This is a genomic window from Anaerobacillus arseniciselenatis (assembly GCF_001865995.1).
In the GTDB taxonomy this organism is placed as follows: Bacteria; Bacillota; Bacilli; order Bacillales; family Anaerobacillaceae; genus Anaerobacillus; species Anaerobacillus arseniciselenatis.
Map to the genome: position 1 here is coordinate 1 of NZ_MLQQ01000055.1, position 44,730 is coordinate 44,730.

At 35.8% G+C, this 44,730-nt stretch carries 40 protein-coding genes and 1 pseudogene; 6 read left to right on the plus strand and 35 right to left on the minus strand.

The genetic code is table 11. From position 1 onward, the window contains the following. Positions 1-122: 122 nt before the first annotated feature. From dctP to dgoD, 5 genes are all read right to left on the minus strand, one after another. Positions 123-647: a TRAP transporter substrate-binding protein DctP gene (gene dctP, locus BKP35_RS17840; RefSeq protein WP_071314742.1), complete on the minus strand. Its 525-nt coding sequence runs from the start codon at positions 645-647 to the stop codon at positions 123-125. Between the two features lie 565 nt (positions 648-1,212). Continuing rightward, a complete protein-coding gene (locus BKP35_RS17845) occupies positions 1,213-2,205 on the minus strand; it encodes a C-terminal binding protein (protein ID WP_071314743.1) in 993 nt (330 codons plus the stop codon). 57 nt (positions 2,206-2,262) lie between these two features. Beyond that, positions 2,263-2,904, minus strand: a complete 642-nt coding sequence (locus BKP35_RS17850) for a bifunctional 4-hydroxy-2-oxoglutarate aldolase/2-dehydro-3-deoxy-phosphogluconate aldolase (RefSeq protein WP_071314744.1) — start codon at positions 2,902-2,904, stop codon at positions 2,263-2,265. 15 nt (positions 2,905-2,919) lie between these two features. Continuing rightward, a complete protein-coding gene (locus BKP35_RS17855; protein WP_071314745.1) occupies positions 2,920-3,870 on the minus strand; it encodes a sugar kinase in 951 nt (316 codons plus the stop codon). A 101-nt stretch (positions 3,871-3,971) separates the two neighbouring features. Beyond that, a complete protein-coding gene (gene dgoD, locus BKP35_RS17860; RefSeq protein WP_071314746.1) occupies positions 3,972-5,120 on the minus strand; it encodes a galactonate dehydratase in 1,149 nt (382 codons plus the stop codon). A 364-nt stretch (positions 5,121-5,484) separates the two neighbouring features. On the opposite strand from dgoD, the gene larC2 reads away from it, so the two are divergent. Continuing rightward, complete coding sequence (larC2, locus tag BKP35_RS17865) at positions 5,485-5,946, plus strand: nickel pincer cofactor biosynthesis protein LarC2 (RefSeq protein WP_071314747.1); 462 nt, start codon at positions 5,485-5,487, stop codon at positions 5,944-5,946. 120 nt (positions 5,947-6,066) lie between these two features. On the opposite strand, the gene BKP35_RS17870 is transcribed toward larC2, so the two are convergent. From BKP35_RS17870 to larE, 10 genes are all read right to left on the minus strand, one after another. After that, complete coding sequence (locus BKP35_RS17870) at positions 6,067-6,930, minus strand: fumarylacetoacetate hydrolase family protein (protein WP_071314748.1); 864 nt, start codon at positions 6,928-6,930, stop codon at positions 6,067-6,069. A 245-nt stretch (positions 6,931-7,175) separates the two neighbouring features. Then, complete coding sequence (locus BKP35_RS17875; RefSeq protein ID WP_071314749.1) at positions 7,176-7,937, minus strand: IclR family transcriptional regulator; 762 nt, start codon at positions 7,935-7,937, stop codon at positions 7,176-7,178. A gap of 253 nt (positions 7,938-8,190) precedes the next feature. Beyond that, the gene (locus BKP35_RS17880; RefSeq protein ID WP_071314750.1) at positions 8,191-9,210 is read right to left on the minus strand and encodes a TRAP transporter substrate-binding protein; all 1,020 of its coding nucleotides are present in this window, start codon (positions 9,208-9,210) and stop codon (positions 8,191-8,193) included. A 210-nt stretch (positions 9,211-9,420) separates the two neighbouring features. After that, positions 9,421-10,326, minus strand: a complete 906-nt coding sequence (locus BKP35_RS17885) for a dihydrodipicolinate synthase family protein (RefSeq protein ID WP_071314751.1) — start codon at positions 10,324-10,326, stop codon at positions 9,421-9,423. A gap of 26 nt (positions 10,327-10,352) precedes the next feature. Continuing rightward, positions 10,353-11,633: a TRAP transporter large permease gene (locus BKP35_RS17890; RefSeq protein WP_071314752.1), complete on the minus strand. Its 1,281-nt coding sequence runs from the start codon at positions 11,631-11,633 to the stop codon at positions 10,353-10,355. After that, a complete protein-coding gene (locus tag BKP35_RS17895) occupies positions 11,630-12,148 on the minus strand; it encodes a TRAP transporter small permease (protein ID WP_071314777.1) in 519 nt (172 codons plus the stop codon). The genes BKP35_RS17890 and BKP35_RS17895 overlap by 4 nt, the downstream gene beginning before the upstream one ends. A 452-nt stretch (positions 12,149-12,600) precedes the next feature. After that, positions 12,601-13,854, minus strand: a complete 1,254-nt coding sequence (locus BKP35_RS17900) for a benzoate/H(+) symporter BenE family transporter (protein WP_071314753.1) — start codon at positions 13,852-13,854, stop codon at positions 12,601-12,603. A 204-nt stretch (positions 13,855-14,058) separates the two neighbouring features. Then, positions 14,059-14,817, minus strand: coding sequence for a nickel pincer cofactor biosynthesis protein LarC (larC, locus tag BKP35_RS17905; RefSeq protein WP_071314754.1), 759 nt, complete (start codon positions 14,815-14,817; stop codon positions 14,059-14,061). A 4-nt stretch (positions 14,818-14,821) separates the two neighbouring features. Further along, positions 14,822-15,565: a nickel pincer cofactor biosynthesis protein LarB gene (gene larB, locus BKP35_RS17910; protein ID WP_071314778.1), complete on the minus strand. Its 744-nt coding sequence runs from the start codon at positions 15,563-15,565 to the stop codon at positions 14,822-14,824. Between the two features lie 138 nt (positions 15,566-15,703). Beyond that, positions 15,704-16,519: an ATP-dependent sacrificial sulfur transferase LarE gene (gene larE / locus BKP35_RS17915; RefSeq protein WP_071314755.1), complete on the minus strand. Its 816-nt coding sequence runs from the start codon at positions 16,517-16,519 to the stop codon at positions 15,704-15,706. A gap of 300 nt (positions 16,520-16,819) precedes the next feature. On the opposite strand from larE, the gene BKP35_RS17920 reads away from it, so the two are divergent. The 5 genes from BKP35_RS17920 (at position 16,820) to BKP35_RS17940 (ending at position 21,926) form a co-directional block, all read left to right on the plus strand. Then, positions 16,820-18,436, plus strand: coding sequence for an ABC transporter substrate-binding protein (locus BKP35_RS17920; RefSeq protein ID WP_071314756.1), 1,617 nt, complete (start codon positions 16,820-16,822; stop codon positions 18,434-18,436). A 41-nt stretch (positions 18,437-18,477) separates the two neighbouring features. Further along, positions 18,478-19,464 (plus strand): ABC transporter permease, encoded by a 987-nt coding sequence (locus tag BKP35_RS17925; RefSeq protein ID WP_071314757.1) that lies wholly within the window; start codon positions 18,478-18,480, stop codon positions 19,462-19,464. After that, positions 19,461-20,324, plus strand: coding sequence for an ABC transporter permease (locus tag BKP35_RS17930; RefSeq protein WP_071314758.1), 864 nt, complete (start codon positions 19,461-19,463; stop codon positions 20,322-20,324). The genes BKP35_RS17925 and BKP35_RS17930 overlap by 4 nt, the downstream gene beginning before the upstream one ends. An 86-nt stretch (positions 20,325-20,410) precedes the next feature. Continuing rightward, positions 20,411-21,325: an ABC transporter ATP-binding protein gene (locus BKP35_RS17935; protein ID WP_071314759.1), complete on the plus strand. Its 915-nt coding sequence runs from the start codon at positions 20,411-20,413 to the stop codon at positions 21,323-21,325. Continuing rightward, entirely contained in the window at positions 21,315-21,926 is a 612-nt protein-coding gene (locus BKP35_RS17940; protein WP_071314760.1) for an ABC transporter ATP-binding protein, read from the plus strand. The genes BKP35_RS17935 and BKP35_RS17940 overlap by 11 nt, the downstream gene beginning before the upstream one ends. Before the next feature lie 137 nt (positions 21,927-22,063). On the opposite strand, the gene BKP35_RS17945 is transcribed toward BKP35_RS17940, so the two are convergent. The 20 genes and pseudogenes from BKP35_RS17945 to xylB form a co-directional block, all read right to left on the minus strand. Beyond that, positions 22,064-22,852, minus strand: a complete 789-nt coding sequence (locus BKP35_RS17945) for an SDR family oxidoreductase (protein WP_071314761.1) — start codon at positions 22,850-22,852, stop codon at positions 22,064-22,066. A gap of 73 nt (positions 22,853-22,925) precedes the next feature. Continuing rightward, a pseudogene (locus BKP35_RS17950) lies at positions 22,926-23,907 on the minus strand (2-hydroxyacid dehydrogenase). A gap of 827 nt (positions 23,908-24,734) precedes the next feature. After that, positions 24,735-26,852 (minus strand): methyl-accepting chemotaxis protein, encoded by a 2,118-nt coding sequence (locus BKP35_RS17955; RefSeq protein WP_071314762.1) that lies wholly within the window; start codon positions 26,850-26,852, stop codon positions 24,735-24,737. 285 nt (positions 26,853-27,137) lie between these two features. After that, complete coding sequence (locus BKP35_RS17960) at positions 27,138-27,662, minus strand: hypothetical protein (protein WP_071314763.1); 525 nt, start codon at positions 27,660-27,662, stop codon at positions 27,138-27,140. Positions 27,663-27,823: 161 nt separating this feature from the next. Beyond that, entirely contained in the window at positions 27,824-27,913 is a 90-nt protein-coding gene (locus tag BKP35_RS17965; protein ID WP_071314764.1) for a YjcZ family sporulation protein, read from the minus strand. A gap of 386 nt (positions 27,914-28,299) precedes the next feature. After that, positions 28,300-29,589 (minus strand): hypothetical protein, encoded by a 1,290-nt coding sequence (locus BKP35_RS19875; protein WP_071314765.1) that lies wholly within the window; start codon positions 29,587-29,589, stop codon positions 28,300-28,302. A 143-nt stretch (positions 29,590-29,732) separates the two neighbouring features. Further along, positions 29,733-30,356 carry a response regulator transcription factor gene (locus BKP35_RS17975; RefSeq protein ID WP_084031742.1) on the minus strand — a complete coding sequence of 208 codons (624 nt, stop codon included), beginning with the start codon at positions 30,354-30,356 and terminating at the stop codon, positions 29,733-29,735. 5 nt (positions 30,357-30,361) lie between these two features. Continuing rightward, the gene (locus BKP35_RS17980) at positions 30,362-31,753 is read right to left on the minus strand and encodes a sensor histidine kinase (protein WP_071314766.1); all 1,392 of its coding nucleotides are present in this window, start codon (positions 31,751-31,753) and stop codon (positions 30,362-30,364) included. Between the two features lie 82 nt (positions 31,754-31,835). Continuing rightward, on the minus strand, positions 31,836-32,213 hold the full coding sequence (locus tag BKP35_RS17985; RefSeq protein ID WP_139192916.1) for a NusG domain II-containing protein: 378 nt from the start codon (positions 32,211-32,213) through the stop codon (positions 31,836-31,838). 70 nt (positions 32,214-32,283) lie between these two features. Next, positions 32,284-33,342: an FAD:protein FMN transferase gene (locus BKP35_RS17990; RefSeq protein ID WP_071314767.1), complete on the minus strand. Its 1,059-nt coding sequence runs from the start codon at positions 33,340-33,342 to the stop codon at positions 32,284-32,286. A 216-nt stretch (positions 33,343-33,558) separates the two neighbouring features. Next, positions 33,559-34,527 (minus strand): NapC/NirT family cytochrome c, encoded by a 969-nt coding sequence (locus BKP35_RS17995; protein ID WP_071314768.1) that lies wholly within the window; start codon positions 34,525-34,527, stop codon positions 33,559-33,561. A gap of 329 nt (positions 34,528-34,856) precedes the next feature. Beyond that, complete coding sequence (locus BKP35_RS18000; RefSeq protein WP_071314769.1) at positions 34,857-35,516, minus strand: response regulator; 660 nt, start codon at positions 35,514-35,516, stop codon at positions 34,857-34,859. Then, on the minus strand, positions 35,506-37,374 hold the full coding sequence (locus BKP35_RS18005; protein WP_071314770.1) for a histidine kinase: 1,869 nt from the start codon (positions 37,372-37,374) through the stop codon (positions 35,506-35,508). Before BKP35_RS18005 ends, BKP35_RS18000 begins: the two co-directional genes overlap by 11 nt. Beyond that, entirely contained in the window at positions 37,367-38,296 is a 930-nt protein-coding gene (gene phnD / locus BKP35_RS18010) for a phosphate/phosphite/phosphonate ABC transporter substrate-binding protein (RefSeq protein WP_071314771.1), read from the minus strand. The genes BKP35_RS18005 and phnD overlap by 8 nt, the downstream gene beginning before the upstream one ends. A gap of 151 nt (positions 38,297-38,447) precedes the next feature. After that, positions 38,448-38,549 carry a YjcZ family sporulation protein gene (locus BKP35_RS19085; protein WP_084031745.1) on the minus strand — a complete coding sequence of 34 codons (102 nt, stop codon included), beginning with the start codon at positions 38,547-38,549 and terminating at the stop codon, positions 38,448-38,450. Positions 38,550-38,649: 100 nt separating this feature from the next. Beyond that, positions 38,650-38,793, minus strand: coding sequence for a YjcZ family sporulation protein (locus BKP35_RS18015; RefSeq protein WP_071314772.1), 144 nt, complete (start codon positions 38,791-38,793; stop codon positions 38,650-38,652). A 181-nt stretch (positions 38,794-38,974) separates the two neighbouring features. Continuing rightward, entirely contained in the window at positions 38,975-39,955 is a 981-nt protein-coding gene (locus BKP35_RS18020) for a glycoside hydrolase family 43 protein (RefSeq protein ID WP_071314773.1), read from the minus strand. 20 nt (positions 39,956-39,975) lie between these two features. After that, positions 39,976-41,982: a transketolase gene (tkt, locus tag BKP35_RS18025; RefSeq protein WP_071314774.1), complete on the minus strand. Its 2,007-nt coding sequence runs from the start codon at positions 41,980-41,982 to the stop codon at positions 39,976-39,978. 190 nt (positions 41,983-42,172) lie between these two features. Beyond that, positions 42,173-43,060, minus strand: coding sequence for a 6-phosphofructokinase (locus BKP35_RS18030; RefSeq protein WP_071314775.1), 888 nt, complete (start codon positions 43,058-43,060; stop codon positions 42,173-42,175). Between the two features lie 20 nt (positions 43,061-43,080). Then, positions 43,081-44,583, minus strand: a complete 1,503-nt coding sequence (gene xylB / locus BKP35_RS18035) for a xylulokinase (RefSeq protein WP_071314776.1) — start codon at positions 44,581-44,583, stop codon at positions 43,081-43,083. Positions 44,584-44,730: the final 147 nt, after the last annotated feature.

Sequence of the window (44,730 nt, forward strand, 5' to 3'; positions counted from 1 at the left end):
AAGTAACGAAGAACTTATAATTTAATATACATCGTTAGATGGACCGCCGAATGCTGGGAAACTAGCACGTTCGGTGCGGAGCAGGGGAAAAGCTGGAGATCACTTCAAAGGCTTACCTATTGCTAACCATTTTCCCACCAAGCTAAGCCAACAATTCCTTGTGGCTCAAGAAGATCAAACATCTTCTCACCAAATGGACCATCTAATACTGCATCAGCAACTTCTTCATTCGGAATTGTGAATGGTAAATCGAAAACTCCATATTCTTGAACAAAATTTACAAGTGGCGATGTTGAAGGAATTGTAATTTCTAACGTTCCGAATTGAAGCATTTCAATAGCCGCACGATCATCAGCAACTTGACCTGAGTGATAGACTTCAATGTTAAAGTCGTCTGTTTGACTTTCAACTAACTCTTTAAACTTCATAGCACCTTCATATTGCGGATGACGATCATTAACACCAATACTTACACGCAAAGTTTTTTGGTTACCCGAACCATTTGAAGCGCTTTCATTATTCCCACTAGAAGAGTCATTATTATTTGCGTTGTTACCAGACGCTGGCTCACTACTGTCACCACCACAAGCTGCTAAAACTAAAACAAAAACAAAAGCCATTACTAATCCTAATAGTTTTTTCTTCATTTCATTCTCCCCCTAAAATGTAATATTCAAGAAACATAGTTTTTCAAGTATAATTTAAACTTTATCCCCCTCCTTTAGCTAAAATTCATTATAATAGTTTTGTAATATAAAACCGCATTCTATTTTCATACTACAAAACATAATACCCTTTGTATCCATTCGACAAAATTAAATAGTTTTATAATATACAACTCCATTCTTGTATATCTTTTTAAAAGACTCAGTTCACTAACTTTCGTCTATACAAGGTAATAAGATTTATTTACTGAAGTTAATGTTTTATATTGTAAAGAGAAGTTCTAATGCACACTTTAAAATAATAGTTGCAAACTAATTATGAGTTTTATAATATAAAACATCGTTCTTTTATGTATTTATAACTGAAAATTCAAAACCACTAACTTAAGTTTATATTACTAAACCTGAATTTATTTTTCAAGTGAATTATTAAAATTTTTTTTATATTTCCAACTTTTAAATAAGTGAAATCGCAAACATTTATAAGAAACCTAAACGCTCAGATCTTCAGAAAAATTCCGAGCGTTCGGTTACAGAAACTATAAGATTATTTTTCTTTTAAACTGACCTTTTCTTTTACTTCCTTATTAAAAAGATACGTAGGGTAATATCCACCTAGAGCATCTGCAATATTTTGAGCTGTTTTACGCTTTAATTCGAGCTGCGCTTCTTCTGAGTACCATGCTGCATGTGGATTAATAATTACATTGTCCATCTCTAATAAAGGATTGTCTTCTTGAATTGGTTCTACCTCAGTTACATCTAAACCCGCACCGGCAATTTCACCGGCTTCTAATGCACGAATCAAGGCCTTTTCGTCTATCACAGGCCCTCTAGCGGTATTAATAATAAAAGCTTCTTTTTTCATAAGCTTAAACTGTTCATCACTTATCATCCCTCGTGTCGCTTCAACAAGTGGGGCATGAACAGATACAAAATCAGATCGTTCACATAATTCATTTAACTGCACTAATTCAACATTTAAATCTTTAGCAACTTCTACTGGAACAAACGGGTCATAAGCAACTACTTTAATTCCAAAAGCTTGAGCTTTTTTGGCTAGTGTTTGTGGAATTCTCCCTAACCCAACTAGACCTAATACACGGCCAGGTAAACGGTAAATAGGAGCACTCACCTTAAAATCCCACTTCCCCGCCTTGACTTCATTATTTAGTTGAACGACTTTACGAGCGCAAGCCATAATTAATGCAAATGCATGGTCCGAAACTTCATCCATACAATAATCTGTGACATTACCGACCATTACACCATTTTCTGTAGCCGCATCAATATCAATGGTATTAACACCTACTCCATACCTTGAGATCACCTTAAGATTTGGAAGTTTTTCAATAACATTTCTCGAGATAGTAGCATATTGATTTAAAAGCGCATCAGCCTCTTTAGCAGCCTCAATGATCTCCTTATCTGTCTTACACTGTGTACGTATTAACTCTGCATCAACTGTTGCTAAAACTTCCTCCTCAGGTGCTAGCGTTGAAAACTCATAATCAGTAATTACTACTTTAAATTTACTCATTTCGTCCCCACTCCTTCTATAGTTTGTTTAATCTATTTATTTGTTTGATGAACACGATTACTTTAACCTAGCTTTTTTAACTTCCTCAATAAACTTAAAAGATTTCTCGGTGATAGAAGTTAATGTATTTTCATCAATAATACCTTTTGTGTTCACTAACGTACTACCTACCCCTGCTGCAACGGCCCCCGCATTTATGTAATCAGCTACGTTATCGACATCAATTCCACCTGTTGGCATAAGAGGAATGTGTGGTAGCGGTCCATGAACGGCATTTAAATAATCTGGGCCGAATGCATTCGCTGGAAATACCTTCACGATATCTGCACCACTCTCGTAAGCTCTTAAAATTTCAGTAGGTGTTAACGCACCTGGAATACTAATCACACCATATCGCTTCGTTAATTTAATCATTTCTTGATCAACGATTGGCGAAAAGATAAACTTTGCTCCTGCCATAATAGCAGCTCTCGCAGTCTCTGAATCTAGTACCGTTCCTGCACCAACGATTACGTCATCTCCTAGCGTCGAAGACACTTCTTCAATTAATGTCAGTACCTTCGGGGTTTCGACTGTAATTTCTAATGTTTTTACTCCACCTCCACTTAATGCTTTAGCAATTGGTAAGATGTTTTCCGGTTTAGCTCCACGAATAACAGCAACTATAGCCTTTTCTTTTATTTGTTGTAATAATTCCATTTTTTCTCGACTCCTTTATCGACTCACATCTTCAGTAGGTGAATTAATAAAGCGTTCTACCTCATGTTCTTCTGGGAGTCCTTCAACATCACCACTAACCATCGTAACTAACGCTCCTACAGCATTTCCTCGTTGAACTGCTTTTTCAATACTAAAACCTTTTAGAAGTCCCGACGTAAAGCCTGCTGCAAATCCATCTCCTGCACCTACAGGATCAACGACATTGTTTACGGTAAAGCCAGGAACTAATTTACTTTCTTCTTTTGTGAAATAATAGGCTCCTTTAGCACCGACTTTTAGCACAACTATTGATGGACCTTGCTGTAAAAATAACTCCCCTAGCTTATTTGGATCTTTTTCACCATACATGAAGACACCCTCATCATATCCTGGTAAAATAATATCTGCATAACTTGCAATCTCTAATAAAACTTTACGTGCTTTTTCCTCAGACCATAGTTTCTTCCTTAAATTTGGGTCAAAAATCACTTTTACTGCATGTTGTTTTGCTATTTTTATTGCTTTAGTAACCATTTCATAACAACTTTCACTTAATGCAGGAGTTATCCCAGAAATGTGGAGATACATTGCTTTAGAAATGTAATCTTCATCAAGGTCTGCTTTATTCATTTGACTTGCCGCTGAACCCTTACGGTAATATTCAACCCTAATTTCAGTAGAGCTTCTTAATTCTTTAAAATATAAGCCAGTTGGTGCTGTGTTATCAATTTTCACTCGACTCACATCGACAGCTTCTCCACGAATAAATGAGAGCATTGCTTTACCTAATTCATCATCCCCTACTCTACTAATCCAACCAGCCTTATGTCCTAATCGTGTTAAACCTATAGCATAATTAGATTCTGCTCCGCCAAATTTTCTCGTATAATTATTCGCATATCTCATTAATCCCGTCGATTCCGGAGTAAACAGAACCATTGTTTCCCCAAATGTAACAACATCCATTAATCTCTCCCCCAGTATCCTGTTTTCTCGATGAACAATTAATTAACCTAGTAAATACGTTTGCTAATAAGTCAGTAGTTAAAGCTACTAACCTCAATTTTTTACCACTCGGCTACAGTTCCATCTCGATGACGCCACAAAGGATTTTTCCAATTATGACCAACTCCAGCCATTTTTCGAACTTTTTCTTCATTAATTGTAATCCCTAAACCAGGTCCTTCCGGAATTTTGACATGTCCATCCTTATAAGTAAAAACAGAAGGGTCAGTAATATAATCTAACAAGTCATTTCCCTGGTTATAATGAATTCCCAAGCTTTGCTCTTGAATAAAAGCATTGTGAGCAGTTGCATCTATTTGTAGAGATGACGCTAATGCAATAGGACCTAACGGACAATGAGGAGCGAGCGCAACATCGTACGCCTCAGCCATTGAAGCTATTTTTTTACACTCTGTAATCCCTCCAGCGTGGGACAAATCTGGTTGAATTATATCTACATAACCGTCATTAAGTAATCGCTTGAAATCCCACCTCGAGTACATACGCTCACCTGTAGCGATTGGAATATTCGTATTTCTTGCAACCTCTTTTAACGCTTCATTATTTTCGGGTAAAACTGGTTCCTCAATAAACATAGGTCGATATGGTTCTAATTCCTTCGCAAGAATTTTTGCCATCGGTTTATGTACACGACCATGAAAATCAATCCCTATCCCAACATATTCCCCTACAGCTTCTCGTACAGCCGCAATTCTAGCAATCGCTTGATCTATTTTTTTATATGAATCTACATATTGTAACTCTTCAGTTCCATTCATTTTAACTGCTGTAAAACCTGCATCTACAACTTCTTTAGCAGCCTTTCCAACATCACTTGGTCGATCTCCACCTATCCAAGAATATACACGAATTGAATCACGACACGCCCCACCCAAAAGTTGATATACAGGAGCATTATAATATTTTCCTTTTATATCCCAAAGCGCTTGATCGATACCCGCAATTGCACTCATTAATATTGGGCCACCACGATAAAAGCCTCCTCGATATAATACATTCCAATGGTCTTCAATTCTTAATGGATCTTTTCCTATTAAAAAATCAGCCAACTCAGTTACTGCTTCTTTCACTGTGCTTGCCCGGCCTTCTACCACTGGTTCCCCCCAACCAACAATTCCTTCATCAGTTTCAATTTTCAAAAAACACCAGCGGGGTGGAACAATAAAACATTCTAAGTTTGTGATTTTCAAATCTTTCAGCCTCCCTCTTTTGATCATGTATTAATAATTACAATAAGTAATAAAAAGCAAGATAAATAAACCATATAAGCGAAAAGGTTAATCTTTTTAAACGCTTTCACTTCATCTAAAAATGAATTAGTTTTATAATATAAAACTATGTTTTTGTATCACGCGATATTTTTCTGAATTTTTATAATTTAATCATACTAAACTATATTTTATTAATCAAGGGAATGCTGCAAGATTCAAAATAATAAAATTAAAAGATTTTTAATTTATCTCCTGATACTAAAATATATTTTTGATATAATTTATCTAAAGATCTAGCTTTTAGAAATGGATCCAAACAATAAGACAAAAGAGAGGCTGACTTATGAACTTTTCAAGCCATAGATTTGAACATATTGATAAAGAAACAATAAAATTGGAAGTAAATATTGATGATATGTCTCCTGAGATATTAGGATACATAATGGATCTCCTTATTAATGAAGGAGCAAATGACGTATTTTATACACCCATTTATATGAAAAAAAACCGACCTGCCATTATGTTACAAATCTTATGTACGGTTGATAACCTTGATAAAATGAAAGGTATTATTTTTACCGAAACAACAACGTTCGGTCTTAGGTACTACCCTCTTGAAGTACATAGACTTGAAAGACGTTTTGTTTCAGTTGACACAAAATGGGGAGCTGTCACTATAAAAGAAGGCCTTTTCAAAGGCGAGGTAATACAGCGCTCACCTGAATATGAAGATTGTAAAAAAATCTCTAGTGAAACTGGTATCCCTTTAAAAGATGTATATTCTGCCATCTGGAAAAAACTCTAAACAAAATGGAATGGGAACAGTCCAGGAATTATTTAGTTATAAAAGAGGAAAAGGTAGCGCCTTTATTTTTTCTTTTCATAGTTATTGGCTCTTCAAGACTATCCCAAATCCTTTCAGTTTCTAACCCTTTACAAAATAGTTAGTTAATTGTCCTAATTTTTCAATTTCAACTGTTACTTTATCCTCTGGTTTAATCCATACTCTCTTTTTCTCTGGATCTCCTGCAATAACCCCCTCAGGCGTTCCCGTTAATATGATGTCACCAGGTTTTAATGTCATATGTTTAGAAGCGTAACTAATAGCTTCTTGACAATTAAATATCATATCGGATGTATTTGAATTTTGTTTTAATTTTCCATTAAGCCATGTTTTTATATTTAAATTATTTGGATCTTCAATTTCATCTTTAGTAACTAAATAAGGACCGATTGGGCAAAAGCCATCACAAGATTTTCCAATTAACCATTGCGGGCTTCTAAATTGTAGGTCTCTAGCTGAAACATCATTAGCAACACAGTATCCAAAAATATACTCATCGACTTCTTCTGGATTAATATCTTTTGCTTCTTTCCCAATGACAATAGCAAGTTCAACCTCATAATCTACTTCCGTAGAATTAGAAGGTATCTTAATTTCACTTTCCGTTCCTGTCAAACTATTATTAAATTTACTAAACAAAATTGGTTCTGTTGGGTGCTCCATCCCACATTCATCCGCGTGTTTACGATAATTCAACCCGACACAAATAATTTTTTCCGGCTTTGAAATACATGGTCCTAAGGTAAGCTCTGACTCCTTTAAGTATAGACCACAGTCACTAATACCATCTAATGATTGCATTAATGACTTCAAAGCATTTTGTGTAATAAGTGCATCGGTGGTTACCAGCAAATTATTACTGATTTTTTCAACATCTAAGATACCTTTCTCTGTTTTTATTCCTAAACAGAGCCTCTCATCTCGATAAAAGTTTACTAGTTGCATTGATTTCCCCCCTTTTAATTTAGTCCATCAACATACACCATTAACTTCTATAAATTCTCCGATAATATAATCAGAGAATTTTTAAACTAAGAAAAACATACAAATTATTTCTTAAACTGATTTAAACTCTACTTTTAGAAAAACTTAATCAATGACCATAAACACTATGTTACAAAACCTAGTTTTATAATATAGATAATAATTTTATAGTCAAATTATAGTTATAAAAATCATACAATAAACTTTTATTGAAAGCCATAACCTAACTTGGAAGACAATTCACTACTTGCTTGTTTTAACAATTCAATATTTTTTTCCAATTTTTCTTCATTTATTTTCATTACTGGTGTAGAGATACTGATTGCAGCAACTACATCTCCTGTATGGTTTCTCACCGGTAACGCTATACAATAAACTCCTGGTTCATTTTCTTGATCATCAATAGCGTATCCTCTTTCCCTAATAGCTTCTACTTCTAATAGAAAATCTCCTTTATTCGTTATTGTATTTTCTGTTCGCTTTATAAATTCATAATCAGTAAGTAAATTCTTTAATTCCTCATCAGATTTGAAGGCCACTAACGCTTTTCCTACCCCACTGCAATGTATAGGTACACGTCTACCAATCCGAGAATATAAAATAGTTGCAGATGAGCTTTCTACTTTATCAATGTAAACGCCTTCTTTTCCATCCAAAATAACTAAATGGACTGTCAAATCAGTTTTATGTGAAAGTGAATATAAGTATTCTTTTGCTAATGATCTTATATCTAAACTATGAATAACAAAGTTTCCACGTTCAAATAATTTCATTCCTAATTTATACTTTCCAGTTTCCAAATCTTGTTCAATGTAATGGTGACTTTGCAGTGTTTTTAATAACGAATGAACTGTACTTTTGTGTAACATCATTTTTTCACTAATTTCAGTAATTTTTAATTCAGTATTATGCTCATCAAATAGGTCTAATATTTTTAATGCTCTATCTACAGACTGAATAATCGGCATGGAACTCCCCCCTTATTTCATGCTATTCCATATATATGATACCACGAAATTGATTTATATATATATCCTTTTAAGAGAAAACATACTTATAGCTTCCTATTAATATTAACAAAAAAATTATTTCTTAATGGGGGAGGAGACTAAAGAGTATTGGGGCTGCCCATTTGTTTAGCCTACCAGAAAGTAAGTAACTCTCAGTATTGTTCTATTCCACTAGTAAACATATATGGTACAGCCCACTTTTTAGTTATTTCTAATTCGCTTCAGCTCTAATACGTTCTACTAAGTCTTCAGCCCAATCATACTCATTGTTCCAATCCTCATACATCGGTTGTACCGCATCGATCATCGCTTGGCGGAATTCATCATCTGGAATTGTAAATTGTATACCCTGTTCTTGTAAGTATTTTTTATCATCTTCAAAACTTTGTTCCATTAGCTCGAATTCATATGCTGCCGAAATCGCCGAAACCTCTTGAACAATTTCTTGTTGTTCTGGTGTTAATCCATTCCAAAAATCTGCATTAATAATATATAAGTTTGGACTAAACATATGATTAGATTCTAAAACATCACTTTGAACTTCATACCAACCAGATGCTCTTGTTGTTGCAATTGGATTATCTTGACCATCAATAACTCGTTGCTCTAATCCCGTAAAAACTTCTGAAATTGCAAGTGGGGTTACATTTGCTCCAAGACGCTGCCCTAATTCAATATAGTTTGGAATGTTCGGCATTCTTAATCGAAGACCATCAAAGTCATCAATAGAATTTAATGTTTTATTACTAGAGAACATTCTAAACCCATTGGCACTCCACGCAAGCGCTTTTACACCGTGAACACTCTCTAAATCCTCAACTAACTCATCACCAATTGGACCATTGAATACTCTTTTAACATGTTCATAATCTTCAAATAAAAATGGCCATTCAGGTACAGCTAACTTTTCGATTGTTGATTGCATAATCATTCCCGGAATCCCCATTTCAATCGTTCCGTTACGAACACCATCATAAAATTCTTGTTCAGCCCCAAGTTGACTATTTGGGTAGATTTCAACTTTTAAAGTTCCTTCTGATTTTTCCTCAACTAACGGTTTAAACTTTTCCCTTAATGCAACATTCTGAGGATGGTCTTCAGCAAAATAGTTGGCTACCTTAATCGTTTTAACTTCACTTCCCCCAGCATCCTCACTACTACACCCTGCAGCTACAGTTAAAAACAACAACATTAAACCAATTCCCAATTTCCCCATAAAACTGTACTTCATTTTAATCCCCCTTTAAAATGTGTAATATATAGAAAGCCCTTTTGGCAAACTACCTTTGATAAAAAAATGTTGCACTATAATACTTCTACATAAACACTACATTATAAAACTGAGTTTCTTCAAAACTTTAATTAGTCAATGATATATCGGTTTTTAAAACTAAGATTACTCTTACAGTTTGATTTTTTAAGTTAATCAAATCACTATCTATTAAACTAGTTTAGCCTTACTTAAGATCTGATGTAATTGATCTTTTTTACTTTGATCAAGTGGATACGCTGGCCTTCTAACATATGTTGATATATCAATTCTTCGCATTGCAACTGATTCTTTTATAACATTTACGAAAGGGCTATCAATCTTATACATTAACGGTAAATGAGCTAATCTTTGGTGTAATTCAACAGCAGTTGCTAAATCGTTTTCTTTAAACGCTTGATATATTCCTACTTGGAGTTCTGGTGCGTAGTTGACACTAGCTGAAATTGCACCATCTCCACCTAAACAAAGATTATTTAAAAGATGGTCATCATAGCCAGTTAGTACGACAAATTCCGGACGAACATCTTTAACTTTTAAAATCGTCTCACGAATTGGCGCTAACGAGTCTACAGTTTGTTTAACACCAACTATGTTAGCGTTTTCAGATGCTAGGTTAGCTAATATTTCTGGTGTTAAATCTTGACCTGTTACACCCGGGAAGTTATATACTAGAACCGGTATGTCTACTGCCTCACAAATGTCACGATAATGTTTGTATATATTTGCTTCAGATAACCCCCAGTAATTAGGGTTGATCACAACTACACCATCAGCTCCAATGCTTTTACTATGTTCGTTTAATTTTATTATCTCGTCTGTGCTATTACTTCCTGTTCCAATCAAAGTTGTCGTTCTGCCATTGACGTATTTAATACAAAATTCAGCAATTTCCATACGTTCTTCAGTACTCATAGTCGTAAATTCTCCACTACTACCTAGAAAGAACAGCCCATCAACATCACTTTTTAGTAAATGATCAATAAGTTTACCCATACCTCCTTGATCAAATGTTCCATCTTCTTTAAAAATCGTTAGCACTGGAGGTATAATTCCTGTAAATTTTTTAGTATCCAATTTTGTTCATCCTCTTTTCTCTTATGTTATTTCATGAATATTTCTAGCGGTACAAGTACTATTTGTGGGAATAACACTAATAGTACCAATACGAGCATTTGGACTATCAAGAATGGCCATATCCCTTTGGCAATATCGATAATACTAATTTTACTTATACCACAAGCAACGTATAATACTGTGCCTACTGGTGGAGTAATTAAACCGATACAAAGGTTAATAACCATTAAAATACCAAAATAAACTGGATCAATTCCAAGTCCTACTACTGTCGGTAAAAGAACCGGTGTGAAAATTAATATTGCAGGAGTCATATCCATAACAACCCCAACTAAAAGTAAGAACACCATTAAAATGAGTAGCATCACTGTTGGATTTGACGTAATATTATTTAAAAATTGTGCTAATTCTGCTGGAACTTGTGCAACTGTAATAACCCATGCAGTTACCATTGCCGCAGATGCTAAGAACATTACTACCCCTGTCGTTCTTGCTGCACTTACTAAAACTTGAGGTAGATCTCTAACTTTTAAATCGCCGCGATAAACTGTAAAGCTAATTAAAAGCGCATATACACAAGCAATAACTGCCGCTTCAGTCGGAGTAAAAACTCCACCTCTTAGACCAACAATAATAATTAATGGCATAAATAATGCCCAAATAGCTGAGCCGAAACTTCTAATTCTCTCTTTATTTGTTGCTTTTGGAAGTGTTTCATAATTATCTTTTCTAGCAATTAAATACCAAACAATCATTAAACCAGTTGCAAATATAATCCCTGGGACAATCCCAGCCATAAATAATTGCGTTATCGACACACCACCTATAACCCCATACATGATTAACGGAATACTCGGTGGAATGATCGGCGCAATTATCCCAGACGAAGCAACTAAACCACTGGCTCTTTTTATATCATAACCTTTTGCTGCCATCATCGGAATTAAGATAGCACCTAAAGCTGCTGTATCAGCAACGGCAGAACCAGATAAACCTGCAAACATTACCCCGGCGATAATAGTTACATAACCTAACCCACCTCTAATGTGGCCCACTAATGTTGTCGCAAACCCAACAACACGCTTTGAAATTCCACCTGCATTCATTATTTCTCCAGCAAGTATAAAAAACGGAATAGCCATCAGCGGGAAATTATTGGCTCCGTTCACTAGACTTTGAGTAATGATTTGCGGATCATAAATTCCCATTGTAATCGTCATAACTACTGCACTCATAAGCATTGAAAATGCCACTGGTACTCCTAAAAACAAGAAGAAAAATAAGACCCCTAAAAATACCCAGATCATTGATCTCCCTCCTTTTCTACAACTTTATCTCTAACATAAGCAGGAGGATCTTGATCAAATACTACATATCGAATAGTTTGTGTAATACTCATAAGGATCATCACAAAAGCAGCTAACGTTCCTGCAAAAAACAACACTGATAACGGAATTCCCGTAGCCGGACCGTAACTGTTACTGTTAATGACCATCATTTTCATCCCACCATTAATGACAATTGCCATTAGACCTATAATGACTAAGTTATTTAAGACATACAGGACTTTCTGAAGCTTTGGCTTTAAAGAACCTATAAATAGATCAACACCTAAATGAGCTTTATCTTTAAATGCAACAATTGTACCTAAAAATACAATCCATACAAATAAATATCTAGCCATTTCCTCTGACCAGGTGATCCCTGAATTAAATACATACCTTAAAACTACATTCATAAAAACGAGAATAACCATTGATGATAAAAAAATAGTAATTGTAGTTGTCAAAATTGTATTTAGAAATTTTAATACTTTATTCACAATTCCTCCCCCATATCTAAGCACTTTTAGGAATAAATTCCCCAATATAGTCCCCTTGATTGGGTACCTTCACCCTAATACTATGCTTTGAAAATATTACACAATTAAAAACTCCACTTACACAGCGGGTTTCATCCCCTTCTTTATAAAACTCATTAATGTAAACGGATACAAATAAGCATTTTAAAACTTCACTTAGAAAATAACCACCTCTTTTGTTCTATATTATAAAACTCAGTTTTACCAAATGCTCTTAGTAAAAATATTAATAGCCTTTTCGTTAAATGTCAATAAATATTTAGACTTATTTAAATTTTCATAATAATCAAGTTGATCAGGTCTCAAAAATACCAATTTTTAATATTATTTAGAACTTTTTAGATTAATTTCTCTTAAACTACAACCGCTCACCCGATACTTTTTGAAGTATTGGCTCAATATCTAGATATCAATCACCCTGACTTTCTTTTTCGAGATAAAACGACTTCCTCCTTACTGGGTAAATGATAATTTTCTACATATTTCGCTATAAGTGCACCAATCAGTAAAGACCAAACAGGAGCACTAATATTTAAAATGGATATATTGGATAAAGCAATAACGAACGAAAATGTTGCTCCTATTTTAATTGTTGGATTCGCAAAGCTAGTGTGCAAGCTATTCGAGAATACACCAAGTAATGCTAAACCAACTACAAGTGCTATAAATTCTCGTGGAAATGCTTGAATAACAGGGACTAATTTCCAGGAAAATAAGCCAAATAATAGAAGGATCGCCCCAGATATTACCGCTGCCATATATCGCTTTTCTTTTGGGCCTGCTTCTTCCCCAGAACAAATAGCTGACATCATCCCACCGATATTTGCTGATTGTCCCCCGAAAAAACTTGTAATGATCGAAAAGATCCCACTTAAAGTTACGATACTATTCATTGGCGGATGATAGCCGTTTTGTCTTATGGCACCAATCCCAACTGCTGCATCATTACTTAAAATAAGCAATGCTAATGGCAGAGCAACAGAAAGAAAACTAATCAAATTAAAATCAGGACTTTGTATCGTTGGTAGGACAAAGGGAGATGAAAAACTGCTAAGATTTATCGGTTCTGTTAATTGTAAAAAAACAAATGCAATTACAATAGATGCTATAATAGGTGGAATTTTCAAATTCCATTTACTAAAAATAAAATAGCTAATCACTGCAACTCCACCTACTAGTGGTAGTTTCTGAATCGACCCTATAAAATCAATCATATATTTCATAATCATCCCCGCTAGCATTGCTGCGATAATTTCTTTAGGTACATAATGCAGCAATTTAGAAAACATGCCGAGATAGCCGACAATGAATATTAAAACCCCTGATAAAATATAAGCACCGATCAATTCTTGATAGGTAAAATGGGCAGTTACCGTTGCTAAAAAAGCAACACCTGTTATCGAATGTGCACCAACGATCGGGATTCGATAATACAGTGGAATTAAAATACTAAAAATCCCACCGAATACATAAACAGAAAACATCCAAAGAATGGTCTGTACTGTTGTAAAGCTTCCATTTGCCGCTGCTTCTAAAATTAGTGCAGGTGCCCCAGTTACTGCTAATAAGCCAGAAACAAATCCAACTCCAATATTATTAACATTTAAATCTTTAAGCGGATTTTTATTCCAATTTTTTCTCATTTGAATTCGTTCAATTTTATACATTGGAACACCCCTTCAGTTTTATATTAAAAAAGTACTATTTCTAAAAGTTTAATTTTTTTACCTCCCACAACTCTAAATATTCCTGTCGTTTAACTTTTTAGATACCGATTTCTCCACATAATTTGAACTACTAAATAAAATCCCCTACTCTTATCGTACACATCGCAAGTAGTAGGGGATTTATGTTATTTAGTCATATAATTTTTATTCACCTAACATTACTCGTAAAACATTCGGGTGGTCTGCAAAATCTTTTGTTCCAGCTCCGTATCCAATTGCTTGTATTTTCATAGATGGGATTGGTCCAAAGTGTTCGGCTAAAACAGCTAATATACCTGCTCCTGTCGGAGTCGTTAACTCTCCCATTATTTTAGTTTCTTTAATTGGAATTCCTTTTAATAATTCAAGGGTAGCTGGTGCAGGTACTGGATACATTCCATGTGCAATACGAATATAGCCATTCCCAACTGGGACAGAGGAAGAAACTACTTTTGAAATATTGAGGTGATCTAATAAAATACTTGTCCCAACAATATCAATAATCGAATCTACACCGCCAACTTCATGAAAGTGAACCTTTTCAAAAGGCATGTTATGAATTTTGGCTTCCGCTCGACCGATTACTTCAAAAATTTGTAATGCGACCTTTTTCACATTTTCATTAAAATCAGCACTTTCAATCATTTTTACAATATCACTATAATGACGGTGGTGATGGTGTTCATGATGATGGTGGTGGCCATGATGATGATCATGATTATTTTCCTCAACTAATACATCAAATTTTGTCGCGGAAACTCCTTTTTTTACAACCTTTTCCCACGTTAATTTATATTCAGAATCAAAGTTTAATTTACGTAATTCATCCTCTAAATAATTAGGGTCTGCTCCTAAATCCAGCAAAGCACCGATTGTCATATCGCCACTAATTCCAGAGAAGCAATCGAAATATAATGTTTTCATTATGTCACCTTCCTAAAAGTTCTGTGTTACGGTGGATTTTATGAATCGTAGTAGCAAAATACCCCGCACCAAAACCGTTATCAATATTCATGACACTTACTCCAGATGCACATGAATTTAACATTGTTAATAATGCTGACAAGCCTTGGAAGTTAGCACCATAACCAATGCTTGTTGGAACAGCTACAATAGGGTTACTAATTAGTCCACCGACAACACTCGGGAGCGCCCCCTCCATACCGGCAACACAAATCGTCACAGTTGCTTGCTCGATTTCTTCTAAATGGTGAAACAAACGATGAATACCAGCAACACCTACATCATATATTCGTCGAACGTGGACTCCAAAAGCTTCAGCTGTAACTGCTGCTTCCTCAGCTACTGATAAATCTGATGTCCCTGCACACACAACAGCAATATAGCCATTATAAAGAAAGTCGGGTTCAGATTCACTCTTCCATAAAACGGTTCTCGCTTTTGCATTATATACAATATCAGGAATAACTTTTTTAATAGCATCTGCTTTTTCTCGATCAACTCTCGTAGCTAAAACTCGATTGGTATTTTGTTGTAGGGAGGAGATAATAGAAATAATTTGCTCTGCATCTTTACCTTCTCCGAATATAATTTCTGGAAATCCTGTTCTAGTTTCTCTTTGATGATCGATTTTTGCAAATCCAATATCTTCAAAGGACGATAACGCCGTTTTTGCTTTATCTACTGATAATGTTCCTTCACGTACTTGCATTAAAATTTCGTCTAGATTGTTTCGATCCACTGTTGTCACCTTTTCTCTAATAGTTTAAATGATTTTACCCATTTCTTTTCATACGATAAGTAGGCCCTTAAAGTAGGCGCTTACAAATCAGCTATAACTTATGACCAATTAGTTACTTATTGATGAAACGAGGACTTTGTTCATACTACCACTTTGATAACCTAAAAGATCAATCGTTACATATTTATATCCGTAAGACTGAAGTTTTTCACTAATTAATGTATGCTTATTTATAATGAGTTCCATATCTATTGGTTCAACTTCAATTCTAGCAATTTCCCCATGCGTGCGAACACGAACTTGTTTAATCCCTAATTGCTTAATAAAAGCTTCAGATTTTTCCACTTTCGTGAGCTTTTCTAACGTAATTTCTTCACCATATGCAATCCGTGAAGATAAACACGCGAGAGCGGGTTTATCCCATGTGGGAAGATTTAGTTGTTTTGAAAGTTCACGAATTTCAACTTTAAAAAGACCTGCTTCTTGAAGTGGTCCTCGGGCACCATGCTCTTTAGCAGCTCTAATTCCTGGACGATGTTCTCCTAAGTCATCAGCGATGAGGCCGTATACAACATTGGTAAACCTTTTTTGCTCCATGATTGGTTTTATTTCTTCAAACAATCCATTTTTACAATAATAACAGCGGTCTTCATCATTCTGACTATAACCTGGAATATTTAACTCAGAAGTTTCTATAACTTCATGGCGCGCTCCAAGTTGTTTCGCATATCGTAATGCTTCTTCTAATTCACTTAAAGGATATGTTTCAGAGTTCGCTGTTACCGCAAGAACTTTTTCCTGACCTAAAACATCTAAAGCCACCTTTAATAAAAGAGTACTATCAACACCGCCTGAATAAGCAACAACAACACTACCCATTTCTTTTAAAATTTCTTTTAATTTTTCATATTTTTCATATAACAAAATTTCTCACCTCGATTTTAAGGGGTTACTTCCACTACATATAGTTTTATAATACAAAACTACGTTTTGTATTATTGATAAAATTTAAAAATTAATTGTCACAAAATAGATAAATTATTTACATCTATAATAACTAATTTTAACAAATCAGTAAACTGAAAAGTTGTTATTTTTCGAAAAATAATATTATTTTTGTAAAATTCCTTTCTGTCTATAAGAATTTAGTATACTATTTATCTAAAATATACTATTAGTTTATTAATTAATTAACTAAAGCTACTCATAATGAGGGGGAAAATAATGAACAAAAAATCTTATTTTATACTTTTAATAAGCCTAGCATTTCCTATCATTCTACTAGGGTGTTCACTAAATAGTGAAGATAAGATAGTGAGTAGTACCGCTAATATAGAAGAAAAAAGCGATGAACTAATCCTCGCCATCGGTTCAGAACCTGAAACAGGGTTTGATCCTACAACTGGTTGGGGAAGGTACGGTTCGCCTCTTTTCCAAAGTACATTACTTAAAAGAGATAATGAACTGAATATCGTCAATGACCTCGCTGTTCACTATACGATTAGTGAGGACGGTTTAGTGTGGACTGTAGAACTACGTGATGATGTGATGTTTTTAGACGGAGAACCTTTAACCTCCGCTGATGTCGTCTACACTTTCGAAACTGCTTCCACAAGTGGATCTGTCATCGACCTTAATAACATTAGTCATGTTGAAGCAATTAATGAATGGACAGTACAGTTTTCATTAAAGGAAGCACAATCTACTTTTATTAATTCTTTAATCAATACGGGGATTGTTCCAAAACATGCCCATGGAAGTGACTATGCAGAGAAACCAATTGGATCCGGTCCTTTTAAATTCGTCCAATGGGACAAAGGGCAGCAACTCATTGTTAAAAGCAATCCTAAGTATTACGGTGAAAAGTCATTTTTTAACAAAATCACTTTTTTATTTTTAAATGAAGACGCTGCTTATGCTGCGGCAAAATCAGGTCAAGTTCATATGGCAGCTATTCCTCCGGCTTTTAGTAAACAAGAGGTGAATGGTATGCGTTTAGAAGCACTTCAAAGTGTAGACAACCGTGGAGTAATGTTTCCTTTTGTAACCTCAGGTGAGACTACAGTCGAAGGCTATCCAATTGGAAATGATGTGACTGCTGATATTGCTATTCGTAAAGCGATCAATATCGCTATTGACCGTCAACTACTAGTCGAAGGAATTTTAGAAGGACATGGAACACCAGCATATACAGTTGCAGATGGCTTGCCATGGTGGAACCCTGAAACTACGATTGAGGATGCGGACATAGAGGCAGCAAAATCTATTTTAGAAGAGGCTGGTTGGGTTGACATTAATGGTGATGGTATTCTTCAAAAAGGTTCATTAAATGCAGAATTTGTTTTAATGTACCCTGCAAGTGACGTTACTCGTCAATCATTAGCCATTGCTGTAGCAGATTTAATAAAACCATTAGGGATCAACATAATTGTTGAAGGTAAAAGCTGGGACGACATTCAAAAGCAGATGTACTCGAATGCCGTTTTATTTGGGTGGGGAAGTCATGACCCAATTGAAATTTACAATATTTACAGTAGTCATACAGCAGGTGAAGGATGGTACAACACTGGTTTCTATAGTAACCCGGTCGTTGATGATTATCTAGAAAAAGCTTTATCTGCAACAGATATCGAGAAATCTCTTGAATATTGGAAAAAAGCTCAATGGGATGAAAAGACTGGCTTTAGTGCTAAAGGCGATGCTCCTTGGGCTTGGTTAGTAAATCTTGATCATTTGTATTTAGTGGATGTGAAATTAGATATAGGTCAACAAAGAATTCAACCACATCAACACGGTTGGCCAGTAACTGATAACATTACAGAATGGAAATGGTTGAACTAATTGTTTTCCGATATTAAAGATCAAAAGAAGGCGTTCAACTAATGAAAAATATGATTAAGTTTATTTTAAAAAAAACAATAAGAATGGTCTCCTTACTAATTGCGTTATGTATCATCTCCTTCTTACTTATTAGTTATTCACCGATTGATCCTATTCAAGCTTATGTAGGCGCAGACATGATGCGAGTAGGACCCGAACAGCGAGATAAAATAGCAGAATATTGGGGGTTAGATCAAAGCCCCTTAGAACAATTCGTTCAATGGGGATCAAGAGTTCTCCAAGGTGATCTAGGAACATCAATGATTTATAGGCGCCCTGTCGCAGATATTATTAGTGAAAAATTTTTAAATTCCATCATTTTGATGAGTTTAGCGTGGCTACTTTCGGGGATCATCGGTTTTATCATTGGCTCTATTGCCGCCATGAAAAAAGATACTTGGATTGATCGAACTATTAAATGGTATTGCTATACTTTAGCGTCAACCCCGACTTTTTGGATAGGTTTGTTATTTTTAATGATTTTTGCCGCATGGCTTGACTGGTTTCCAATTGGATTAGGGGTTCCAGCAGGTGTTATTGCAGAAGACGTAACGATTGGAGATCGCATAAAGCATTTAATTTTACCAACTTTAACTTTAAGTATGATTGGTATAGCAAATATAGCTTTACACACAAGGCAAAAGCTTATTGACATCCTCTCTAGCGATTATGTCCTTTTTGCTAAAGCAAGAGGCGAAAAAGGCTTCGTTCTATTTTGGAGACATGGTTTACGTAACGTTGCATTACCAGCAATAACCTTACAATTTGCAGCATTTAGTGAATTGTTCGGCGGTGCAGTTATAGCCGAAACTGTTTTTTCTTATCCTGGTTTAGGACAAGCAACCGTTGAGGCTGGACTAAGAGGTGATGTACCACTTCTTTTAGGTATTGTCATTTTTAGTGCCATCTTTGTTTTCATAGGAAATTTAGTAGCAGATCTTATCTATCGTTTGGTAGACCCAAGGATAAGAGAGGGGAAATTTCTATGAATTTTCTCCGGATTATGACTCAAAAAAAGTCACTCATTCCTAAACTAAATCTCAGACAAAGGACGCTAATAGCAATGATTGTGTCAGCGATTATATTATTAAGTGTCATTTTTGCTGGAATACTATTAGGTGACGAAAGGATTGCTACAAACCTCGAAAACCGTAACCTTGCTCCTTCTTTAGATCACCCTTTCGGTACTGATTGGCTCGGTCGTGATATGTTTACACGCACAATGAAAGGATTAACATTAAGTATTGCGGTTGGATTAATCGCAGCTGCAGCAAGTTCTCTGATAGCTGTCGTTTTAGGAATTTTAGCTGCTACCGCAGGAAAAATAATAGATAGTATTATCTCATGGTTAGTCGATCTATTTTTAAGTGTACCTCACCTTGTAACTCTCATTTTAATTGCCTTTGCTTTAGGTGGTGGGATGAAGGGGGTTATTATCGGGTTAGCACTTACTCATTGGCCAAGTTTGTGCAGGGTAATTCGTGCCGAAGTGATGCAATTAAGGTCAACCGAATATGTACAAATTTCTAGAAAATTAGGTAAAAAAAGATGGTGGATTGTTACAAAACATATGATTCCTCATCTTATTCCGCAATTTTTTGTCGGGCTTATATTACTTTTCCCCCATGCGATTTTACATGAAGCAGCTATTACCTTTGTTGGCATGGGGTTATCACCTCACCATCCTGCCATCGGGATCATTTTGTCAGAATCAATGCGCTACCTATCGACAGGAATGTGGTGGCTAGCATTTTTCCCTGGATTATGCTTGTTAATAGTTGTTCGTTCGTTTGATATTATCGGGGAAAATTTACGGATGCTCATTGATCCACATCGAGCACATGAATAAAGAAAAGCGCAAGGCGCCTGGAGCTAGACAGCATTAACAGTAAAAACATTATGCTTATTTTTGAACAAAAGGAGTGAACTGATTAAATGCTAGAAGTTAACCACCTTTCGATATCGTTTTTACAATACGAAAAGGGTCTTAAACAACAACAGCTTAAAGTCATTAAAGACTTAAGTGTATCAGTTCATAGTGGAGAAATTTTGGCTGTCGTAGGTTCGAGTGGTTCAGGAAAAAGTTTACTTGCACATGCAATTTTAGGAATCCTACCTACCAATGCTACGACGGAAGGTACGATTTATTTTGATGGCGTCAAACTTACTCCTGAAAAAAAGGAAGAATTTAGAGGAAAGGAGATTTCTTTCGTTCCTCAATCCGTTAATTTTCTCGATCCACTTATGCGAGTGGGCACACAAGTAAGAAATGCAGCAAGAGGTGCTTCAACTAGTGCACAGAGAAAAGCATTTGAACGATTGCGACTAGCGAAAGATGTTGAACAAAAGTTTCCGTTTCAACTTTCTGGTGGAATGGCACGTCGAGTACTTGCTTCAACAGCGATGGTTAGTGGAGCAAAGTTAATCATTGCAGATGAACCTACTCCAGGAATGGATCCAACTGTCATTAAAGAGGCACTAAAATACTTTAGAGAATTAGCTGATAGCGGTTGTACGGTTCTTATGATTACTCATGATATTGGGGCTGCTTTGGAGATTGCTGATAAAATAGCTGTATTTTATGCAGGGACAACTGTTGAATCAGCTATGGTAAACGATTTTAGTGGTGATGGCCGTTTACTAAGACATCCGTATAGTAAAGCGTTATGGAGAGCGCTACCTCAAAATGATTTTCTACCTATACCAGGATCACAGCCTCTACCTTATGCTAATTTACCAGGGTGCCTATTTGAACCAAGATGTGCTTTTGCCACTACTGAATGTCGTCAGGATGAGCCTAAGCCGCGAGAAATTCGTAATGGAATTGTGAGGTGTATTCATGCTACTTGAAGCACATAATATTGGCTTGCGTCATCCTAATGGTCACTGGCTTTTTCGGAATTTGTCGATTAGTTTACGTTCAGGGGAAATTGTTGGAATACGTGGTCCAAGCGGTTGTGGTAAAACATCCTTTGCAAGAATTCTTTCTGGATATGAACAACCTAGTGAAGGTGTGGTTCTCCTAGATAATTCTCCACTTCCTAAAACAAACTATCATCCAGTTCAATTAATCTATCAACATCCAGAAAAAGCTGTAAATCATCGCTGGAAAATGTCGAAAATCTTAAATGAAGGTTGGACCCCAGATGATCACTTGCTCACTTCCCTAGGAATTGAAAGGGAGTGGCTTAACCGTTGGCCAAATGAACTTTCCGGTGGTGAACTTCAACGCTTTTGTGTTGCTCGTGCTTTAGGACCAAAAACAAAATTTCTAATTGCTGATGAAATGACAACAATGCTAGATGCCATTAGCCAGGCACAAATTTGGCAATCAGTTCTCGATATAGCTCAAAAAAGAAACTTAGGAATCCTTGTAGTTAGTCATGATGATCACTTATTAAAGCGAGTTTGTTCTAGAGTAATAGAGTTTCATAACATTTCATATAAATAATAAATGGCTGTTCCCAAATATATTACTACCTAAGTTACAATCTATACATTCTTTAGATTGGCTCCACTGATGTAGAATATTTAAAAACAGCCATATTAATTTTTTAAAAGTTATGTCTATCAAAAACTACAATTTTATTAAAGTGACTTCACCATTCCACCTTCAACGAGTAGTGATTGACCAGTTACATATGTATTTGCATAGGAGCCAAAGAACACCATCACTTTCGCAAACTCCCCCGGTGTCCCATAACGCCCTAGAGGTATTTGATTTTCTTTCGTTCGTTGTACTTCTTCTTGAGTAATTCCTAAGCTCTCTGCTTTTGCCTTATCAAATTCACCAATTCGATCTGTTTTAATTTGTCCCGGACCAATAGTATTAATTAATATATTGTCTTTAGCTAACTCTGAAGAAAGTGTTTTCGCTAACCCAACCATCCCCGTTCGAAATGTATTTGATAAAATTAAATGATCGATTGGTTGCTTAATTGAAGAAGAAGCAATATTAACAATACGACCGCTTCCTTGCTTTTTCATATATGGTAATACTTCGCGAATTGTACGAATAACACTTAACAAATTGAGCTCAAATGATTTTTGCCAATCGTCATCATTAAAATCATCAAACCCTCCAGCAGGTGGTCCTCCAGCATTATTTATTAATACATCAATGGTCCCGAATTGCTCGACAGTTTTTGTTACTAAGTTTTTAATATCATGGTAACTACTTACATCTGCCACACAATATACAACTTCTTGCCCAGTTAATTGTTTAATTTGTTTCGCAGTTATAACTAATTCATTTTCATTCCTTGATGAAATCATTACAGATGCACCATGGGAGACATATTCTAATGCAGTTGCTTTACCTAACCCTTTACTTGATGCTAACACAAGTACCGCTTTGTTTTTTAACCCTAAATCCATACTAATTCCCCTTTCTAAATTTTCAATACAGTTGTGCTTTTTTCAATAGTTGTTAAATTTGTTGTTCTTTTCTTCAAATACCTTGCAGTTCCTTTACAACATAAGCAGAGCCTACTCCAGTTAAAGCGGCCACCAAATTTTTTGCAGCAAGCATTGCCATTGTATGTCTTGTCTCATTCGTTGCTGATCCAATATGAGGTAAAGTGACAACATTATTCATCTTTAAGAGTGCATTGTTAGAAGAGATTGGCTCTTGTTTGATATACATCTAATCCTGCTGCAAGAAACTCACCTGATTGTAGAGCTTTAATCATTGCTTCTTCGTCAACCGTTTGTCCCCTAGAAGCATTAATAAAAATCGCAGACTTCTTCATTAACTTAAATTCTCTTTCACCAATTAAATGTTTTGTTTCATTAGTAAGAGGAACCATTAAAGCAATGAAGTCAGATTCAGTTAATATTTCATCTATCGTTTCCTTATAGTCAATATTTAATTTTTCTTCAACCTCTACTCTACGATTTCGATTATAATATGAAACTTCCATGTCAAATCCGTACTTCGCTCTCTTGGCAATAGTTTCACCGATTCTTCCCATCCCGATAATACCTAATTTTTTATGATGTACATCAACGCCAAACATCGGTTGGTCATTTCCTTTTTCCCAGCCGCCATTTTTAGTCAAAGCATCTAGTTCTGGAATTCGTCTTGCTGCCGAAAGCATTAAAGCAATAACGAGATCAGCAACAGTTGCATCTAATACGTATGGCGTATGTGTACCGATGACACCATGCTTTTTCATTTCATTTGTATGAAAATGATTATATCCAACAGAGATTGTGCTAACGACACGAAGATTTGGTGCTTTTTCTAATAATTCACTATTAATGGCTGAGCCACTAGTAATTAAACCATCAATATCATCTAATTCTTTTAAAAGCTGTTCACGTGGAATTGGAAATGAGTTTTCCCAAACTTTTAAATCAACATACTCTTCTAAAAACATCCGGATGTCATCAGGTAATACTTTTTCTGAAAATACTTTAGGTTTATTCATCATAAAAAATCTCCTTCAAATTTAAAAAATTGAGATAATTTAACTATAAAGTAAGAAGGAGTTCTCCCGCAATATTAAATTAGTTTACTTTATAATTAGCGATACTCTTCTTATACTATATATTTACGGAACTTAATTGACTTATTAGATAATTTTTATTTTAAAAAGGATCATTTTCTACAAAGTGGGAAAACTTGCTCCTTTTTTTGATATTCATATTCTTTTAGTTTTGAGAGAGGTGTCACTCCTCGATTTTTGTGAGTTTCCGTCGAAACCGAGCATATTAATGCTCTAATCAATGACTTCACCACAAGAAAGACTAATTATTATTAAAAATAATACATATATTCCAAAAGCAACTAAACGTTGCCAGACTTGCTAGTGCATTTCTTGTTCAAAGACACTTTCTAGATGAAGCCTATATTATCTAAATTTTCCGACTAGTTTGTAGATATGTGAATAACTTTGTGGATAACTTCTTGATGCATGTTAATTATCTGTTAATAAATTGTTGATATGTGATTAAAGATGTGAGTAACTATAGTCGCTATGTCAAATCATCGTGCAGCTATAGAACGACTAACCTCAGGAGCATCTTCTGATGAATTTAGAGGCTAACTAGATAACTAGTCCAGACATTTTACACACCTCTCACGATAGGCGTCGTCACCATCCAATATTTTAAAGTTGATATTTTCTAACTTTCGGCTTTCCAACTAACCAACTGTCGTACAAAAAACAACCCACAGAAAAATCTGCAGGTTGTGTATATTTCCTTTTTGTTAATATTTATTACTATAATCATACTTCTTGAAGCCGCCATTAAACTACGAAAGTCGGAACTTACTAATCTGTTCATTTAACGCCTCAGCCGTTTTACTTAATTCGGTTGCAGAAGAGTTAATTTCTTGCATTGTTGCTAATTGTTCTTCTGTGGAGGCTGCTACAGTTTGTAAATTTCCTGAGTTATCTTCTGCAATTTGCGAAAGTTCATTTACTGATGCCGCAACTTCTTCGGAATTTGCAGACATTTGCTCAGAGAGTGCTGATACCTCATGAACTTGCTCACTCATTTTATTAATGGCAAAGACAATATCTTGAAAATCAATACCTAAACTTTCTACGATTTTAGTTCCTGATTCAACTTTAGTCGTTCCTTCATCCATCATTTTCACTGCTGTGTTCGTCGAATCTTGAACTTGATGAACAATGTGAGTAATTTTATCTGTTGATGTTTTTGTTTCCTCAGCTAGTTTTCTTACTTCATCAGCAACAACCGCAAATCCTTTTCCGTGTTCTCCCGCACGAGCCGCTTCGATTGCTGCATTAAGTGCCAATAAATTTGTTTGTTCCGCTACTCCGTTAATTAGAGTACTAATATGACCAATTTCCTTTGAATGTTGGTTTAATTCTTGAATTACGGTAGAAACATTCAAAACAAATTCCTTTATATTATTAAATTGATGAACAGAATTATCAACAGAAGTACGTCCTTTTTCTGCTTTATCTGTTGTAATAGTAGATAACTCTGATACTACATTTGAAGATTCGGCAATTTTCTGGATCGCTTGTGCCATCTCATCAGAGGCTTGCGCACTCTCATTAGCACCAACAACTTGTGATTGTGCTCCATTTGCCACCCCATCAATAATTTCTGTCATCTGTTGAATCGCTTCAGTTGTCTGGTCAATGCTAGCCGTCACTTCCTCTGAAGACGCCGCTAATTGTTCTGAAATCTCTTTATTATGAGTAACCATTTTTCTAAAACTTTCAGCCATCTGATTAAAAGCAATTCCAATTTCTTTTGTTTCATCTTTAGTTACTAAACTCGTTGTTACCGTCAAATCTCCATTTGCAAACTGTTCCATCGTATCTTTAATATGCATAACTGTATTACGAACACCTAAATAAAAAGAAGTGAAGAAATACATAATCAACAAAGTAACGATAATAGAAATTGTTAACATTATGTTACGTTGGAATGTGATTGTATTGATTTGATTAACCAATCGATTATCTAAAACGATAGCTCCTTTATCCATTAAAGAATAGACACTATCGATAGCTTCTGTAGTTACTGAAAAAAAAGTATTCGTACCCATTGTAATCACTGATGCATTTAGTATTTCTTGTTCAATTAATGACATAGTATCAGTTGATGCATTACGTACAGCATTAAATTGTTCTTGTAGAGCATTTTCAACATCTGGACTAGCTGAAAATGCAAACCCGAACTTCGTCACCGATGCATCATAACGATCTTCCATCGCTCTTAAATTAAACGTTAAATCAATATTTTCTTGAACTGATAATGACCGATTATTGACAACCGCTGTTCCATAAGCACGAGATATTCCCATATTTTCTGTCATGTTCGGTAGGTCTTCTAATATAGTACCTACTAAGAAATAGTTAGCTTCATCTGGATCTAAAATTAAATTTGATGTTGTCGCAAGATACATTTGGAAATCTAACATATTTTTAATGAAATCATTATGTAACTCAATCGATGTTTCCGCATCCAACGAAAAAACATCTGCAGCAATATGATTCCATTCTGCTTTTAGTTCATCCCATCGATTCCCTACTACCAAATGTTCCCCTAGGCGATTATTTACTTGACCAATATGTTCTATAGTAGTAGCTATGTTTTGTTGTCTAATTTCAATATCTGGCCGTACTTCTGAACCACCTTGTAAATACACAACGGACAATCCACGGTGCTGTTGCGCTAATTGCACTAAACTTCTTAGTTCATCAATATATTCAATTCCTTTTCTTTCAGTTTCAGCAAACTCAATATCACCATTTAGTTGATGAATCATTAACGCTAATAAAATTATAAAAGGGACCATGAATAGTAACAAAATCATAGAAAACTTTTTCATATAAGTAAGTCTATTCATTAAATTCATCCCTAAAGAAAAAATGTTAACTCTGTTCATTGCTTACAACCTCTCTATAACTAATTTAGGAATTTTCGGATAACAATATTTATGTCACAAGAAAACCCATAAAAGTATAGCAAAGGAAAAATAAGATGAATGTTAAAAATATCACAGCTTGTTATTTTTTGTCATAATTTCGCACAATATTTTACAGGTGGAAAGATAGTCAATAGAACAACTTTTTCCAAACAAAAAACGACACAACTTTCGCTTAAACGAAAATTGCGTCGTAACCACCTATTCCTTTTATTATTTTGGGCAGCTTCTTCTTATTATCTACAATTAAAATACTCTTACTGCATTTCTCATAAACGCTTCTCTATTATCGTCATATGTTTGAATTAATAAAAAGCGATTTTCACTAACAAAAAAGTAATTATCTACGCCATTATTATCAATGCCATGAAAGACCGTTTGATCACTAAAGGTCTTTTCTCCAAAGTCAGTAATCAACTGATTGGTAGTTACTAATTCGTACTTTGCTTCTAACAACTCCTCGGGCTTTCCATCAATATTTGTTTCTGAAATCCAAACGACCGCTTGAGCACCACCACGACTTCCGTACTCTAGTATAAACGCTTGATCAAGCTCTACATCCTCTCCATGCAGATTAGCCATCAAATCGTTAACTCTTTCCGCTTCTACTTCACTAAACAATTCGAAATTAGCAAAGCTTTCAGGTAAACCACGGTAATCGACACTAAAACCATAATTTTCAGATGGATCATCAGACATAAAGGCTGTTGAAATTACTGCAACTAAAGCTATAAAAGCTACAATACCACTAGCAACCCTAACTTTTTTCATGTTGTCCCCCTTATAGATAACTAATATTATAAGATTAGTTTAATATAAAACTAGCTATATATTGGTTAAGAGTTATGAATAATTTCTGAATAAAGTTTGAAATATTTTTGAACATAAAAAAAAGATACCCTCCAAAAGAAGGCACCTCATAAATCATCCTATTAGTAGCCGACGTAAGCCGCACCAATAATAACTAATAAGATAAACAACACAAGAATTAACGCGAATCCTGCTCCTCCTGCGTGAGCCATTTTTCAACACTCCTTTTAAATTTTGTGGATTAGTGGGTTACCCACTTAGAAGCATTGTATTCATCTACTGATAAATGTGTTTAGACGCTTATAATTATTTGAAAAATTTTTGTATGTTTAAAGTCAGGCGATTTCCTTCTCTTCGCTGTGACCTTCTAACGAATCTCAGAGGCTCGTTCAGGAAATCGCCTGACTTTTACATCTAAGATGGTGACGGATATGCCGTCATGAGTGTTTTGTATATCTCTGCTCCTATACCCAGAGAGAAGTGTATCGATTTTTACCAAAATAAAATGAGGGTGGCCCAAAAGTGTCTGACACTTGTTTTGGGCCACCCTCTACTAAATATCAATTAAATTATGATCATACTAAACCTTAGCTTACTATTAATAAATTCCTCTGTTTAAACCGTCCATGATTGCCGAGAAGATCTTATTAGATCTAATTGTCGCGCTACTAAATCCATCGATATCATCGATAATCTCGCCTGGTGTATGCAGATCAAACACGGCTTCTAATGGCTGACCTACTAAATATTCAGCCGCTTCTTCATAAAGTTGCTTTAACGCATACATTGGCTCGCCTTCTTCCATTCCACGATAGTCATTGCCACCATGAGCTAACTGTCTGAAAGAAATGCTTGTAAATACGTTATCTTCAATCTCAAACTGAACACCGACTTGCTCAAGGCTACGGTCTGAGTAAATCCCTCTATATCTTCCATCTTCATATTCTCCAATATCTCTGCTAAACTCACCAGCTGGAGAATATAATCCACGGTTCAGGCCATCCATAACCGCTGAAAAGATTTTATTTGATCTAATTGTTGCGCTACTAAATCCATCAATATCTTCAATAATGTCGCCTGGTGAATGTAGATCAAAGACTGCTTCTAATGGTTTTCCTATTAAATATTCAGCTGCTTCTTCATAAAGCTGCTTTAACGCATACATCGGCTCGCCTTCTTCCATTCCACGATAATCATTACCTCCGTGAGCCAACTGTCTAAAACTTACTGCTGTAAATACGTTATCCTCAATGTCAAACTGAATACCTACTTGTTCTAAATCACGATCAGTATAGACCCCTCTGTATCTTCCATCATCATAAGATCCAATTTCTGTGCTAAATTCACCAACTGGAGAATATAGCCCACGGTTTAACCCATCATTAATTGCTGAAACGATTTTGTTAGCTCTAATCGTTGCACTACTAAATCCATCAATGTCTTCAATAATGTCGCCTGGTGAATATAAATCATTAACTGCTTCTAACGGCTTGCCTACTAGGTACTCTGCAGCCTCAACATACAGTTGTTTTAAAGCATACATTGGCTCGCCTTCTTCCATTCCACGATAGTCATTACCACCATGAGCCAACTGTCTAAAACTTACTGCTGTAAATACGTTATCTTCAATGTCAAACTGAATACCAACTTGCTCTAAATTACGGTCTCCATATGTTCCTCTATATCTACCGTCATCATACTGCGTATCTCCAGCAGGCTCATCGGTTGCTGGTTCTTCATCCGCTGGCTCCTCCCCAGCCGGTTCTTCACCTGCTGGTTCCTCTCCTGATGGCTCATCAGCAGTTGTGTCCTCACTATCGCTACATCCTGTCAATGTTAACGCCATTGCCAATGCCAACATTAAAAATAATAAAGAAAGCTTCTTCATTTAATTTCCCCCTCCATTTATTTCTTTAAGTATTTAAGTACATGAAAAGAATATCACGATTGTGTAAAACTATGGTGGTGACAAATGTCCCTTAATTTGTCTTAAATGTGAATTTTCATTATAGGACATTTGTCCAATATTCCTTACAACTGTCCGTCCTTCTGCCTAAGCCAGAAACTCGCAGCTTCTGTTCTATTAGTGACATTTATTTTTTTGAATATTTTACAAATATAATTTCTCACCGTTTTTTCAGATACGTTTAAGCGTTCTGCAATTTCCTTATTGACTTTCCCCAACGAAACCATATCTAAAATCTTCGTTTCCTTATTACTTAAGTTAAAGTCATTTTTCTGTTTTTTTGCATTTACCATTAATGGGGATGCTAAATCACCGTTATCGTTGTATATAGAAAAAATCGTTGAGGTTAGTTGTTCACACTCTACATCTTTTAACAAATAGGCCTCTGCACCCGCTCTTTTTGCTTCGAGAAGATTATTTTCATTAGCAAAAGCGGTGAGAATAATTACTTTGATATGTGGATACATGTTTTTAATTTTTAGACAACCTGTAATCCCGTCTCCATCAGGTAATTTAAAGTCGAGCAAAACTACATCAGGTCTTTTATGACCAATCAACTCTATCGCTTCGTTCAAATTCCCCGCTTCTCCACAAACTTTAATTTTTTCATCAGCTTCCAAAAACATTTCTAAACCTTTTCGAACAACTACGTGGTCATCGACAATAAATACTTTTACACTATTACTCAAGCTGATCACCTCCAAAATATTACAAGCTCAACTTCAGTTCCTAGTTTTCTATTACGAATATTCAATGTTCCACCAATTTGCTCCGCCCGCTCTCTCATTGATTTAATTCCAAAATTGATTTGTGGATTCACCTTATCTAAAGAAAATCCAACTCCATCATCAATGATCTTAATATGAAGAGCATTCGACTTTGACTCCAACGTTACTTTTGTAAACGTACCCTTGGAGTGTTTAATTGAATTGTTTACAGCTTCTTGCACGATATAATAAATTTGAGTTGACTCTTTTGTAGTTAGCTCTCCATCCGCAATAAAATCATGGTCGTCTAACGAAACTGCAATACTAACTCCAGAGTTACTATTAAAATTCTCTACCATTGACCTAATTCTATTTTGTAACTCCGAAAGTTCTACTTCCTCCATCGTAGATTCAGATATAAATTCTCTTGTTTTACTAATGGCATCCCCTAAATCAGTTATCACTTCTTGCAACGTGTTTGTAACCTGCTCGGAATAATTTTCATTTTTTCTTAATAAAAATCTTAGTTTTAACGTTGATGCATACATACTTTGAATAATACTGTCATGAACTTCAAGCCCTAGCTTTTTACGCTCTTCGTAAGCAATTTTTTGTTGTTCAAGCTTTTTCATTCTTTCTTTTTGCTCCCATTCAAATGTATGGATCACCTGAACGAGCACATAAACTATCCCTATTCCAATCAAAATCTTCAATATTTGAACAGGAAAACCAAACCAATCCATAAACAACGTATTATTAATGACGTTTGCTGGAAAAAAATCCATTTCCCTAACGATAAAGCCATCAACTAATCCATAAAATAAAAATATCACTGCCAATCGTTTATATTTCACTTGTATATCATATAGTCTTTTCTTATCCATCATCATTGCCTGACGATACAAAGCCCATGCCGCTATAATCCCACCTGGTAACCCCATAAAATATCGCAATAAAACACTGTTGTATTGCGGGTGTTCAATATGGTAATTCCAACCATATTGAACGATAAGCACTATCATTCCAGTACCGCCAATAACAAGGATTAAAATCGGAAGCATTCTAACAAATTGCCAATACTTTTCCCTTTGAAACAGCAAGCTTACACCAAAATATAACAGAAAGGTAAAAGATATCGCTTTAAGAAGCTGCTTAAAGTAAAACAAGTATACATACTGTCCAGCATATAAATCAGTAATCACAACCATTGTGACCCATTCAGACAAGCCATGCGTAACCCCAAAAGCACCAAGGTATTTCAGAGATTTTACTAGAGGAATGTGAATGACACTTTCCTCTTTTTTTCCACTAGCGTAAATTCCCATGGCGATAAAAACTAAACCATACAATAAGTAAATAAAAAAGTAATAGCTATCCATTTACATCTCCTCTAGATAATTTGCATACCTTTTTGCCTAATTTGTTTTGTGAAATTGCTAAGTTCACAATAACTTCATGGGTCTATGCGATAGACACCACTGTTCTAGAAGGTAGGCAAACGGCAATATGGCCCTCTCTTGTCAGCCATCCAGTATTTACGCATATTTGATCCGGGCAGCCTGCTCTTAAAAATCTTACTTTTCCTGGTTGGAGTTCTATCGTTACTTTGATCCCTTCGTCAAAATCAATATATTGTTTTTCTGTCACCGAATTAAGGTCGATTTCGGTGACAGTTTTACCACCTCTTTCAATCTTTGCGATCAATGGATCACCTTCTTCTCTCGTGAATCTACTAATCCAATTAGTACTTCCTGTCCATAAAAACAAACCACCAGCAGCTGCTCCGGTAAAAAGAAGCATTAGAAAATCTCCACGAGTCATCTTTTTAGATTTTTTCACTAAGACTCCCCCTTTACTGTATTTCTATTTAGGCTTTCATCAAGCTGTCTTGCATTCTGATATATTTTCATTACCTTTGCAATCTATCTTTCATTCCCTCAGTCGCTTTTACCGTGTTGTCTTCCATGACCCAAAGGGCCTCGATTTCATCAAGACTATCTATAAGAGCACGTCCCTCGTCATAAGATAATATAAATAGTTCTGTAGCTAAATATTCTGTAACTGCAGCGTCCTTAGCTAATACCGTAACACCACGATGATAATTTCCTGGCATTAAAGTCTCAGGATGAATGATGTGATGAACTCGTAAATTATCAATCATTACGTACCTCTGATAATCACCACTTGTGTCTAGTGATTTCTCCTCTAATTTCACTCTTTCTAATATAGCTTCCTCATTAAGAGCATATGGTTTTTCAGGGTTTTGAACCCCGACTGTCCAATGATCTCTCTCTAAGTCTTTCGGAGGGCCTAAAACCTTCCAATTTCCACCAGAAATAATAACACCTGATGTAAAACCTTTTTCAATCATTTCTTTTCCTACGATTTCAGCAGCATACCCTTTTGCAATGGCACCTAAGTCTATACTCATATTTTCCTCTGCTAAAAAAACCGTCATCGCTTCCTCATCAACAATGACATCATCAATGTTTGTATATATAGATGCCGCTTTTAATTTTTCCATTAATGGCAAAGCAGCTTGTTCAGGCTTCTCTGATGCCAGTGTCATTGTTTCATCCCAAATTTCTATTAAACTCCCAAGTGCTATATTCATTTTTCCATGAGTTCGTTCATACCACTCTTTCGAAAAGAGAATTATATCGATTATTTCTTGATCAACCTCAACGGGTTGAATACCAGCGTTGTTATTGATCGTCATAATATTGTTAATGTCTTCATACTCGTTATACTTGTCATACAGCTTATGAAATTCCCAGAATCGCTCCTTTATTTCATGAGCATATTCATAAAACTCTTCTTCAGATCTTGCATATCCTATAACCTGAGTTACCGTATCAAAAGCATCTAAAAAATTAGTTGAGTACCTTTGATAATCTTGTTCTTGGGTTTCGTTACTACATGCAGTTATTAATAACATAACTACAATAGACCAGGTTATTTTTCTCATTATTTATCCCTTCTTTCAAACATAGCTGGTAGCTCAAAAACTTTCTGTTAGTTAACGGTAACACCCTAATGTCAAATTTCTTTTATAGATTGCTGACATTTTCGTGTCAATAAAAATCATAAAACATAAGACTCATAAATCGTTATGCGTTAAAAAGAGGCTGCCAAAACAGAGTGTTAAACACTAATTGGACAGCCCCTTTATTAAGTTCTATATTTACTGTTCAGAAATCCATTGGGATAAGCTTTGAGCACTTTCGGAGTCATCAATTCCACCATGACCATCTTCAAGCTTATCTAATAAGTCTTCATACGACATTCCTGTAATCGGTTCAGAGTATACCGCTCCCTGTAAGTCATCTCCATGACAATTTGCACAGCTGTCGCTATATAAGCCTTCTGGATCAACGGATACTACCCCTTCGTCTTCTTCAGTTGCATCCGCAGAATAATTTGAAATCCATTCTGTTAACAGTTCTGCATGTTCTGTTTCATCAATACCACCATGACCGTCTTCAAGCTTATTTAAAAGGTCTCCGTATGCCATACCTGAAATCGGATCAGCGTAAACAGCTCCTTGTAGATCATCTCCATGACAATTGGCACAGCTGTCGCTATATAAATCGTCTGCTGTTACTTCTATAACTTCAGCTACTGCATCACCTTCATCAGTTTCCTCATCTGATGACTGTTTTGTAGAACCTACTAGATCTCCATGGAAAAACTGTACATTATGACAGGATGTACAAGTAGTATCACTTTCGCCTGTAACAAAATCCTCGTGCATTGTTACAACACTTTCGTCTCGGCTGATGTTATCGATGGTGTGACAAGATAAGCACCGGTCATTCGACACTTCAGCTTTCATTGCTGAATAATCATTAGGATCTAACCGACCAGTTAGCGTACTAAATGCTTTAGAAGTACCTTTAACTTTATCTTTGATAAAGCCTTCTCCATGACAATTTATGCAACCTACTTGAGCATGTGGAGTAGCTTCAAAATTTTCCTTGAACTCAGGCACATCATGACAACTTAAACAAAAACTATCATCAGATGTGGCACTGGCTCCTGTGTTGAAGACAATCGTTAAAACAATCCCTACAAATACACTAGATAAAATAATTAACATTAATTTCTTATTCATGTTTTTAAACATTCCTGTCACCTTCCTTTGTTGACTCATTCTTTTTTGTGTTAAAATAATGATCCCCCTGCACTTAGAAACACTGCTAAAAATGAGTTTTAGTTCCACACTATGAAAAAACATGTGATTTTTATCACACCTTTATTATTTCACACACTTAAGAGTCATTTTAGTAGTAAAAATCATATACTATAAGCGAAAACCCCTATAAAAAAATAGGGGTTTTCCTTACACGAAAATAAACTTGTCCTATACCACCGATAATGTTAATAAAAGTGGATAAATGCGAATAAGACGGGGCGCCCCATAAGTGTCTTCCACCTTGTTTTAGGACAGCCCCGCCTTAACATTACGAAACATTATTATTTTTATTCATTAATAGAAATTAAACCCTCATCAATTGCAAACCTAACTAGCTCTGACCTCCTTTTCATCTTTAATTTTTCTGAAATTCTACTTTTATACGCTTCTACTGTTTTTATACTTACAAACAACTGTTTGGCTATTTCTCCATACGTAAAACCTAAAGCGATATACTTTAACACTTCTTCTTCTCGCTCACTAAGTAAACTTCGTTTTGAGTTTTGTTCTTTACCTTCTTCATCTTTGCCTACAAATCCTTTAATTAATAGATTCGTTAAAGAAGGATAAATGTACGTTTCCCCCGAAAGAACCGTATTAATAGCTGAAATGAGTTCAGTATGTGCCGCTTTCTTAAGCACAAATCCTGATGCACCTTTTATTAAAGCTCTTTTTAAATATTCTTCCTCAGAATGCATCGTAAGCATTAATACTTTTACGTTCGGGTTTTCTTCTTTTATTTTTTCTAAGGCACCAATACCACCAATCCCCGGCATCGAAATATCCATTAAAACTAAATCTGGTTTAAGTGACCTCGTTAACTCAATCGCTTCCTCACCACTTGAGGCTTCGGCAACTACTTCCCATTCCTCTACTTGAGACAACCAGAGTTTTATTCCTGATAATAATGCGTCATGATCATCAACTAATAAGATTTTAACTTTCATAATCAACACCACCAATTTTAATATCATTTACGTAAATCGAAGTCCCAATGCCTGGGTTAGATTCAATGAAGAAACGGCCACCTATTGATTCTATTCGTTCTTGCATTCCTTTTAATCCAAGGTGATTTTTTGTTAGTTTTCTGCTGACCGTTTCTGATGCATTAAAACCGTTTCCATCATCCTCAATAATAAAACTAACCACATTTTTTACATGCTTTATAATAATACTTATATTTTCAGCATCTGCGTGTCTCGCCGCATTCGTTAACGCCTCTTGAATCACCCGATAAATCGAGATTTCAACAACCGATGGAAGGCGAATTTCTTCAAAGCCGATTACTTGAATATCTACTTCTATATGATATTTTTTCTTAAATTCCTCAGAATACTTTTTTATGGCAGGTAACAAACCGTAATCATCTAAAGCACTCGGTCTCAATGACCATGATAGATAGTGTACTTCATCAATGGTTTTTTCAGTTATTTTCCTTAAATCTGTTAACTTATTTCGGAGTTGTTGATCTTGTTCAGTTTCTTCTAACATAGTGATGCCGAGGACGATCGTAGCAAGTGACTGGCTCGTTTCATCGTGAAGCTCACGAGCAATACGTTTTCGTTCTTCTTCTTGCGCTGAAATGACACGCTCTAGTAGTTTTAAGCGTAACTCTTCTTTATATTTGATCTCTTGCCATAATAACGCGTTCTCTGCGATAACTGATAGTTGACGAATAAACGAATTAATAAATTTAAGCATAACTTCATCTGGATCTTCTTTGAAGCAAATGGAAACTTTTCCTGTATTTTGCTTACTCGTCTCTAAAGGATATATATGATAATTTTCAGGACCGAAGCATTTAGCCCCGCCGTTAATCACACAATTATCACAATTCCCACTACCGTTCCCGTGAAAAGTTTGAATTTTATCGTCATTTAAACTAATTTCGATATAACAGCATTGGAGATTTAAATCATCTTTCAATTTTTTTGCCGTATGATTAAGATGTTTATGAAAGCTGTCACCATCTAAAAAAGTGACCGATAGCTGATGCAATAGTGATAACTCATTATTTCTCATTTGAAGTTCTTGTAAATAAGCCATATTTTCATCATTCTTTGTCCTTAAGCAATCAATCATTGTATTAAACTCTTCACCTAATAAACCAATTTCATCTTTTGATTCAATTTCTACTTTACTATTTAAATTTCCTTTTCCTACTTCCTTACTCACTTTGATCAATTTTAATAAATCTTTATAAATAATTTTCGTTAAAATAAATGATATAATAAATCCGATAATAGCTATAATCGTTGTTGATATTATAATGATAAAACTAAGGTCATTAATAGTCGCTTTAATTTGGTTTTCATTCAACCCGACCCTTACGTAACCAACGTCACCACCTAAAATTGGAGAGACAACATCATGAATTACCCCGTTTTCTGAGAGATAGGATACCATGTGATACTCGTTTTCTTCTAATTCGTTAATAGGGTTAAATTCGATCAATTGGCTAGTTACATCAAACTTACTCCCTAATGTATGAATGAGAACTTCTTCTCCTTGATGATCGAGAATAAATATATATTCGATATCAGGATTATTACTTTTCGTTTGCTGTAACAATTTATGCAAACTATAAAGGTCGTGTAAAATCGTAAAATCTGTCGTTCGTGACGATAAATCGCTAGCAATCGAAATCGCACGCCGGTCAAGATCTTCTGATAATTTTATCACTAATGACTCTCTTACAACAAAAATGCTCGTAATTCCCATTAATAGAACAAGCCCTAGTGTAATACCAAGAACCTTCATTTTTACACTTGTATTTCTTAGGTTTTTTAGTAGTAGTTTAGTCATCGCTATTCCCCAAATCATTGATCATCGATTGGATCGGAGAATATAAATCTTCATCAACGTCTACAAAGTAATCATAATTTAGTTGATTTAACACCACTTTACCTTCTTTATCCTTATGCATATTTAAAAAGATTTCTTTCAGTTCCTCTCTAAATAATTCATCCATCTCTGGGTTCACAACAATAGGGTGATTTCCTACATAAGGTCCTTCAGCGATCACTTTCGTTTCTTTAACTAACGGACTGTTCTCACTTTTTAATTTTTCATAACTTGTACTGTAAACTGCGGTTGCATCTACAAGATCATTCGCAACAGCAGCGACAGAATGATCGTGACTATATGTGAAAAAACTACTTGAGAAGAATTGATCAAAATCAAATCCTGCCGTTTTAATCAAATGCTTCGGGACTAAATATCCTGAAAAAGATGAAGGATCTGAAAAAGCAAAGCTCTTGCCTTGTAAATCAAACAGTGAATTGATTTCCTCGGTATCTTTCGTAATAATATAAGATGTATATTTGCTCTCCCCATCTACAATTGGCATAACGAGTTTATCCATAACCCCTTTTTCATCACCTAAGACTGATAAATAACCACAAACAAAGCCTAAATCCACTTCTCCAGTTTCAAAGGCTTGCAAAACCTCGTCATACGTTTTTTTTTGTATGATTTCGACTGGCTTTCCTAACGTTTTTTCAACTAAACGAACAAAACCATAATGTGTCCGATATGTTTCTTTAATTGAGACGTTAGAAAGAATCACGAATTTTAAAATCTCTTCCTCTTCTATTTTCTGACCGATTGGACTAGTCTCTGATACTTCTTTACTTATTGGTATGATTATTTCTTCACCATTTGCGGAGCAAGCACTGCTTATCAAGATAACAAATATAGCGATTGAAAAAATGATATATTTTTTCATAAAAATAATTTACCCTCCTTTTCCCTACCTTCTCTTATTAGTATAAAGGAAAAATAGGCGGATAAATGTTTCGATTCTATAAACGATAAAAAAACGGGCAAAATGTCAATTAAACGACATTTTGCCCGTTTTTCAACTCAAATCCTTCTAATTAATAACCGTAGCCAACGTACGACGCTCCAATAATTACTAGAAGGATAAACAGTACTACGATTAACGCAAAACCTGCTCCAAGTCCGTGTGCGTGAGACATAACTAGCTTCACCCTTTCTTCGGTATTGTGGAATACACCACTTACATATACTGTATTCCTTAAGCATCAAATGTGACTAGACGGATTCATCAAATTTTTACTATCTAACATATGATGCTCCAATAATTACTAACAGAATAAACAACACTACAATTAACGCAAATCCTCTGCCATGGCCGTGAGCAGGCGCAGCAGGATACCCATAGCCATATCCACAAGGATCATAGCAACCATAACCGTACATAATATCCCTCCTTCCTACAAAATTTACTATCTTGCACTACAGTGTATGTGAATGTAACTATGGAAGATTGGACGTTTATCTTGGTTTAAGCGATAAAAAAACAGCCTTCAGAATCATCTAAAGGCTGACTTCATCTAGGCCACTCGAAAAGAACATCTTCTTATCTATTTGAGTGTAGATATTATTTATATGGATCAATCGTTTGAATTGTCCCATCAAGGTTATATTTTATTTCCGTATATTTTACACAACGTTTATGGTCGACGCCATCTGATAACGTGCAGTCATGATAAAATAAATACCACTTTTCTTTAAATTGTACAATTGAATGATGGGTTGTCCATCCGACTACAGGATTAAGGATGTTACCTTTATGAACGAAAGGTCCTTTTGGATTTTTACTCATTGCATAGGCTATACGGTGGGTCGTACCTGTAGAGTAAGATAAATAGTAATACCCATTATATTTATGGACCCAAGGCCCTTCGAAAAATCTTCTTTCCTCATCACCAGCAAGGATCGGATGACCACTTTCATCTATGATTGAAATTTCTTGCGGTGTTTCTTTAAATGTTAGCATATCATCACTTAACTCAGCGACGATTGGTCCTAATGCCGGTTCATTTTCAGCAGGGCCTTCTGCATCGGGTTGATAAGTTCCTGTTTGCCATTTTTCTAACTGACCACCCCAAAGTCCACCGAAATAACAATACGCTCTTTCGTCCTCATCTACTAATACAGCTGGGTCAATGCTATAACTACCTGGAATATAACTCTCTTCTGCCTTAAATGGACCAGAAGGTGAAGAGCTAGTGGCGACACCAATTCTAAAAATATCATCCTTATCTCTCGCTGGGAAAAATAAATAATACGTATTATTTTTATAAGCAGCATCTGGTGCCCATAATTGCTGCTTTGCCCACGGTATGTTTTTTAAATGAAGTGCTTCACCATGATCGATGCAAGGAGAATTAAAGTCATTCATTGACAGTACGTGATAATCTTCCATCGCATATTGATCGCCGTTATCGTTTGATGGACCATCATGATCAAGATCATGAGATGGATAAATATAAATTTTTCCTTCAAAAACATGGGCTGAAGGATCCGCAGTATAAATATGGGAAACTAAAGGGGTATTTGCCTTTACATTTTTATTCATTATACCTTCTCCTTTTAACATTAATTCAACAATTTTTTCATTCGTTCTACGACGTTACCTACTGAAAATCCATACTCAGCTAACACTTTGTTCATCGGTGCAGATGCTCCAAATTGGTCAATAGCGATAACATCCCCTTGATCACCAACGTATTTATGCCAACCAATCGATGAACCCATTTCGACAGCTAAACGCGCTTTGATTGTTGATGGAATAATACTTTCTTTATATTCTTGTGATTGTTGTTCAAAGCGATACCAGCTTGGCATACTGACGACCGATACGTAAATCCCTTCTTTTTCAAGCTCCTTTTGCGCTTCAACCGCTAAAGGTACTTCTGAACCTGTAGCAAGAATCAAGCCTTCTGTCTCTCCGTCCGCTTCGGAAATCACATAAGCACCTTTTGTGACACCTTCATAAGCGACATCAACACTTTGAGCCGTTGTCATTAAGTCTTGACGACTAAGAGCAAGAATAGTCGGCTCATCCTTACTTTCAATAGCCACTTTCCAAGCAGCAACGGTTTCATTACTGTCAGCTGGACGAATGATATTTAGTCCTGGCATCGCTCTAAAAGCTGCTAACTGTTCGACAGGCTCATGTGTTGGACCGTCTTCTCCTACAGCGATACTGTCATGGGTGAACACGTAAGTAACTGGTAACTTCATTAGTGCAGATAAGCGAATTGCTGCACGTAAATAATCTGAAAACACGAAGAACGTAGCTCCAAATGGTTTTACACCACCGTGTAATGCCATTCCGTTGAGCATAGCTCCCATCGCAAACTCACGAACACCATACCAAACGTTACGACCACTATAGTCTTCTCGAGTAAAATTAGCTTCTCCTTTTAACATTGTTTTGTTAGACGAAGCAAGGTCTGCAGATCCACCAAAGATCGCCTTTACTGCTTTAGCCGCTGCATTTAAAGCTTCGCCACCTGAAGAACGTGTCGCCACTTTATCTTTCCCTGCAACGTAAGAAGGAAGTTCAGCATCCCAGTCAATTTGCAACTCGCCATTCATTGCCAATAATAATTGTTCCCCAAGCTCCGGGAATTGTTGTTGATATTGTTCGACTAATTTATTCCAGTCATTCGCAGCCTCATCTCCCTGTTGTTTCAAACTTTCGAAATGAGCACGAACTTCTGAAGGAACGTAAAAGGGCTCTTCAGAAACCCAAGCATAGTTTTCTTTTGTAAGCATTATTTCTTCACTACCTAATGGTGCACCGTGAGAAGCAGATTTTCCACCTTTATTTGGTGATCCAAAACCTATCGTTGTTTTTACTTCAATTAATGATGGTCGCTCATCTTCTTTCGCTAAACGAATTGCTTCATTAATCGCCTCTAAATCATTTCCATCTTCTACGAGAAGGTAATGCCAACCGTAAGCTTTGAAACGATCAGCAACACTTTCAGAGAAAGACATATGAAGGTCACCGTCTAATGAAATATCATTTGAATCATATAAAACAACTAATCTACCAAGTTTTAGGTGTCCTGCTAACGACGCTGCTTCAGCACTTACTCCTTCCATTAAGTCGCCGTCACCACAAATACTATATGTATAATGGTCGATCACGTTATACTCATCGCGATTAAAGGTAGCCGCTAAGTGACGTTCTGTCATTGCCATTCCGACTGCCATCGCAAACCCTTGACCTAGTGGACCAGTAGTCGCATCAACCCCTGCAGTATGCCCAAATTCTGGGTGTCCCGGTGTTCTGCTTCCCCACTGACGGAAGTTTTTCAAATCATCTAAACTTACATCGTAACCTGTTAAATGAAGAATACTATATAATAACATCGAACCATGGCCAGCTGATAATACGAAACGATCGCGGTCAAACCAAGTAGGATTACTCGGGCTATGCTTCATCATATTACTATAAAGAGAGTATGCCATCGGTGCAGCTCCCATCGGCATTCCCGGATGTCCTGAATTCGCTTTCTCAATACCGTCGATCGATAACGTTCGAATCGTATTAATGGATAATTGTTCAATCGTTTGTTGTGTTGTTTTCAAAAGAACACTTCCTCTCTATCTTTATAAAAGGCTCTTTTCGTAAAGATTGTTGCTTTTACTATAAATTGGGTTGGTAAATGACTTGTTTTCATGGGAGTATGGTTTTTACAGAAAACGAAAAGATGCCAACCCCTGAAATTACTTGGAATTATGGTTAATTTGAAAAGCAACAATTAATACGAAAACAGCGTTATAAAATGAATTGCTTTGCTAAAATTTCGCGATTTTGGATGACTAATACTCTCGATCCTTCCAACTCCTCTAACCAATGAAGTGTTTTTTCAACAAGTTTAATCGCTAACACACGATCAGCCGCCGTGGGGTACGGACCGACACATTGCGCCTCATCAATTTCGATAATCTTAAAATCTATTTCATCTGAAAAAGCGAGTTTTCTTTTTAATAAACTACCGTCGATTTGCTTGTTCATAAATAAGAAAACATAAGTTTCGCCATTCGCTGCTCTCTCTTCAATTTCTAATTTCACTTTATCGACTTCTTCTTGTGACTCATTATTTAAAACGACAATTCCGTTTACAGCAACGGCTGAATCTAATAATAATGAGTTTGTCGTATTACCAGGAATTTGAATTCCAAAAACACGAATGTGATCTAAAACTAATGAACTCGCCGTATCTTTTATTTGTAAAACACCGTTTATCACTGAGTTTAAAGCAGTATCATATCCTAATGTACTATCTGAATCGAGCGCATCGTTGTATATGGAAGATGGAATACATAAAACATTCGTTTTATCTTTCAATAATTCATAGATGAGTAACGTTTCTTTAATTGGGCCAATGACAAGTAAAGCTTCAAGCTTTTCACTAGTAACACCATTTTGAAGAAGTTGTGCTGTTTCTTTCATAAATGAAGTACATTTTAATTCGTGTTGAGATACTTTATTTTTAATAACCGTCTGTACTAAATTCAATGACTTAAACGTGTAGTTCCAAGCAGTAGAATCATATTCAACACCAACAAGGTTTGCATTCTCTCCAACTTTTTCCCCAAGGTAAAAAAGAAAATCTTTTACGCCCCCTGTATTCATTCCTACATTCATTACACCAATTTTCATGATCGATCCACCTATTGATTTTAATTTTTACGGAATTTCTTTAAACCTTCATTTAACCCTTTTGTTTGTACGTAAACATCTTTATAAATACGGAAAAGCTCTTGATATTTCTCTACGTTTTCAGGAATTGGTTGATATGCTTTAGCTTCGGAAGTGAAGACATCAGCACATTGTTGCAAGCTCTCAAACCACTCACTACCATATGCCGCTAACATTGCCGCGCCAACAGCTGGTCCTTGTTCGCTAGACAGCTTTACAATGGTTGCATTAAACACATCCGCTTGAATTTGGAGCCATGTATCATTTTTCGCACCACCCCCGATTGAAATAATCGTATCAATCTTTTTCCCACTTTCACGGAAAATTTCGATTGATTCGTTTAATGAGAAGGTAATACCTTCAATAACAGCACGAGCAAAATCGATGCGCTCATGAGAGGCTTCCATGCCAATAAAACTTGCGCGAATATTTGCATCGGCATGTGGTGTTCTTTCACCGACAACATACGGAGTGAAAAGTAAGCCGTTTGCTCCAACTGGTACATTTTCTAAACCTTCAAGAAAAGTTTCAAAGTCTTCATTTTTGGCAAAGGTATCTTTAAACCAGCTTAAGCTATAACCTGCCGCAAGAGTTACTCCCATTGTGTAATAAGCTTTTTCTTCACCGTGGTTAAAGTAATGGACTTTCCCTTCAAAATCACGATCATTTCTTTCCTCATAAGAAAGGACAACACCGGATGTTCCGATACTACAAAGTGTTTTACCTTCTGATAAAATTCCCGAACCTATCGCCCCACAAGCGTTATCTGCCCCACCTGCAAACACTTTTGTTGTTGCAGCTAGCCCAGTTTCAGTAGCGAATTGTTCTGTGAGTGTTCCAACAAACTGATGTGAAGCTACTAACGGGGGACAAAGTTGAGGATCTACACCAACAAGTTCACAAACCTCTTCGCTCCAACTTTTTTCGGCAACATTTAATAGTAGCGTTCCAGCTGCGTCAGAGTATTCACTATGGATTTGTCCTGTCATATGATAACGCAAATAATCTTTCGGCAACATAAACACAGCTGATTTTTCAAACGTTTCTGGCTCATATTGTTTTACCCATAACAGCTTCGGTAATGTAAACCCTTCTAATGCAGGATTTTTTGTAATTTGTAACAGGCGCTCTTCACCTAAAATATCGTAAATTTGTCCGCACTGCTCCGTCGTTCTCGTATCATTCCATAAAATTGCATTTCTAAGCACTTCATTATTTTTATCTAATAAAACGAGGCCGTGCATTTGTCCAGAAAAACTAATTCCTTCAATGTTAGACACACTACCTTCAAAACGAGCGACTAATTCTTTTAAAGCCGCGGTTGTTTTTTCAACCCATTCTGTCGGATTTTGTTCGCTATACCCTGATTTTTCTTGAATTAGAGGATAAGCTTTCGATGCTTCATCACACACTTTTCCTTCTTCGTTCATTAAGATAACTTTTACTGCACTTGTTCCGAGATCTACTCCAATAACATATTTCATGATCATCATCCTCCTTTTTACATACAAAACCCGCATGACGGATACCCATCACCATCTAAAATGTAAAAGGCGGGTGCTTTCCCTCACTTCACCTTGACCTTCTTACGAATCTCAGACGTTCGTTCGTAAAAGCACCCGCCTTTTTTC

Bases quoted from the DNA above. Each gene is read 5' to 3' on its own strand.
- dctP (WP_071314742.1), bottom strand. From the start codon at position 647: ATGAAGAAAAAACTATTAGGATTAGTAATGGCTTTTGTTTTTGTTTTA.
- BKP35_RS17845 (WP_071314743.1), bottom strand. From the start codon at position 2,205: ATGAGTAAATTTAAAGTAGTAATTACTGATTATGAGTTTTCAACGCTA.
- BKP35_RS17850 (WP_071314744.1), bottom strand. From the start codon at position 2,904: ATGGAATTATTACAACAAATAAAAGAAAAGGCTATAGTTGCTGTTATT.
- BKP35_RS17855 (WP_071314745.1), bottom strand. From the start codon at position 3,870: ATGGATGTTGTTACATTTGGGGAAACAATGGTTCTGTTTACTCCGGAA.
- larC2 (WP_071314747.1), top strand. From the start codon at position 5,485: ATGAACTTTTCAAGCCATAGATTTGAACATATTGATAAAGAAACAATA.
- BKP35_RS17870 (WP_071314748.1), bottom strand. From the start codon at position 6,930: ATGCAACTAGTAAACTTTTATCGAGATGAGAGGCTCTGTTTAGGAATA.
- BKP35_RS17875 (WP_071314749.1), bottom strand. From the start codon at position 7,937: ATGCCGATTATTCAGTCTGTAGATAGAGCATTAAAAATATTAGACCTA.
- BKP35_RS17880 (WP_071314750.1), bottom strand. From the start codon at position 9,210: ATGAAGTACAGTTTTATGGGGAAATTGGGAATTGGTTTAATGTTGTTG.
- BKP35_RS17890 (WP_071314752.1), bottom strand. From the start codon at position 11,633: ATGATCTGGGTATTTTTAGGGGTCTTATTTTTCTTCTTGTTTTTAGGA.
- BKP35_RS17900 (WP_071314753.1), bottom strand. From the start codon at position 13,854: ATGTATAAAATTGAACGAATTCAAATGAGAAAAAATTGGAATAAAAAT.
- larC (WP_071314754.1), bottom strand. From the start codon at position 14,817: ATGAAAACATTATATTTCGATTGCTTCTCTGGAATTAGTGGCGATATG.
- larB (WP_071314778.1), bottom strand. From the start codon at position 15,565: ATGCAAGTACGTGAAGGAACATTATCAGTAGATAAAGCAAAAACGGCG.
- BKP35_RS17920 (WP_071314756.1), top strand. From the start codon at position 16,820: ATGAACAAAAAATCTTATTTTATACTTTTAATAAGCCTAGCATTTCCT.
- BKP35_RS17925 (WP_071314757.1), top strand. From the start codon at position 18,478: ATGAAAAATATGATTAAGTTTATTTTAAAAAAAACAATAAGAATGGTC.
- BKP35_RS17930 (WP_071314758.1), top strand. From the start codon at position 19,461: ATGAATTTTCTCCGGATTATGACTCAAAAAAAGTCACTCATTCCTAAA.
- BKP35_RS17935 (WP_071314759.1), top strand. From the start codon at position 20,411: ATGCTAGAAGTTAACCACCTTTCGATATCGTTTTTACAATACGAAAAG.
- BKP35_RS17940 (WP_071314760.1), top strand. From the start codon at position 21,315: ATGCTACTTGAAGCACATAATATTGGCTTGCGTCATCCTAATGGTCAC.
- BKP35_RS17945 (WP_071314761.1), bottom strand. From the start codon at position 22,852: ATGGATTTAGGGTTAAAAAACAAAGCGGTACTTGTGTTAGCATCAAGT.
- BKP35_RS17955 (WP_071314762.1), bottom strand. From the start codon at position 26,852: ATGAACAGAGTTAACATTTTTTCTTTAGGGATGAATTTAATGAATAGA.
- BKP35_RS17960 (WP_071314763.1), bottom strand. From the start codon at position 27,662: ATGAAAAAAGTTAGGGTTGCTAGTGGTATTGTAGCTTTTATAGCTTTA.
- BKP35_RS17965 (WP_071314764.1), bottom strand. From the start codon at position 27,913: ATGGCTCACGCAGGAGGAGCAGGATTCGCGTTAATTCTTGTGTTGTTT.
- BKP35_RS19875 (WP_071314765.1), bottom strand. From the start codon at position 29,589: ATGAAGAAGCTTTCTTTATTATTTTTAATGTTGGCATTGGCAATGGCG.
- BKP35_RS17980 (WP_071314766.1), bottom strand. From the start codon at position 31,753: ATGGATAGCTATTACTTTTTTATTTACTTATTGTATGGTTTAGTTTTT.
- BKP35_RS17990 (WP_071314767.1), bottom strand. From the start codon at position 33,342: ATGAGAAAAATAACCTGGTCTATTGTAGTTATGTTATTAATAACTGCA.
- BKP35_RS17995 (WP_071314768.1), bottom strand. From the start codon at position 34,527: ATGAGTCAACAAAGGAAGGTGACAGGAATGTTTAAAAACATGAATAAG.
- BKP35_RS18000 (WP_071314769.1), bottom strand. From the start codon at position 35,516: ATGAAAGTTAAAATCTTATTAGTTGATGATCATGACGCATTATTATCA.
- BKP35_RS18005 (WP_071314770.1), bottom strand. From the start codon at position 37,374: ATGACTAAACTACTACTAAAAAACCTAAGAAATACAAGTGTAAAAATG.
- phnD (WP_071314771.1), bottom strand. From the start codon at position 38,296: ATGAAAAAATATATCATTTTTTCAATCGCTATATTTGTTATCTTGATA.
- BKP35_RS19085 (WP_084031745.1), bottom strand. From the start codon at position 38,549: ATGTCTCACGCACACGGACTTGGAGCAGGTTTTGCGTTAATCGTAGTA.
- BKP35_RS18015 (WP_071314772.1), bottom strand. From the start codon at position 38,793: ATGTACGGTTATGGTTGCTATGATCCTTGTGGATATGGCTATGGGTAT.
- BKP35_RS18020 (WP_071314773.1), bottom strand. From the start codon at position 39,955: ATGAATAAAAATGTAAAGGCAAATACCCCTTTAGTTTCCCATATTTAT.
- BKP35_RS18030 (WP_071314775.1), bottom strand. From the start codon at position 43,060: ATGAAAATTGGTGTAATGAATGTAGGAATGAATACAGGGGGCGTAAAA.
- xylB (WP_071314776.1), bottom strand. From the start codon at position 44,583: ATGAAATATGTTATTGGAGTAGATCTCGGAACAAGTGCAGTAAAAGTT.